The following is a 56,648-nucleotide window of genomic DNA, read 5'->3' as shown; positions in this document are numbered from 1 at the left end:
GGCGCCGGCATCGCGCGCGATGCGGCCGGCCGCGGCCTGTCGGTCCTGCTCTGCGAGCAGGACGACCTCGCGTCGCACACGTCGTCGTCCAGCACGAAGCTGATTCACGGCGGCCTGCGCTACCTCGAATACAACGAATTCGGACTCGTCCGCAAAGCGCTGCAGGAGCGTGAGACGCTGCTGCGCGCGGCGCCGCACATCATGTGGCCGCTGCGCTTCGTGATGCCGCACATGCCGAACCTGCGGCCGGCCTGGCTGATCCGCATCGGCCTGTTCCTCTACGATCACCTCGCGAAGCGCGAACTGCTGCCCGGCTCGCGCGGCATCGACATGCGCCGCCATGCGGCCGGCGCGCCGCTGATCGACTCGATCAAGCGCGGCTTCGTGTATTCGGACGGCTGGGTCGACGACGCGCGCCTCGTCGTGCTGAACGCGCTCGATGCGAAGGAGCGCGGCGCCGAGATCCTCACGCGCACGAAACTCGTGTCGGCGGAACGCCGCGGCGACGAATGGGAAGCGCGGCTGCGGCACGCGGACGGCTCGATCCGCGTGGTGCGTGCGCGCGCGGTCGCGAACGCGGCCGGCCCGTGGGTCGGCGAAGTGCTGCACGGCGCGCTCGGTCGCGGCGCGCAGCACAGCGTGCGGCTCGTGAAGGGCAGCCACATCATCACGCGGCGCCTGTTCGATCACGATCACGCATACATCTTCCAGAACCCGGACAAGCGGATCATCTTCGCGATTCCGTACGAGCACGACTTCACGCTGATCGGCACGACCGACGTCGAATACACGAACGATCCCGCGAAGGTCGCGATCGATCGCGACGAGACGCAGTATCTGTGCGATTCGATCAACCGCTACTTCAAGCGCAAGATCTCGCCGGCCGACGTGCACTGGACCTATTCGGGCGTGCGCCCGCTGCTCGAGGACGAAAACGCGGCGAACGCGTCGGCCGTCACGCGCGACTATCGCCTCGAGATGGACGACGGCGCCGGCGCGCCACTGCTGTCGGTGTTCGGCGGCAAGATCACGACGTTCCGCAAGCTCGCGGAGGAAGCCGCCGACCTGCTGTGTCGCGCGCTCGGCCGCGACGCGAAGACCTGGACGGCCGGCGCGCCGCTGCCGGGCGGCGACATCGCGAACGCGAAGTTCGACGTGTTCGCCGACGCATTCGCGAAACGCCATCCGTGGCTGCCCGCCGCGCTTGCCCGTCGCTATGCGCGCGCGTACGGCACGCGCGCGGAACGCGTGGTCGACGGCGCGACGTCGCTCGCCGACCTCGGCGCCGAGATCGCACCGGGCATCCACGACGCCGAACTGCGCTACCTGCGCGACGTCGAATGGGCGACCTGCGCGCAGGACGTGCTGTGGCGCCGCTCGAAGCTCGGCCTGCACGTCGCGCCGGGCACGCTCGACGCGGTGACGGCCGCGGTCGATGCGTGGTTCGCCGCCGCGCACGCGCCGCACGCGTGATCCTTTTGCAGTTGCAGTTGCCTGACCGACGTTGATTCACCGACGCGCCGCGTAACATGCGGCGCGCATCACAACTACGCCAATCCACGGATGGAGATGAGAGACATGCAGGATCAGTACATCCTCGCGCTTGACCAGGGCACGACGAGCTCCCGCGCAATGCTGTTCGATCGCCAGGGCAACATCGTTTCGATCGCCCAGAAGGAATTCGAACAGATCTACCCGCAACCCGGCTGGGTCGAGCACGACCCGCAGGAAATCTGGTCGACGCAGGCGGGTGTCGCCGCCGAAGCCGTCACGCGCACCGGCCTGAACGGCACGTCGATCGCCGCGATCGGCATCACCAATCAGCGCGAGACGACGATCGTCTGGGATCGCGAGACGGGCCAGCCCGTCTACAACGCGATCGTGTGGCAGGACCGCCGCACCGCCGACTTCTGCGATTCGCTGAAAGCACAGGGCCTCGAGGCGAAGGTGCGCGCGAAGACCGGCCTGCCGATCGACTCGTACTTCTCCGCGACCAAGATCCGCTGGATCCTCGACAACGTGCCCGGCGCGCGCGACAAGGCTCGCCAGGGCAAGCTCGCGTTCGGCACCGTCGACAGCTGGCTCGTGTGGAACTTCACGAAGCACGAGCTGCACGTGACCGACGTGACGAACGCGTCGCGCACGATGCTGTTCAACATCCACACGCGCGAGTGGGACAGCGAGCTGCTCGAACTGCTCGACATCCCGCGCAGCATGCTGCCGGAAGTGAAGGCGTCGTCGGAAATCTACGGCCATACGAAAACCACGGTGTTCGCGTCGAAGATCCCGCTCGCGGGGATCGCCGGCGACCAGCACGCGGCGCTGTTCGGCCAGATGTGCACGACGTCGGGCATGGTGAAGAACACCTACGGCACCGGCTGCTTCCTGATGATGAATACCGGCGACAAGCCGATCGAGTCGAAGAACAACCTCGTCACGACGATCGCGTGGCAGATCGGCGACGACGTGCAGTACGCGCTCGAAGGCAGCATCTTCATCGCGGGCGCGGTCGTGCAGTGGCTGCGCGACGGTGTGGGCATCATCAAGACGGCCGCCGAAATCGAAGCGCTCGCCGCGAGCGTGCCGCATACCGACGGCGTCTATCTCGTGCCGGCGTTCGCGGGCCTCGGCGCGCCGCACTGGAACGCACGGGCGCGCGGTTCGGTGTTCGGCGTCACGCGCGGCACAACCTCCGCGCACCTCGCGCGCGCGGCGCTCGACGCGATCGCGTACCAGTCGCTCGACGTGCTGGCCGCGATGGAAGCCGACTCGGGCATCAGCATCGGCGAGCTGCGCGTCGACGGCGGCGCGAGCGCGAACGACCTGCTGATGCAGTTCCAGGCCGACCTGCTCGGCGTCGATGCGGTGCGTCCGCAGATCACCGAGACGACCGCGCTCGGCGCGGCCTACCTCGCGGGCCTCGCGATCGGCTACTGGAAGAACCTCGACGAAGTGCGCAGCCAGTGGCAGCTCGATCGCCGCTTCTCGCCGTCGATGCCGAAGGAGCAGGTCGAGCGCTGCATGGCCGGCTGGCAACGCGCGGTGCGCGCCGCGAAGGCGTGGGCCGACGACGCGCAGTAAGCACCGCGGCAGCAATCACAAGAACTCCGAACGAAATACAACAACACCGGCGGACCGCGCAACGCGCGAGTCCGCCGCGACCTACGAGAGACAAACATGTCACCTTATATTGCAGAATTCATCGGCACCGCCATTCTCGTGCTGCTCGGCAACGGCGCGGTCGCCAACGTGCTGCTGGCGAAGACCAAGGGCAAGGGCGCGGACCTGATCGTGATCGTGATGGGCTGGGCGATGGCCGTGTTCGTCGCCGTCTACGTGACCGCATCGTTCAGCGGCGCGCACCTGAACCCGATCGTCACGATCAGCCTCGCGCTCGCGGGCAAGTTCGCGTGGTCGAAGGTCGGCGGCTACATCCTCGCGCAGATGCTCGGCGGGATGGCGGGCGCCTTGCTCGTGTGGCTCGCGTATCGCCAGCACTTCGCGAAGGAAGTCGACGCGGACCTGAAGCTCGCGGTGTTCTGCACGGCGCCCGCGATCCGCAGCACCACGCACAATGTGCTGACCGAAGCGATCTGCACGTTCGTGCTGATCCTCGGCGTGCTGTATCTCGCGTCGCCGCAGGTCGGCCTCGGCGCGCTCGACGCGCTGCCGGTCGGCCTGCTCGTGCTCGGCATCGGCATCTCGCTCGGCGGGCCGACCGGTTATGCGATGAGCCCGGCGCGCGACCTGTCGCCGCGCCTGATGCATGCGCTGCTGCCGATCCCCGGCAAGCGCGACAGCGACTGGCGCTATGCGTGGGTGCCGGTGATCGGCCCGCTGCTCGGCGGCGCCGCGGCGGCCGGCCTGTATCTGCGCCTGCACGCGATGGCCTGAGCGCGGGCTTGTTCATTCGGGCTCGGGTTCGAGCCCGAGTCCGAGTCCGAGTCCGAGCCCGAGCCCGAGCCCGAGCCCGAGTCCGAGCCCGAGCCCGAGTCCGAGTCCGAGTCCGAGTCCGAGTCCGAGTCTGAGTCCGAACCAGAACCCGAACCCGAGCGCGCGGCAGCGACTGCCGCGCGCCTCCCCTTCTCCTTCGCTCGGCGCCGCTAGCGTTCGCTCGCGGCCAACACCAGCGACTTCAGCTTCACGCCCGCATCCGCGACCGCTTCCGGCGTCACGCCGATCCCGCGCTCGACCAGCACTCGCGCGACTCGCATCTCCTTCACGAACCCCGACGCACGACCGAAACCGCTCGCCGCGACGAGCCGTGCGCCGGCATCGAAGTGGAAATGGATTTCCGCATCGTCGCCGAGCACGCGCGCGACCGTCCGCACACCGAGCGCCGGTTCGCCGGCCACCTGCAGTTGCGCGTCGTATTGATCGGACCAGAACCACGGCGTGTCGCGATACGGTTCGTCGGCGCCGAGCATGTTGCGGGCGGCGACGCGCGCCTGCGTTTCCGCGCCGTGCCAGGTTTCCTGACGCACGAGCCGCCCTGACGGCCCGCTCGGGAACACCGCGACATCGCCGGCCGCGTAGATGCCGCGTGCCGAGGTCTCGAGCCGCGCGTTCACGACGATCCCGCGCTCGGTGACGAGCCCCGCGTCGCGCGCCAGTTCGTCGGCCGGCTCGATCCCGATGCCGGCCACCACCGTATCGGCACTCAGCACGTCGCCGTCGTCGAGCACGACGGCCAGCGCGCCGTCCGGCGTGCGCTCGATCGCGACGGGCCGTCGGTTCAGGCCGATCGCGACGCCCCGCGCCACATGCAGCGCATGCACGCGTGCCGCGATCGGCTCCGGCACCGCACGCCCGAGCAGGCGCGGTGCCGCGTCGAGCACGGTCACGCGACAGCCGCGCAACCGCGCCGACGCCGCGACCTCGAGACCGATGAAGCCGCCGCCGATCAGCACGACGCGCGCGTCGGGCACGAGCCGCGCACCGAGTGCCGCCGCGTCGTCGAGCGTGCGCAACGCGAATACGCCGTCGAGCTCCGCGCCCGGAATCGCGAGGCGGCGCGCACGGCCGCCGGTCGCGAGCAGCAGCGCTTCGCAAGCGAAGCCGCGGCCATCCGACACATGCACCTCGCGCGCCACCGGATCGATCCGCTCGACCGTCGCGACGATCGGCTCGATGCCGTCCGCGCGCCACGCATCCGGATCGCGCAGCCCGCATTGCGCGGCGCTGCGCTCGCCGGTCAGCACGCCCTTCGACAACGGCGGCCGCTCGTACGGCAAGTGCGCCTCCGCGCCGATCAGCACGATGCGCCCGCGCCACCCGCTCTCGCGCAGCGCCTGCGCCGCCCGGCCGCCCGCATGGCCTGCGCCGACGATCGCCATCACCCGGTCGTTCGCCATCGCGTCACACCTCGATCAGGATGCGGCCGTTCTCGATCTTCGCGCGGTAGGTGCGCAGCTTCTCGCACGCGGGCGCCGACAGTGCCCGGCCGTCGCGCACGTCGAAGCGCCCGTTGTGCTTCGGACATTCGATCACGTGATCGATCACGAGCCCGTCCGCGAGATGCACGTGCTCGTGCGTGCACAGCCCGTCGCTCGCATACACGTTCCCGTCGATCCGATAGATCGCGTATGTGCGGCCGTCGTGGTCGAAGCGCGCGACGTCTTCGTCGTCGATGTCGTCGAGGGCGCCGGTGTCGATCCATTGCGTCATGTTGCGTGTCTCCTTCGTTGGAATGTTCGATGCGCGGTCATGCGCGCGCCGCGTCGGGCACCGGCCGCACGACGTAATGCGACGGGTCGCGCGTCTGCCGGACGAGCGCCGGCACGATCTCCGCATACGCGGCCAGCGTGCTGCGGTAAGGCGGCGGCATGTCAGCCTTCACGGCTTCATGCAGTTTCGGCAGCGCGTGGAACGGCACCATCGGGAACATGTGGTGTTCGACGTGATAGTTCATGTTCCAGTACAGGAAGCGGAATACCGGATTCATCCTCACGGTCCGGCAGTTGCGCCGGTGATCGAGCACGTTCTCCGGCATGCCCGCGTGCTGCGTGAGGCCGAAGTACAGGTACAGCCACGCACCGTACAGGCTCGGCAAGCCGATGTAGAGCACCGGCAGGATCGTGTGCCAGTACAACGCCGCACCGATCACGCACGCATAAACGGTCAGATGAATCCGCACCTCGCGCACGGCCTTCGGCCACTCCGATTCGGGCACGTAGGTGCGCTCCTCGGCGTCGAGCCGGCCGGCGAACGCGAGCACGATCATCTTGCGCAGCTCGCTCGCGACGTGCTTCAGCGCCACCACGTTCAACATGAGCCCGAGCCAGTCGGTCGGCTTCGGCGCGGCGATTTCCGGATCGCGGCCGACGATCAGCGTGTCGGTGTGATGGCGCGCGTGGCTCCAGCGCCAGACCGTCGCGCGGCGGAACACCTGGAACGACGCGACCTGGTACAGCACGTCGTTCATCCAGCGCGTGCGGAACGCGGTGCCGTGTCCGCACTCGTGCCAGCGCGAGTCGGCCGGGCTGCAGTAGAGCGTGCCGTACACGAAGAACGCGAGGATCGCCCACGCGGAATGCGCACGCCAGGCGAGCCACGCGAGCACGCCGCTCGCGACGATCGCCGCGTACCAGATCAGCGTGTCGCGGATCGCGCGCGCATCGTCGCGCTGCATCAGTTGCTTCATCAGCGGCCGCGGCACCGGGCACCGGTACCACGCGGCATTGACGAGGCCCGCGGCACGCGCACGCTCGCCGGCACCGCCGATCATTCGGTAATCCTGACGGCGTGCCGCCGCGTCGCGGTCGTGCGCCTGATCGTTCGTGTGGGCCACGCGTGTCTCCTGATTGTTCGTTTGCGGGAAGCGCGGCACGCGCTTCGCATGCATTCAAAATTAGGCGACGGCCATGCCCCGCTCAATCGAAACATTGACGAAATTTCGCCATCGCTTTAGCGTTCCGGACAGCGCCACACCCCGCTGGCGACGACAGACGAACACGGAGACGACCATGGCCGACCCGACCGGTCCGCGCTGGCGCAAGCGCACCGCGCGCTTCGACGAGATCGCGGCGCTCGCCGGGGTCAGCACGACCACCGTCGACCGCGTGCTGAACGAGCGCGGCAGCGTGTCCGCGCAGGCACGCGAGCGCGTGGTGGCGGCCGCGCGCCAGCTCGGCGTGCCGCGCCAGTTGCCCGACACGCGGCACGGGCTGCTTCACGTCGACGTGCTGCTGCCCGACACCGATGCACCGTTCTTCCGGCGGCTGCAGCAGGCGGTGCAACGCTCGCTGCAGATGCTCGACCGGCGCGTGGTCGTGCACCGGACCATCCTGCCCGCCGCGGACGACGAGCGCGCGGCCGCGCTGATCGAACGGCCCGCGTACCGGCGCGCGGCGCTGATCGTCACCGCGCGCGACACGCCGCGCGTGCGCGACGCCCTGGCCGGCGCGATCGCGCGCGGCGAGACCGTCGTCACGATGGTCACCGACATCGGCGGCGTCGGCCGCGTGCACTACGCGGGCATCGACAACTACCGCGCCGGACGCACGGCCGGCTACTACATCGGCCGCCTCGCCGCGCGCCCCGGCCGCGTGCTGCTGCTCGCCGGACGGATGGGCTACCGCGCGCACGCCGACCGGATGGCCGGCTGCATCGACCAGTTGCGGGAAGCCTTTCCCGACCTCCGCTGCGACGACGCGCCGATCGAAACGCTCGACCAGGACGACCGCTGCTACCGCGCGGTGACGAACGCGCTGCACGCGCACGACGACATCGTCGGGATCTACAACAGCGGCGCGGGCTCGGCCGGCATCGAGGCCGCGCTGCGCAAGGCGCGCGCGTCCGGGCGCGTCGTCTGGATCGGCCACGAGATGATCGACCTGCACCGCACCTACATCGAGGCCGGTTCGATGGACATCGCGATCGACCAGGATCCGGACGGCCAGGCGATTTCCGCGCTGCAGCACGTGCTGCACGCGTGCGGGATCGTCGAACAGCCGCCGCCGGGCGACCCGGTCGAATTCCGCGTGTTCTGCTCGGCCAACGTGCGCACCAGCGCGTACCTGCCGGCCTGACGCCCGCCGCGCATCGCGCGGACGCGCGCCGCAAAAAAATCGACCGCCGCATGGGCGATTTTTCGTCAACGTTTGTCATGCAGCCCGCTCGGCACGTCCGTACATTTGGCAGCCATCCAGAACCGGAACGGACGGAGACGATGGCTGAAGCGATACTCATCGGCGTGAACCTCGACGGCGTGCTCGAACACGACGGCCTGCCGCTGCCCACGCCTGCCGAGCGGTTCCAGATGATCGCGGGCGCCGGCGTGTTCGACTACGTCGAGAAGAACCCGGTGCACGGCGAGGACCTGTCGCCGTACTTCGCGCTCGTCGACCGGCATGCGCTGCCGATCCGCGTGATCGGCGGCATCTGGTGCGCCGGCCGCGACGAAGCGCACGTCGCCGAGATCGTCGATGCCGGCGCGCGGTTCGGCAGCACGGTACTCAATTGCCAGTTGTACGCGCACCATGCGGACGGCCATCCGCTGTCGGACCGCGAAGTCGCCGACTTCTACCTGCGCGCATACGAACGCGGCGAGCCGGTTGGCTGCCTGCCGAGCCTCGAAGTGCACGTCGACATGTGGAGCGAGGATTTCCCGCGGATCGCGCGCGTCGCGCAATGCGTCGAGCAAACAGGCGTGCCGTTCCGGATCACGCTCGACCATTCGCACCTGCTGTTCAAGCTCGGCAATCGCGCCGAACTCGATGCATCGGGCCTGCGCGAGCCGGTCGAGCGCGTGCGACAGCTGCTCGACCCGGCCTCGCCGTCGGCCGTCTACGCCGACTGGATCGCACGCGGCTGGGTCCGCCACGCGCATGCGCGCAGCGTGATTCCGAACAATCCGGAGAACCGCTGGATGCGCCGCGCGGACGGACGGCCCGGCCGCGGGATCCAGTACCCGTTCGTCGAACCGGCGCCGGGCGCGTATCACGGCGAATGGCGCGCGGCACCGCTCGACACGTGGAAGACGGCGCTGCGGCGCCTGCTGCAATGGCAGGTTCATGCGCGGCCGACACCGCTCGAGCAGATCAGCTGCGAGTTCATCCCGTTTCCGGACTACGGCGGCGGCGCCCGCTATTCGATCTTCGACAACAACGTCGCGTGCGCGCAATGGCTGCGCGACACGTGGCACGCGCTCGCCGCGGAACCGGCGGATGTGCCGGCCGGCACCGGCGCACGCAGCTTCACCTGATTCGCCCCGCCCCATTCGACACCTGAGGACCGAACGATGACGCAACCCGCCTTTCACTTTTCGCTGAACCGGATGAGCGCGCCGCGCCTGCCGCTCGACCGCTATGTCGCGCTGTGCCGGCGGCTCGGCATCGACTCGATCGAGATCCGCAACGATCTCGACGGCGTCGAGATCACCGACGGCACGCCGGCTTCGGCCGTGCGCGCGACGGCCGAAGCCGGCGGCGTGACGATCCTGACGATCAACGCGCTGCAGCGCTTCGACCAATGGAACGCCGAGCGCGCGGACGAAGCGACCGTGCTCGCCGACTACGCCGCGCAATGCGGCGCACGCGCGCTGGTGCTGTGCCCGACCAACAGCCGCGGCGACACGCGCGAGCCCGCCGCGCGGCACGCCGATCTCGTCAAGGCGCTCAAGGCGCTCGAGCCGATCCTCGACGCGCGCGGCCTGCTCGGCTTCATCGAGCCGCTCGGCTTCGAGGAATGCGCGCTGCGCCGCAAGTCGGACGCGGTGAAGGGCATCTACGCCGCGGCCGGCGAGCGGGTATTCCGGCTCGTGCACGACACGTTCCACCATCATCTGTCGGGCGAGGACATCTTCTTCCCGAACCTGACGGGCCTCGTGCACATCTCGGGCGTCGAAGAAGGCGACCTGCCGGTCGACCGGATGCGCGACGGCCATCGCGTGCTGGTCGGCGGCGGCGACCGGCTCGGCAACGTCCGGCAGCTGCGCGAGCTGCTCGCGCGCGGCTATCGCGGCGCATTCTCGTTCGAGCCGTTCGCGAACGAAATCGCGGAAGCGGGTGACATCGAAGACCGGCTGCGCGCCAGCATCGACTACATCCGCGGCGAGCTGGCGGCTCGCTGAGCGTCGCAGCGGCGCACGCCGCCGCGGCAATCGCCGCGCGGCACGTCGCGTCGCGCATCCTGCCGCGCACGAAACGGCATGCGATGCGGCACACGACGTGACGTACGCGCGAGGCATGCGCGACACGACGCAGGCAAGCAGGCAATCCACAACAAAACGACGACAGGTCTGGAGACGACATGAAACGAATTTCGCCAACGGCACTCATCTGCTCAGGATTCCTCTGTTATTCGAGTGCTTTCGCGCAAACATCGGTCACGCTATACGGCGTCGCCGACGCCGGCCTCGACTACGTGAGCCAGGTGCAGGCCGGCAACGGCACCACCGCGTCGCGGCTGCGAGCGCAAAGCAGCGACTGGGGCGCGAGCCGGTTCGGGCTGCTCGGCCAGGAAGACATCGGCGGCGGCTATCGCGTGATCTTCAATCTCGAATCGGGCATCAACCTGATGTCGGGCATCGCGGGCGACGGCAACAACCGCCTGTTCAGCCGCAAGGCGCTCGTCGGCGCGCGCAACGACCGGCTCGGCACGCTGACGTTCGGCCGCAACCTGTTCATCGCGAACGATCAGTGGGACATGGATCCGCTGCTGCAGCAAGCCTATTCCGCGACCGCGCTGGTGCGCAGCCGCAACGTGCCGATCACCAGCAACAACGTCGAATACCGGTCACCGTCGTGGAACGGCTTCAGCGTGCACGCGCAGTACGCGCTCGGCAACCAGGCAGGCGGCTTCAATCTCGGCGCGGCGCACGAGTATGGTCGCAGCGACGGCATTCAGCTCACGTACCGCAACGACTTCGTGATGCTGCGCGCGATGTACGACGAGCTGCGCGACGCGAACGGCCGGATGAGCAACGTGTTCACGAGCTCGCGCGAGGTCTTCGCCGGTGCGAACCTCTATTGGCGCGCGCTGACGTTGCAGGCCGCGTACACGCACCTGAACGCGCCCGACACGCCTGCCGGCCTCGCGCGCAATGCCGATCACTACTGGATCGGCGCGCAGTATCGCGTGACGCCCGCGCTATCGCTCGGCGGCGCCGCGTACTACGTGCACGTCGGATCGGGGGCCGGCGACGCGACGCACGATCCGTCCGGCCACGCGTCGATGTTCGCGCTCGGCGGCGCCTACAGCCTGTCGAAGCGCACGCTGCTCTACGCGACCGTCGCGCACGTGCGCAACGCGAGCGGCTCGAATTTCTCGGTCGCGAACAACAACCCCGGCACGGACAACGACAACCTCGCGAATCCGCTGCCGGGCCGTTCGCAGACCGGCGTGAACATCGGCATCAATCACTCGTTCTGACGAGCGCGACGGTGCGCGGCCGACGTGAGCCATGCAGCGTCCCACGCAACGGAATCACCAGGAGAAAGGAGCACACCATGATCGAATTCGCCTTGTTCGGTGCGGGAAGAATCGGGAAGATCCACGCGGCGAATCTGGCGCGCCACCCGGGCGCGAAACTCAAGTACGTGATCGACCACCATGCGCCATCGGCCGAAGCACTCGCGCAGGCACACGGCGCGCAGGTCACCGACCTCGAACGCGCGCTCGGCGACCCGTCCGTGCAGGCCGTCGTGATCGCATCGAGCACCGATACGCACGCGGACCTGATCGTCGCGGCGGCGAACGCGGGCAAGGCCGTGTTCTGCGAGAAGCCGGTCGACCTGAGCGTCGCACGCTCGCGCGAATGCGCGGAGGTCGTGCGCCGCCGCGGCGTCACCTGCATGATCGGCTTCCAGCGCCGCTTCGATCCGACCTTCGCCGCGCTGAAGGCGCGCGTCGAGCGCGGCGAGATCGGCACCCCGGAAATGCTGGTCGTCACGAGCCGCGACCCCGGCGCGCCGCCCGTCGAGTACCTCCGCAGCTCGGGCGGCATCTTCAAGGACATGCTGATCCACGACTTCGACGTGTTCCGCTGGATCCTCGGCGACGAAGCGCAGACGCTGCACGCAACCGGCAGTTGCCTGACCGACCCGGCCGTGCGCGACGCCGGCGACATCGATTCGACCGCCGTGACGATCCGCACGCGGCGCGGCCTGCTGTGCCAGATCAACACGTCGCGCCGCGCGGCTTACGGCTACGACCAGCGCTTCGAGCTGCTCGGCAGCAACGGGATGCTGCAGGCCGGCAACGTGCGTCCGACCGAAGTGAGCGCATGGTCGGCGAACGGCATCGCCACCGACGTGCCGGAGCCGTTCTTCCTCGAGCGCTACCGGCACGCGTACGCGGCCGAGATCGCGCACTTCGTCGACGCGCTGCGCGACGGCACGCCGGTCAGGACGACGATCGACGACGGGCTCGCCGCGCTCGAGCTGGCGGAAGCCGCGATGACGTCGTGGCAGACGGGGCGCGTAGTCGAGGTGTGACGCACGCGACGGCGGCCGGCGGCAGCGCACCGCCGCCGTGCGGCGGGTGCCGGGCCGGATCCGCTACGCCGGATCGGCCCGGCCGCAGCGGCGGCGGCAGCGCGCCGAACGGCGCACGGCGCAGCCGCGAAAGCACGTATCATGGCGGCATGATCGGCGTCGCCGACACCCCGCTTCTTCACCATCATGCTCGATCACCTTATCTGCGACTGCGACGGCGTGCTCGTCGACAGCGAAGTCATTGCCGACCGCGTGCTGCTCGAAACGCTGTCCGCCACCTTCCCGCACCTCGATTTCGAAGCCGCCGCGAAGTCCGCGTTCGGCCAGCAGACGTCGCGCTTTCTCGCGGGGCTCGAAGCGCATTTCGGCATCCGGATGCCGGACAACTTCATCGAGACCGTCGAGCGCAACATCGAAACCGGTCTCGCGCAATCGCTCGCGCCGATCACCGGCGTGCGCGACGCGTTGCTGAGGGTCGGCCTGCCGGCCGCGGTGGTGTCGAACAGCCGGCTCGTGCGCGTGCGCAGCTCGCTGAAGCGCGCGTCGCTCACCGAAATCTTCGGCGAGCGCGTGTTCAGCTCCGAGCAGGTCGCGCGGCCGAAGCCCTACCCCGACGTGTACCTGCATGCGGCGCGCACGCTCGGCGTCGCGCCGGCGCGCTGCATCGTCGTCGAGGACAGCGTGTCGGGCCTGAACGCCGCGCGCGCGGCGGGCATGAAGACGATCGCGTTCGTCGGCGCGAGCCACATCCCCGACAACTACGCGGACGCGCTGCGCGCGATGGGCATCACGCGGATCATGCGCAGGATGGATGAACTGCCGGCGCTCGTCGCGGCCGGCCTGCGCGGCGAATTCGGCGACGTGCAGTCCTGACCGACCGCCGCGCCGAAGCGACATCACCGGCGTGCGGCTCGCTGCGCACGCCGTACCGCGGGCGCCACGGTGCGCCCGCCATGCCGGCCCTCAGGCCGGCTCGCAGCAGCGCTCGCGCGCGGCCGCCAGCGCTTCGCGGAATTCGACGAGTTCCGCGATCGTCAGCATCGGCAGCCCGTGCTGCTGCGCGAAACGCTCGACGTCGTCGCCGCGCGTCATCGTGCCGTCGGGATTCATCAGCTCGCACAGCACGCCCGCCGGCTTCAGCCCCGCGAGGATCGACAGGTCGACCGTGCCTTCGGTGTGGCCGCGGCGCGCCAGCACGCCGCCCGGTTGCGCGCGCAACGGAAACACGTGGCCGGGGCGCACGATGTCGTACGGCTTCGCATCGTCGGCGATCGCCGCGCGGATCGTCGTCACGCGGTCGGCCGCGGACACGCCGGTATGCACGCCTTCGCGCGCCTCGATCGACACGGTGAACGCGGTGCCGTTGCGGCTCTCGTTGGTCTGCACCATCGGCGGCAGCTCGAGCGCGCGGACCTTGTCGTCGGTCAGGCACAGGCACACGATGCCGCTGCACTCGCGGATCAGGAGCGCCATCGTCTCGGGCGTGATGCGTTCGGCGGCGACGATCAGGTCGGCCTCGTTTTCACGGTCGTGATCGTCCTGCAACACGACCGCGCGGCCCGCGCGCAACGCGTCGAGCGCGGCGGCGATGCGCGGCGGCACCGGTTCGGAATCCAGCAACGGGAGATCGGCAAAGGCGTCGGCAGGTGCCGACGAAACGGACTTGAAGGACATGTGAAACGCTCCTCGCGATTACGATTTGGGCGAAAAACGTTTCAGGGCATTGCAAACAGACAGAACGACAACCCGCTTCGCACGGACGGCAAAGCGGCCCTGACGGACATGACTATCTGCACATCTTCTCTCATCCGGACTATGACCGTCGGCTCTGGCATTCGACCAGATCTGCTGACCCCGCGCGGATGCGCGGGCGCTCGCGGGCTCGCCGGCTTTCGCCAGCCTACCGCCGGTGGGGAATTTCGCCCCGCCCTGAAGACGCACTGATTACCGGCCCGGGGGTCTCCCCGTGGAACGGCCGGCCAAGCATACATCAGCTGCGCGCACCGCGCAGCGAACCACACCTAAAACCTTACTGACGACGCCGTCTAACGGCATCGTCCGAACGGCCGACGCCGGGCCTGCGCGCGCGCCGATGGAACCGGCGCCGGCCGGGCAACCCGCCCGCGCGCTCAGCCGGCCGCGTGCGCGGCGTCGGGCACGAGCCAGCGCGGCGGCACCTCGGGGCTCACCGTCACGCGGAACGCGCGCGCCTCGCTGTCGCCGGGATTGCGCAGGCTGTACGGCTGGTCGGCGTCGAACACGATCGCGTCGCCGGTCGCGAGCAACTGGCGGCGATCGTGCACGCTGACTTCGAGCGTGCCCTCGCTGACGACCAGGTTGACCGTCGTGCCGGGCGCGCGGCGCGTGCCGGGCTCCGTGTGCAGCGGCGCGATCCGCAGCTCGTGGAACTCGGCCGCGGCCGGCTCGCCTTCCGGATACAGCGCGCGCGCCGAGAAGCGGCCGTTCGAGCTGACGACGCGCGCCGCGCGCTCGGCCGCCAGGTGCTCGAAGCCGTTCACCGCGTGACGGCGCAGGAATGCGGCGACCGACACCTTGAGCGCCGCGGCGATCTTGCAGAGCACCTTGATCGACGGCACGCTGCGCGCGGATTCGATCTGCGCGAGCATCGCGCGCGACACGCCGGACAGCCGCGCGAGCGCATCGAGCGACAGCTGCCGCTCGGCGCGCAGGCGCGCGAGGTTCACGCCGACGACCTGCTCGAGGACGTCGAGCGACGCGGACGTCCGCGCGTCGACGGCATTGCCGGATTCGAAGGAAGACACGTCGCGCACCAGCGCAAGGGGTGAAGACATAGCATGGCCTCCGGGCCGCCGCGCGGCCCTGCGAATGGGGTAAGCCTGAATCGGAATCGGGTTGCGCCACGAACGGCGCGTATCGAGACGCTATCACCCGGCCCCGACCCGGCAAACGAAGTTATCTTCACACCGTTATCAGCATCGCGGAGGAATGCGTTTCTCGCGAACCTTTTCCTGTCGCCATAGCGCCGGCGCACCGCCGCCCGATGCACCATCAATGCGCGGCCGGTGCGGCACCGCGCGCCGGCGCGCGCGCATCGAGCCGCATCGCGAGCCACGTGACGACGAGCGCCGCGAACGTCACCGCGACGGCGACCCACGGCAGCGCGTCGAGCGCGAAGCCGTGCCCCAGCGCGAGGCCGCCGAGCCACGCGCCGGCCGCATTGCCGACGTTGAACGCGCCGATGTTCAGCGTCGACGCGAGATGCGGCGCGCTCGCGGCCTTCTCGACGACGCGCGCCTGCAGCGGCGGCACCGTCGCGAACGCGGCGATCCCCCATACGAACACGGTCACCGCGGCCGCGACCGGCAGGTGGCTCGTCTTCGCGAACACGGCCATCACCGCCATCAGCGCGACCAGGATCGCGATCAGCGACGGCATCAGCGCGCGATCGGCGAGCTTGCCGCCGAGCGTGTTGCCGACCGTCAGCCCCGCGCCAAACAGCACGAGGATCAACGCGACCGCGCGCGGCGAATAACCGGTGACGGTTTCGAGGATCGGCGCGATATACGTGAACACGACGAACACGCCGCCGAAACCGAGCACGGTCATCAGCAGCGCGAGCCAGACCTGCGGCTCCTTCAGCACGCGCACTTCGTGGCCGAGGCCGACGGGCCCGCTGTCGTGGCGGTTCGGCACCAGCAGCGCGACGCCGCCGAGCGACAGCACGCCGAGCGCGGCGACGATCCAGAACGACGCGCGCCAGCCGAGCAGCTGGCCGACGAACGTGCCGAACGGCACGCCGAGCACGTTCGACAGCGTGAGGCCCGTGAACATCAGCGCGATCGCGCTCGCGCGCTTGTCGGCCGGCACGAGCGACGCGGCGACCACGGCGCCGATCCCGAAGAACGAGCCGTGCGCGAACGACGTGACGACACGCGCGACCATCAGCATCGCGTAGCCGGACGCGGTCGCGCACAGCACGTTGCCGACGATGAAGATCGCCATCAGCAGCTGCAGCGCGGCCTTGCGCGGCATGCGGCTCGTCAGCACCGCGAGCAGCGGCGCGCCGGCCGCGACGCCGAGCGCGTAGCCGGTGACCAGCAGCCCGGCCGACGGCAGCGACACGGCGAGGTCGTGCGCGACTTCGGGCAACAGGCCCATGATGATGAATTCGGTGGTGCCGATGGCGAAGGCGCTGATCGCGAGCGCCAGGAGCGGAATGGGCATGACGTTCTCCGAAAGGGCGGCGGGCGCGGCGCCCGGTCGGTGCCGCACCGCACAAAAGGCGGGATCTGCGCGCATTGTCCCGAATACGCCTATCTTTGATAATTGGCGTGGCATTTGAACCATTTTCAAAAATCTCTGGAAAATCCGATGGATCGACTGGGCGACATCCGGCTGTTCGTCGAGGCGGCCGAACTGGGCAGCCTGTCCGCGGCCGGGCGCAAGCTGAACCTCACGCCGGCCGCCGCGAGCGCGCGCCTCGCGAAGCTCGAGGCGAAGGTCGCGACGCGGCTGTTCGAGCGCTCCACGCGGCAACTGCGGCTCACCGACGAAGGCCGGCTCTACCTGAACTGCTGCCGGCAGGCGCTGCAGGCGCTCGACGACGCGCACGCGCTGCTGCAGGAAGGCCGCAACGTGGTGGCCGGCAAGGTGCGGCTGTCGTCGACGTCCGATTTCGGCCGCAACCAGCTGCTCGACTGGCTCGACGAATTCACCACGCTGCATCCGGGCGTCACGTTCTCGCTGACGGCGTCCGATTCGGCGTCGAACCTGTGGCAGGACGAGATCGACCTCGCGATCCGCTTCGCCGCCCCGCCCGACGGCGCGTTGATCGCGCGCCGGCTCGCCGCGAACCGGCGCGTGCTGTGCGCGGCGCCCTCGTTCGTCGAGCGCCACGGCGTGCCGGCCGATCCGCACGATCTGGCCCGCTTTCCCTGCAACGTGATCACGATCGCGTCGGGCCCGATGAACACGTGGCGCTTCACGCGCGGCGACGAGGTGCAGACCCACACGGTGCCGGTATCGACCGCGTTCGAGACCAACGACGGCGGCTTGACCCGCGAATGGACGCTGCGCGGCCACGGCATCGCGCTGAAGTCGCTGTGGGACATCGCCGACGACGTGCGCGCCGGCCGGCTGCGCGTGCTGCTGCCCGACTGGCGGCACCAGGACGCGCCGCTGCACGCGATCTATCACAGCAAGCGCTACATGGCGCCGCGCGTGCGCGTGCTGCTCGACTTCCTCGCCGAGCGCTTCGCGCGCGAGGAAGCGGCGCTGGACGACCTGCTGAACGCGTGCCGCTGACGGCTGCCGCGCCGTCATATCAGGGTCGGAATGCAACGAAAGGCGTCGCGCGGCCGCAACCCGCCGCCCGCCCGGCACGGCGCGTAAAGCTATAATGGAAGGCTTTCCCGACGGCTTTTCACGCGTTCACGCGTTGCGCGAGAGGCTCGCCCGACGCGCGCTGCGCGCCCCGGTCCGCCACGCGGCACCGGCACGCGCCGCTGCATCGCAGCAGCCGTCCCGATTCACCCTTGACGACGCCCCCAGGTCAACCACTGCGAACGGCGAATCCCCATGACGAAGAAAGTTTACGTAAAGACCTTCGGCTGCCAGATGAACGAGTACGACTCGGACAAGATGGTGGACGTGCTCAATGCGGCCGAAGGCCTCGAAAAGACCGATACCCCGGAAGACGCGGACATCATCCTGTTCAACACGTGCTCGGTGCGTGAGAAGGCGCAGGAAAAGGTGTTCTCCGATCTCGGCCGCGTGCGCGAGCTGAAGGAAGCGAAGCCGGGCCTGCTGATCGGCGTCGGCGGCTGCGTCGCCAGCCAGGAAGGCGCGTCGATCGTGTCGCGCGCGCCGTACGTCGACCTCGTGTTCGGCCCGCAAACCTTGCACCGCCTGCCGCAGATGATCGACGCGCGCCGCGAGAGCGGCCGCGCGCAGGTCGACATCTCGTTCCCGGAAATCGAGAAGTTCGACCACCTGCCGCCCGCGCGCGTCGAGGGGCCGAGCGCGTTCGTGTCGATCATGGAAGGCTGCTCGAAGTACTGCAGCTACTGCGTCGTGCCGTACACGCGCGGCGATGAAGTGTCGCGCCCGCTCGACGACGTGCTGACCGAAGTGGCCGGCCTCGCCGACCAGGGCGTGCGCGAAGTCACGCTGCTCGGCCAGAACGTGAACGCCTACCGCGGCGCGCTTGCGGCCGGCTCGTCCGAAATCGCCGATTTCGCGACGCTGATCGAATACGTCGCCGACATCCCCGGCATCGAGCGGATCCGCTACACGACGTCGCATCCGAAGGAATTCACGCAGCGCCTGATCGACACCTACGCGAAGGTGCCGAAGCTCGTGAGCCATCTGCATCTGCCGGTCCAGCACGGCTCCGACCGCATCCTGATGGCGATGAAGCGCGGCTACACGGTGCTCGAATACAAGTCGGTGATCCGCAAGCTGCGCGCGATCCGCCCCGACCTGTCGCTGTCGACCGACATGATCGTCGGCTTCCCCGGCGAGACCGAGGACGATTTCGACAAGATGATGGCGCTCGTGCACGAGATGAGCTACGACACCAGCTTCTCGTTCATCTATAGCCCGCGCCCCGGCACGCCGGCCGCGAACCTGCACGACGACACGCCGCGCGAGGTCAAGCTCAAACGCCTGCAACATCTGCAGGCGACCATCGAGGAAAACGTCGCGCGCATCAGCCAGTCGATGGTCGGGAAGGTCGAGCGGATCCTCGTCGAGGGCCCGTCGCGCAAGGATCCGAACGAACTGTCGGGCCGCACCGAGAACAACCGGGTCGTGAATTTCCCGGCGCCGCTCGCGTCGCACCCGCGCCTGATCGGCCAGATGATCGACGTGAAGATCAACCATGCGTACCCGCACTCGCTGCGCGGCGAGCTGCTGCTCGTGAGCGACGACGCGAGCGCGGCCACCCACTGACCGACTGACGTTCCACAGGAGCCCGACGCTACTTTGAAGACCGTCCAAGCACTGGAATTCACCGCGCCGCGCGACGACAACGCGCGCCTCGCCAACCTCTGCGGCCCGCTCGACGAGAACCTGCGGCAGATCGAACAGGCGCTCGACGTCACGCTCGCGCGGCGCGGCCACCGGATCACGATCCGCGGCCGCGGCGCGAAGCTCGCGCTCGCGGCACTCGAGAACTTCTACAACCGCGCGCGCGATCCGCTGTCGGTCGACGATATCCAGCTCGCGCTGGTCGAAGTGCGTCACACGTCCGGCAACGGCCGCCAGGACACGCTCGACGTGCGCTTTCGCGGCGATCCGGACCATCCGTTCGACGAGCCCGTCGTGCAGCTCGACGATGAAATGCCGGACGAAGAACCCGCGCCGAAGCTCTACACGCGGCGCGCCGACCTGCGCGGCCGCACGCCCGCGCAGCGCGAATACCTGAAGCAGATCCTGCAGCACGACGTGACGTTCGGCATCGGGCCGGCCGGCACCGGCAAGACCTACCTCGCGGTCGCGTGCGCGGTCGACGCACTCGAGCGCGACCAGGTCAAGCGGATCGTGCTGACGCGCCCGGCCGTCGAGGCCGGCGAGCGGCTCGGCTTCCTGCCGGGCGATCTCGCGCAGAAGGTCGACCCGTACCTGCGGCCGCTGTACGACGCGCTGTACGACCTGCTCGGCTTCGACAAGACCGCGAAGATGTTCGAGCGCCAGATGATCGAGATCGCGCCGCTCGCGTACATGCGCGGCCGCACGCTGAACCACGCGTTCATCATCCTCGACGAGGCGCAGAACACGACGCCCGAGCAGATGAAGATGTTCCTCACGCGGATCGGCTTCGGCTCGAAGGCCGTCGTCACCGGCGACACCAGCCAGGTCGACCTGCCGCGCGGGCACAAGAGCGGCCTCGTCGAGGCGCAGCAGGTGCTCGGCGGCGTGCGCGGCATCGCGCTCACGCGCTTCACGAGCGCCGACGTCGTGCGCCATCCGCTCGTCGCGCGCATCGTCGAGGCGTACGACGACTTCCACGCGCAGCACAAGGACGCGTAGGAAGCCGGCGGCGCCCGCGCGCCGCACCGGCCACCGGCCCCAGCCCGGCCCGCCCGACGGCGCGCCGGGCATTTTTTCGCCTGCGCGCGGCCGGTTCGAATTCGGGAGCGATCGGCCGTTTGGTGTATCCTCAACGCGTTCCAATCGCCGCACCCGTCATGAAATCTTCCCGTTCTCGCAAGTCCGGGCGCGACCAGTCCGCCGCGCCCGATTCCCCCCGTCTTGCGCTGTTCGATGCGAAGGGCAAGGCCCGGACCGTCAACGCGCAAGGGCTTCGAATCGACTTCCCGGACGGCCGCAGCCTGATGTTCGACCTGTCGGGCAGCTCCGGCGAGGCGGCCGTCGCGATCGTCGCGCAGCACAACGATCCGGCGATGCGCGCGAAGCTCGCGCTGCAGCCCGAGCACTACGACAGCGTGACGCTGCACGTGGGTGCCGAACCCGCGCCGCGCGACGAGGAAATCGCGGAAATGGCGGACGAGCTGCGCGAGCTGGAGCTCGACCTGTCCGTGCAGTACGGCGACGAGATCACCGCCGACATCCGCAAGACGCTGCCGAAGCGCAAGCTGATCGCCGAATGGCTCGAGCCTGCGCTGTTCGCGAACGCGCAGCTCACCGTGCGCTTCGTCGGCGAGGAAGAAGGCCGCACGCTGAACGCCGGCTACCGCCACAAGGACTACCCGACCAACGTGCTGACCTTCGCGTACGACCCAGCGCCCGACGGCACCGTGATCGGCGACCTCGTGCTGTGCTGCCCGGTCGTCGAAAAGGAAGCGCACGAACAGGGCAAGCCGCTCATCGCCCATTACGCGCACCTGCTGGTGCACGGCGCGCTGCACGCGCAGGGCTACGATCACGAGACGAGCGACGAGGACGCCGCCGAAATGGAAGCGCTCGAAGTCGACATCCTCGCGAAGCTGGGCTTCCCGAACCCGTACCAGTAAACGCCGTCCGCACCATGCACCACGCCGCGATGCTGCCGCCCGCCTACCCGCCGTCGATCGGCGAGGGACGGCTGCTGACGGAAGACGAACTCGCGGCGTCGCTCGCGCACACGATGCGCGACTGGGACGGCCGGCAGGATCTCTGGCTGTTCGGCTATGGCTCGCTGATCTGGAACCCCGGGCTGCCGACCGTCGCCGCCGTGCGCGGCAAGGTGCACGGCTACCATCGCGGGCTCTACCTGTGGTCGCGCGTGAACCGCGGCACGCCCGAACGTCCGGGCCTCGTGCTCGCGCTCGATCGCGGCGGCTCGTGCTCGGGCATCGCGTTCCGGCTCGCGGGCCCGACCGCTCAGCCGCATCTCGAGACGTTGTGGAAACGCGAGATGCCGATGGGGTCGTACCGGCCCGCGTGGCTGCCGTGCACGCTCGAGACCGGCGAACGCGTGAACGCGCTGGCATTCGTGATGCGCCGCGACGTGCCCACCTACACCGGCAAGCTGACCGACCCCGTCGTGAAGGAAGTGTTCAGCTGCGCGGCCGGCCGCTACGGTACGACGCTCGACTACGTGAGCCGCACCGTGGACGCGCTGCGCGCGAGCGGCATCCCCGACCGCGCGCTGGAAGGGCTGCTCGCGCGATGCCGGTGATGTCCGACCGGCCGGCTTGCGCGACGCCGGCCGCCGCCCCCGTGCATTCGAAGGAGAATCCGCGCCGATGAACCCGTCACGCAGATCGCGCGTCATGCTGGCCGCGCTGCTCGTCGCCACGAGCGTCGCGCTGTCCGGCTGCGGCATGTTCGGTTGCGGCGGCGCCGCGACCAACGGCGCGGCCGCCGGCGGCTGTTCCGCCGGCATGCGCTTCTGAGGGTCCGGGCGCCCGCCCGGCCCGCCCGGCCCGCGACGAAATGCCGCCGACGCCGACCGGCCGGCCGGTCGCCTCCGCTTTTTTTGCCGCCGTGCCCCGCCGCCCCTTTCTGAGATAGGATGGATACACAGGACGGCGTCGCGCCCGGCGCGGCCGTTCCCGAGCGGGGCTCGTGCGCGCCGCCTGCCCCTGGCCGGACGGCCGGTGTGACACGGCCGCGCCATGCCCTTGGTGTATCCTTGCCTACTCCGTGACCGCGCGCCCCGGCATGACCCGGGCGCACCACCATGAACGATTCGTATCCCAGTCGTAAGCTCACCGACAAACCGCAAGAAAAGCGCTCGCTGCTCGAGCGCCTGACCGACTTCATCTCGCCCGAGCCGGAATCCCGGTCCGAGCTGCTGGAAATCCTCCAGGACGCCCACGAACGCAACCTGATCGACGCCGATTCGCTGTCGATGATCGAAGGCGTGTTCCAGGTGTCCGACCTGTGCGCCCGCGACATCATGGTGCCGCGCGCGCAGATGGACGCGATCAACATCGCCGACAAGCCTGAAGACTTCATCCCGTTCGTCCTCGAGAAGGCGCACTCGCGCTACCCCGTGTACGAGGAGAACCGCGACAACGTGATCGGCGTGCTGCTCGCGAAGGACCTGCTGCGCTTCTACGCCGAAGAGGAATTCGACGTGCGCGGGATGCTGCGCCCCGCCGTGTTCATTCCCGAATCGAAGCGCCTGAACGTGCTGCTGCACGACTTCCGCGTGAACCGCAACCACCTCGCGATCGTCGTCGACGAATACGGCGGCGTCGCGGGCCTGATCACGATCGAGGACGTGCTCGAACAGATCGTCGGCGACATCGAGGACGAATACGACTTCGACGAGGAAGCCGGCAACATCATCTCGGGGCCGGACGGCCGCTTCCGCGTGCGCGCGCTCACCGAGATCGAACAGTTCAACGAGGCGTTCGGCACCGACTTCCCCGACGACGAGGTCGACACGATCGGCGGGCTGATCACCCATCATTTCGGCCGCGTGCCGCACCGCGGCGAGAAGCTGCAGCTCGGCAACCTCGTGTTCGAGATCCAGCGCGGCGATGCGCGCCAGGTCCACGTGCTGCTGGTGCGCCGCAACCCCCTCGCGAGCCGCCGCGCCGAAACCTCGCACGAGGACTGACCGTCTCGCGCCGGCCGCGTCTCCTTCAACCGCTCGCCCTCTTTCGCTTCACATGGACGATCCGATCCCGTCCCGCCCGGCTGGCGGTCTTCTCGCGCCGGCGCCCGGCCGCACGCTGCCGCGCTGGCACTATCCGGCCGCGCTGCTCGCCGGCGCGGCCAATACGCTCAGCTTCGCACCGACCCCGCACGGCGGCTGGCTCCAGCTCGTCGTATTCGTCTGGTTTTTCGCGCAGCTGACGCGCACGTCGAGCTGGCGCGGCGCCGCGCTCACCGGCGGCGCGTTCGGCTTCGGCAACTTCATCAGCGGCATCTGGTGGCTCTACATCAGCATGCACGTGTACGGCGAGATGGCCGCGCCGCTCGCGGGCGGCGCGCTGGTGCTGTTCTCGCTCTACCTGTCGCTGTACCCGGCATTCTCGGCGGGGCTCTGGTCGTTTTGCGCGGGCCATGCATGGCATCGCCGCGAACCCGATCCGCGGCCGTTCTCGCCGACCTGGCACGGCGCGTTCGCGTTCGCGAGCGCCTGGGCGCTCGGCGAATGGCTGCGCGGCACCGTATTCACCGGCTTCCCGTGGCTCGCGAGCGGCTATCCGCAGGTCGACGGACCGTTCGCGGGCTTCGCGCCGGTCGTCGGCGTGTACGGCATCGCCTGGGTGCTCGCGCTGTTCGCCGCGCTGGTCGTGCAGGCGCTCGTCGCCGCGCGCCGGGCGCCCGCATCCGAACGCGGCGCCGCCGGCAACGCGCGCGTGCGCATCGCCGCGCCGGCCGGCATCGCCGTCGCGCTCGTCGCGGCCGGCATCGCGCTGTCGCAGGCCGCGTGGACCGTGCCCGCGAACGCGCCGCTCACGGTGCGGCTGCTCCAGGGCAACGTGAAGCAGGACATCAAGTTCGAGCAGGAAGGCATCGACGCGGCGATCAAGATGTACACGCAGATGATCGTCGAGAAACCGGCCGACCTGATCGTCACGCCGGAGACCGCGATCGCGGTGATGATCCAGGAACTGCCCGAACCGTTCGCCGTCGCGATCCGCAAGTTCAGCGACACGACCGGCTCGGCCGTGCTGTTCGGCGCGGTCGGCGCATCGGTCACGCCGGACGGCCACTACGTCGACTACACGAACAGCCTGTACGGCGTAACGCCGCACTCGCGCGACATCTATCACTACGACAAGCACCATCTCGTGCCCTTCGGCGAGTTCATCCCGTGGGGCTTCCGGTGGTTCGTCGACCTGATGAAGATGCCGCTCGGCGACTTCGCGCGCGGCGCGCCGGTGCAGAAGCCGTTCCTCGTGCACAACCAGCCGGTGATGGCCGACATCTGCTACGAGGACTTGTTCGGCGAGGAAATCGCCGCGACGATCCGCGACAATCGGCAGCCGCCCGGCGTGCTCGTCAACGTGACGAACCTCGCGTGGTTCGGCGACACGATCGCGCTCGACCAGCACCTGCAGATCGCGCGGATGCGCGCGCTCGAAACGGGCCGGCCGATGCTGCGCTCGACCAATACCGGGATGACCGCCGCGATCGACGCGCGCGGCCGCGTGCTCGGCCAGCTCAAGCCGTTTACGATCGGCTCGCTCGACGTGCGGATCGAAGGCACGAGCGGCTTCACGCCGTACGTGACGAGCGGCAACAACATCGTGCTCGCGGTGTCGCTGGTGCTGCTCGCGTTCGGCTTCACGTTCGGGCCGGGCCTGCGCCGCGGCAACGGCGCGAAGGCCGGCGGCGACCGCAACGCCTGACGCATCGGGCGGCCGGCGCGCGCGGCGCGGCGCGGCGCAGCCGCCGCCGTCGATGCGGCATGCCGACCGCCCCGCCCGCCGACGTTCGGCGCACGAGGCCGAGTCCGCACGACACCCCGGCAAGCCGCATGCAGGAAGCAACGACGCGCGACGTCGCGCCGGCCAGCCGTTCAGGCCGGCCGCTGCGCGGCCGCGGCCAGGCCGCGCAGATCCCGCGCGAGCGCTTCCAGCACCGGCGCCCATGCGCCGAACGTCGGCTGCCGGTACAGCGTCGCGGTCGGATACCACGGGCTGTCGGTGCGCTCGAGCAGCCATGGCCAGTGCGGATTCACGTCGAGCAGCACCCAGGTGCGTGCGCCGAGCGCGCCCGACAGGTGCGCGACCGACGTGCACACCGTGATCACCAGATCCAGCGCGCCGATGAACGCGGCCGTATCGTCGAAACTCTCGAGTTCGCCGGTGAAGTCCTCGATCGCGAAACCGGCCGCGCGCGCCGCGGCGACATCCGCGTCCGCGCCCGGCTGCAGCGAGTAAAACGCGACGCCGTCGACACCGCGCAACGCATCGGCATAACGCTCGAGCCCGACGCGCCGCAACGGATTGCGCTGGTGCCCCGCGCTGCCCGTCCATACGAGCCCGACCTTCAGCCGGCCATCGCCCGCGAGCCGCGCTCGCCATGCGTCGCGGGCACGCGGATCGGCATGCAGGTACGGCACCGCCGCGCCGAGCGTCGACGTCTCCATCCCGAGCATCAACGGCAGGCCGATCAGCGGCACTTCGTAGTCGAATGCCGGCAGCGCGTCGACGCCGCCGCCCGCGCTGAACGCATCCGCGTGCGCGCCGAGGCTGCGCCGCATCAGCGTGCCCACCTGCGGAAACGTGTTCCACGCGAGCCGGCCGCCCTCGCGGTGCACGCGCTCGGCGAGCGGCGCGACGAAGCGCGCGAACTGCAGCACGTCGCCGAGCCCCTGCTCGCCCCAGACGAGCAGCGTCTTGCCCGCGAGCGGCTCGCCGTGCCAGCGCGGGCCGGGCAGCACCGGCCGGCGGCCGCGCAGCTCGCCGGCACCGTCCCAGCGCGCCTCGTGGCCGCGCCAGCCGGCCGCGTAGTTGCCGCGCACGAGCTGGATGATCGCGAGGTTGAAACGGAACGACGCATCGTCGGGCGCCAGCTCGCACGCGCGCGCCGCATGACGCTCGGCGTCGTCCCAGCGCTGCGCCTCCTTCATCGCCATCGCGATGTTGTTCTGCGCGAGCGCATTGTCGGGCGCGATCTCCGCGAGCCGCGCCGCGCACGCGAGCGCGCCGTCGAGGTCCTGCGTCGCGAGCCGCGCGACGACCAGGTTGGTCCACACCTGCACGTCGTGCGGGTCGGCCGCCACGGCCGCGTCGAGCAGCGCGATTTCTTCGTTGCGGTCGCCGCCCGACAGCCGCAGCGCGATCGCCAGGTTGTTGCGCAGCGACGGCCAGCCCGGATCGAGCGCATAGGCGGCGCGGTACGACGCGACGGCGTCAGCGTGACGGCCGAGCATCTGCAGCGCATAGCCATGATTGAAACTCGCGCCGGCGCCCGGATGCACGCGCAGCGCGCATTCGGCCAGCGCGAGCGCGTCGGCGCCACGCTGCCGTGCGACGAGCGCCGCGGTAAGCTGCGCGAGCGCGGCCATGTCGACGGCGTGCAGATGGCCGGCGGCGGCGAGCCAGAGCGCATGCGCGTCGCGCTCGCCGCGCGCGTGCGCGTCGGCGGCCTGCCCGAGCAGCGCAAGCAGCGGCGGCATCAGCGGAATGAGGAGGTCGTTCGAATCGTCCATGCGGTCCGGAGTGGGCAATCGGTCGCGCGGCAGGCGTCGCGCGCGCCGCAATACGCGCATCTTAACGCCCGCGCAAAGCGGCGCGGCAGGCGGAGCGAGCAGCGCATCGCGACACCGCGCGCGAGCGCACCGCGCGCATCGACGACCCGCGCACGGGCTGCGCACGGCTCGCCCGAAACACCGTCGACGCCCCCTTCGTCCGCGTTCCGGCCGCATCCGGCCGCCGATCCGGTAAAATTGCACGTTTCAGCACACTAACAAGCCGCGCCGCCGCGCGAGCCGACCCTCCGGGCCCCGCCCGGAGCGCCGCCCGCAACGGAGCGCCAGCGCCACGAAGGCTCTTCATGCTTACGTTTCAGCAAATCATCCTGACGCTGCAGTCCTACTGGGACAAGCAGGGTTGCGCCCTGCTCCAGCCCATCGACATGGAAGTCGGCGCGGGCACGTCGCACGTCCACACGTTCCTGCGCGCGGTCGGCCCCGAGCCGTGGCGCGCCGCCTACGTGCAGCCGTCGCGCCGCCCGAAGGACGGCCGCTACGGCGAGAACCCGAACCGCCTGCAGCATTACTACCAGTACCAGGTCGTGCTCAAGCCGGCGCCGGAAAACATCCTCGATCTCTACCTCGGTTCGCTGGAAGCGCTCGGCTTCGACCTGAAGCAGAACGACGTGCGCTTCGTGGAAGACGACTGGGAGAACCCGACGCTCGGCGCGTGGGGCCTCGGCTGGGAAGTGTGGCTGAACGGCATGGAAGTCACGCAGTTCACGTATTTCCAGCAGGTCGGCGGCCTCGACTGCAAGCCCGTGCTCGGCGAGATCACGTACGGCCTCGAGCGCCTCGCGATGTACCTGCAGAAGGTCGAGAACGTGTACGACCTCGTGTGGACCGAATGGGAAGAGCAAGGCCCGAACGGCCCCGAGCTGCGCCGCCTGTCGTACGGCGACGTCTACCACCAGAACGAGGTCGAGCAGTCGACCTACAACTTCGAGCACGCGAACGTCGACCTGCTGTTCACGTTCTTCAACAGCTACGAAGCGGAAGCGAAGAAGATGATCGACGCGCAGCTCGCGCTGCCCGCGTACGAGCTCGTGCTGAAGGCCGGCCACACGTTCAACCTGCTCGACGCGCGCGGCGCGATCTCGGTCACGGAACGCGCGGCGTACATCGGCCGCATCCGCGCGCTGTCGCGTCTCGTCGCGCAGGCTTACTACGACTCGCGCGAGAAGCTCGGCTTCCCGATGCTCGGCAACCCGCCGGGCGTGCCGGGCCTCACCACCGACGCCCAGGACGCCGCCCAGCCGGCATGGGCGCCGCCGCTCAAGGTCGAACGCAAGATCGATCAGGACTGACGAGACGAGATTCAATCCACACATGACGCACAATCATCCCGCCCCCCTGCTCGTCGAACTGCTGACCGAAGAGCTGCCGCCGAAGGCCCTCGCACGCCTCGGCGACGCATTCGCCGAAGGCCTCGCGCAACGCCTCGCGGCGCGCGATCTCATCGAAGGCGAACTCGTATTCGAACGCTACGCCACGCCGCGCCGCCTCGCGGTCGTCGTGCAGAACGTGCGCGCCGTCGCGCCTGAAAAGCAGGTCCGCGAAAAGGTCCTGCCGGTGTCCGTCGCGCTCGACGCCGAAGGCCGGCCGACCGCCCCGCTCGCGAAGAAGCTCGCGGCGCTCGGCCATCCGAACCTGTCGATCGCCGATCTCGAGCGCGCGCAGGACGGCAAGGCCGAAGCGTTCTTCGTCAACTACTCGGCGGCCGGCGCGACGCTCGCCGACGGGCTGCAGACCGCGCTCGACGAAACGCTCGAGAAGCTGCCGATCCCGAAGGTCATGACCTACCAGCGCCCGGACGGCTCCGACGTGAAGTTCGTGCGTCCGGTGCACCGCCTGACCGTGCTGCACGACGACCGCATCGTGCCCGTCACCGCGTTCGGCGTCGATGCCGGCGACACCACGCTCGGCCACCGCTTCCTGTCCGACGGCCTCGTCGCGATCCAGCATGCGCGCGCGTATGCCGACACGCTGCGCGACAAGGGCCGCGTGATCGCGCACTTCGCCGATCGCCGCGAAACGATCCGCACGCAGCTGAACGAACACGCGAACGGCGACACGGTCGTGATGCCCGAGTCGCTGCTCGACGAAGTGACGTCGCTGGTCGAATGGCCGGTCGTCTATCCGTGCCGCTTCGAGGACGAATTCCTGCAGGTTCCGCAGGAATGCCTGATTCTCACGATGCAGACGAACCAGAAGTACTTCGCGCTCACCGACGTCGCCGGCAAGCTGCGCTCGCGCTTCCTGATCGTGTCGAACATCGAGACGAAGACGCCGGGCGAGATCATCGAAGGCAACGAGCGCGTCGTGCGCCCGCGCCTCGCCGACGCGAAGTTCTTCTTCGAACAGGACAAGAAGAAGCCGCTGGCCGAGCGCGTGCCGCTGCTCGCGAACGTCGTCTATCACAACAAGCTCGGCTCGGCGCTCGCACGCGTCGAGCGCCTCGAGGCGCTCGCCGGCGAGATCGCGCCCGCGATCGGTGCCGACGCCGCGCACGCGAAGCGCGCCGCGCGCCTCGCGAAGGCCGACCTGCTGACCGACATGGTCGGCGAGTTCCCGGAACTGCAGGGCACGATGGGCACGTACTACGCGCGCCACGACGGTGAGCCCGACGACGTCGCGCTTGCGTGCGCCGAGCATTACCAGCCGCGCTTCTCCGGCGACGCGCTGCCGACCACGCCGGTGTCCACCGCCGTCGCGCTGGCCGACAAGCTCGAGACGATCGTCGGCATCTGGGGCATCGGCCTCGCGCCGACCGGCGAGAAGGATCCGTTCGCGCTGCGCCGTCACGCGCTCGGCGTGCTGCGCCTGCTGCTCGAGAAACAGCTGCCGCTCGATCTCGTGTCGCTGCTGCGCACGGCCCATGCGCGCTTCGAAGGCGTGCCGGGCGTCGCCGAATCGACCGACGCGATCTTCGCGTTCTTCATCGACCGCCTGCGCGGCCTGTTGCGCGAGCGCGGCTACTCGGCCGGCGAAGTCGACGCGGTGCTGAGCCTGAACCCGACGCGTGTCGACGATCTCGTCGCGCGCCTCGACGCGGTGCGCGAATTCACGCGCCTCGCGGAAGCCGAAGCGCTCGCGGCCGCGAACAAGCGGATCTCGAACATCCTGAAGAAGTCGGAAGGCGGCGCGAACGGCACGGTGCAGCCGACGCTGCTCGTCGAGGCCGCCGAGAAGGCGCTGCACGAGCAGCTCGCGGCCGTGACGCCGCACGTGCAGTCGCAGCTCGAGGCGCGTGCGTACACGGGCGCGCTGTCGGCGCTCGCCGCGCTGCGCGCGCCGGTCGACACGTTCTTCAACGACGTGATGGTCAACGCCGAGGATCCCGCGCTGCGCGCGAACCGTCTCGCGCTGCTGTCGGCGCTGCATCAGCAGATGAACTGCGTCGCCGACATCTCGAAGCTCGCCGCGTAAAGGCCGAACGATGCCGACCAGCCCCAACCGCAAGCTCGTCGTCCTCGACCGGGACGGCGTGATCAACGTCGATTCGGACGCGTTCATCAAGACGCCCGACGAGTGGATCGCGCTGCCCGGCAGCCTCGAGGCGATCGCACGACTCAACCACGCCGGCTATCGCGTGGTCGTCGCGACCAACCAGTCCGGCATCGGTCGCGGGCTGTTCGACATGGCCACGCTCAACGCGATGCACCTGAAGATGCATCGCGCGGCGGCCGCGGTCGGCGCGCGCATCGACGCGGTGTTCTTCTGCCCGCATACGTCGGAAGACCACTGCGACTGCCGCAAGCCGAAACCCGGCATGATGCAGATGATCGCCGAGCGCTTCGAGATCGATCCCGGTCACACGCCGGCCGTCGGCGATTCGCTGCGCGACCTGCAGGCCGGCGTCGCGGTCGGCTTCCGGCCGCACCTCGTGCTGACCGGCAAGGGCAAGAAGACGCTCGCCGCGGGCAACCTGCCGGACGGCACGCAGGTCCATGATGACCTGCGCGCGTTCGCACTCGACTTCCTTTCACACGAACACGAGTGATGCGGCCGCCGCGCGCATCCTCCCTACTGTCAGACCCACGCCGATGCGCTTCGTCCGCTCCCTGCTGCTGCTGATCTACTTCATCCTGTACACGGTGCCGTACGCCACCGCGTGCTTCATCGCCTTTCCGTTCATGCGCCCCGACGCGCGCTACTGGATGGCGGCCGGCTGGTGCAAGTCGACGCTGTGGGTCGTGCGCTGGCTGAACGGCATCCGCTACCGGATCGAAGGCTACGAGAACCTGCCCGACGGCCCGGCCGTGCTGCTGTCGAAGCACCAGTCCGCGTGGGAGACGCTCGCGTTTCCGGCGCTGATGCCGAAGCCGCTCTGCTACGTGTTCAAGCGCGAGCTGCTGTACGTGCCGTTCTTCGGCTGGGCGCTCGGGCTGCTGCACATGGTCAACATCAACCGCAAGGAAGGCAAGAATGCCTTCGTGTCGGTGATCCGCCAGGGCAAGAAGCGCCTGTCGGAAGGCGCGTGGATGATCATGTTCCCGGAAGGCACGCGCACGCCGGTCGGCAAGCAGGGCAAGTACAAGACGGGCGGCGCGCGCTTCGCGATCGAAACCGGCGCGCCGGTCGTGCCGATCGCGCACAATGCAGGTCGGGTGTGGCCGCGCAATTCGTTCACGAAGTTCCCGGGCGTCGTCACCGTGTCGATCGGCAAGCCGATTCCGGTCGAAGGCAAGACGCCCGACGTATTGAACTCGCAGGTCGAAGCATGGATCGAAGCGGAAATGCGCCGCATCGATCCCGATGCGTATCGCCAGCCGGGCAATGCCGGCACGCGCGATGCCGCACGCGTCTGAATCACCCGGATTGCAGCCGTTGCGTACGACGAAACGAAGCGAACTGATGAAAAAGCGTCCGCGGCCACGGCCTGCCATCGTGGCACTCGATCATCGCCAGATGGACCTGCCGCTCTTCGACGGGCCGGCAGCATCGCCGCCACCGTCGGCGCCCGCCGCGCTGCCGTCGCCGCCTGAAGCGGCTGCGGCTCCCGCGGTGCCGCTCGATCCGGGTCCCGCACCCGATCGCTCCCGCGTCCGCACGTTCGCACTCGACAGCCGCGTGCTCGAATATCGGTTGAAGCGCTCCGCGCGCCGCACGATCGGCTTCACGATCGACGGCAGCGGGCTGTCGATCACCGCGCCGCGCTGGGTCACGCTCGCCGACATCGAAGCGGCGATCGCCGAGAAGCAGCGCTGGATCTTCGCGAAGCTCGCGGAGTGGAAGACCCGCACCGAGCAGCGCGCGCTGCCGCAGATCGACTGGCGCGACGGCGCGCAACTCCCGTATCTCGGCAAGACGATCACGGTCGCGCTCGGCGCGGGCGCCGTCGCATTCGACGCCGATGCGCAACGGCTGTCGCTGCCGCTGCCCGCGCAGGCCGACATGCAGCAGATCAAGGATCGCGTGCAGGGCTGGCTGCAGGGCGAAGCGAAGCGGATCTTCGGCGAACGCCTGGCGGTCTACGCGGAACGGCTCGGCGTCACGTATTCGATGTATGCGCTGTCGTCGGCGGCGACGCGCTGGGGCAGCTGCTCGAGCGACGGCAAGATCCGGCTGAACTGGCGGCTGATCCACTTCCCGATGTCGATCGTCGACTACGTCGTCGCGCACGAGCTGTCGCACCTGCGCGAGATGAACCACAGCCCGGCCTTCTGGCAGACCGTCGAATCGATCTTCCCGGAATTCCGCGAAGCGCGGCACACGCTCAAGCATCACCCGCCCGAACTGCTGCCGGCGCTTTGACGCGATCGGCCGCACCAAAATACAAACGGGCGATGCGGATTCCACCACATCGCCCGTTTTTCCTGCCCGCGACGCACGTCGTGCGCCGCGCGCCCGGCGCTCAGTGCGCCTTCTTCTGAATGAACTCGATCTTGTAGCCGTCCGGATCCTCGACGAACGCGATCACGGTCGTGCCGTGCTTCATCGGGCCGGCTTCGCGGGTCACCTTGCCGCCTTGCGCCTTGATCTTGTCGCAGGCCGCGTACGCGTCGTCGACTTCCACCGCCAGATGGCCAAAGCCGTTGCCGAGATCGTAGGACGGCGTATCCCAGTTGTGGGTCAGCTCGAGCACGGTGCCCGCGCTTTCCGCTTCGTAGCCGACGAACGCGAGCGTGAACTTGCCTTCCGGATAATCCTCGCGACGCAGCAGCTTCATGCCGAGCAATTCGGTGTAGAACTTGATCGAGCGGTCGAGATCGCCGACTCGCAGCATCGTATGCAGCAAACGCATGTGTTGTACTCCTGTGGGGACTTTCCAGAAGCGGAAATTCTACCGGAGTCGGGTCAATCCCGCCGCCGGCGCCCCGTGCGCCACCGGCCGATACCCAAGCATCCGCACGGCGAGCGCGAAGCCCGTGCGGCAGGGGAAACCACTGCGCCCGACGCCCCCGGCAAGTCCATCGATCGGGTAACATCCTCCCACTTCGCACCAAAAACGGGCATGCCGCCCGCAGCCAGAACGCGACCACCGCCTCATTCCAGCCACACAGCCTGCCGTGAGAAATCGCCGATTCGAGCGCGCCGGACGCGCCGTCCGTCCGCCGCTGACCATGTCTTTGCCCAAGTCTCTGCCCATGCCCCAGCCCGCTTCCCGCCGCATCGGCGAGGTCCGCCGATGACCGCGCTCGCCGGCACGCCCGCGCGACGCGCGCTCGACATGCGCGCCGTCGGCGTGATGCTGCTGCTGTGCGCGATCTGGGGCTTCCAGCAGGTCGCGATCAAGAGCACCAACGCGGCGATCCCGCCGATGTTCCAGGCCGGGCTGCGCTCGGTGATCGCCGCGCTCCTGCTGTGGGGCTGGGCAAGCTCGCGCGGCACGCCGCTGTTCCGCGCGGACGGCACGCTCGGCGCGGGCATCGCGGCCGGTGCGCTGTTCGCCGGCGAGTTCATCTGCGTGTTCTTCGGGCTCACGCTGACGAGCGCGTCGCACATGGCGATCTTCCTGTACACGGCACCGTGCTTCACGGCGCTCGGCCTGCACCTGTTCGCGCCGGGCGAACGGCTGCAGCGCGTCCAGTGGGCCGGCGTCGGCCTCGCGTTCGCCGGCATCGCGCTCGCGTTCGCGGACGGCTTCCTGACGCCGCGCGCGCCCGGCGCATCGGTGCTGGCCGGGCTCGCCGGCGACGCGCTCGGGATCCTCGGGGGCGCGATGTGGGCCGCGACGACGGTCGTCGTGCGCTCGACGTCGCTCGCGCGCGCCAGCGCGAGCAAGACGCTGTTCTACCAGCTCGCGGTGTCGGCCGTCGTGCTGGTCGCGCTCGCCGTGCTGCTCGGCCAGATGTCGTTCGCGCGGGTCACGCCGATCGCGCTCGCGAGCCTCGCGTACCAGTCGGTGATCGTCGCGTTCGTCAGCTATCTGTCGTGGTTCTGGCTGCTGACGCGCTACAGCGCGTCGCGGCTGTCGGTGTTCACGTTCCTGTCGCCGCTGTTCGGCGTCGCGTTCGGCGTGCTGCTGCTCGGCGAATCGGTCGGCTGGCGCTTCATGTCCGCCGCCGCGCTGGTGCTGACGGGAATCGCGCTCGTCAACGCGCCGCCGCGCCGGCGCGCGTAACGCGACGCGGACGCGGTCCGGCAGCGACGAAAGCGGCGCGAAAAAAAAGCTGCCCGCTCAGGGCAGCCTCGTCGATCGCGCTCGGGGCAGGCGCCAGGTGCGACGCCCGCATGCCGCTACTCCGCGGCCTTGCGCGCCGCTGCAAGCGCCTGCGCGACGCCGACATATTCGGCCACGCTGACATCCTCCGCGCGTCGCGCGAGATCGAAGCCGAGCCCGTCGAAATCGATCGTCTCGCGGTAGTCGCCGAGCGTATTGCGCAGCATCTTGCGGCGCTGCGAGAACGCGGCAGTGACGACTTCGCCGAGCAGCACGGGATCGACGTCCGGCAGTTCGTGCGGCTCGTATGGAATCATCCGGACGATCGCCGAATCGACCTTCGGCGGCGGCTGGAACGATTCCGGCGGCACGTCGAGCATCTTCTCCATCACATAGCGGTACTGCAGCATCACCGACAGTCGCGAGAACGCCTTCGTGCCCGGCTCCGCGACCATCCGTTCGACCACTTCGTTCTGCAGCATGAAATGCTGGTCGATGACCGCGTCGGCGAACGTCATCAGGTGAAACAGCAGCGGGCTGGAAATGTTGTACGGCAGGTTGCCGACGATCCGCAGCGACGGCTTGTCGCCCGGTGCCGCGAGCGAGCGGAAGTCGAACGCAAGCGCGTCGCCCGCGTGCAACTCCAGCAGCGCGCCGAAGCGCTGCTGCAGGCGCCCGATCAGGTCGCGGTCGAGCTCGACCGCATGCAGCGGCGACTCGGGCGTCGCGAGACGCGCGATCAGCGGCTCGGTCAGCGCGCCGAGGCCGGGGCCGATCTCGACCATCCGCTGGCCGCGCGCGGGACCGATCGTCGCGACGATCGAGTCGATCACGCCGTGATCGACGAGGAAGTTCTGCCCGAAGCGCTTGCGCGCGAAGTGGCCTTGGTGCTGTCTGCTGTTCGACATCGACTGAGAAAAACGAAAAATACGACGAATGAGGTCAGGCTCGCGCGCGTCAGGCCGCGCGGCGATGGCGCGCCATCGTGACGGCCGTGTCGAGCGCGGCGACCATGCTGCCCGGATCCGCGCGGCCCGTGCCGGCCAGATCCAGCGCGGTGCCGTGATCGACCGACGTGCGGATGATCGGCAGCCCGAGCGTGACGTTGATGCCCTCGCCGAAGGTCGCATACTTCAGCACGGGCAAGCCCTGATCGTGGAACATCGCGAGCACGCAATCGGCGCCCTCGAGATGGCGCGGCTGGAACAGCGTGTCGGCCGGATACGGGCCGCGCGCGTCGATGCCCTGCGCTTGCGCGCGTGCGAGCGCCGGCGAGATCACGTCGATCTCCTCGCGCCCGAGATAGCCGTTCTCGCCCGCGTGCGGGTTCAGCCCCGTCACGAGGATGCGCGGCGCCGCGAGACCGAAGTCGCGCCGCAGGTCGCGATCGACGATCGCCAGCGTCTCGACGAGCCCGTCGATCGTCAGCGCGGCCGACACGTCCTTCAGCGGCAGGTGCGTGGTCGCGAGCGCGACGCGCAGCGGCCGCTCGCCCGTGCCTGCCAGCATCATCACGACGCGCGGCGTGTGCGTGCGTTCCGCAAGGTATTCGGTATGGCCGGTAAACGGCACGCCGGCATCGTTGATCGTGCTCTTCTGCAGCGGTGCGGTGACGATCGCGTCGAACCGGCCCGCCACCGCGCCGTCGATCGCGGCATCGAGCAGCCCGAGCACGTAGCGGCCGTTGGCCGCGTCGAGCTTGCCCGCCTGCGCGGGCACGGCGAGCGGATGATGCTCGACCGACACCGGCCCGCCGCCGGCGAGCACCGCCCGGTCGGCACCGACGGCCGCCGCGCGTGCGTCGAGCAGCGCGGCGTCGCCGAGCACGGTGAAATGCGCGCCGGGCCAGCGCCGCGCGGCATCCTGCAATGCCTGCACGGTCAGCTCCGGGCCGACACCCGCGGGTTCGCCGGTCGTGATCGCGATCTGCAGCGCGGATGCCGTCATGCGAAGCTCGCTCAGTTCGCCGGGCCGACGCCGCCGATCTTGTACTGCACGTACGACGAATCGCGCAGTTCACGCAGCCAGTCGGCGTACGCCTGCTCGGCCTTGCGCTGGCCGATCGCCTGGCGCGCGATATCCATCTGCTGCTGCACCGAGCCTTCCGCCTCGCGGCGCTCGACCACCTGGATCAGGTGGTAGCCGTACTCGGTACGAATCGGCTGGCTGATCTGGCCGGCCTGCAGGTTGTTCATCGCGCGCTCGAATTCCGGCACGGTCTCGCCCGGGCTGATCCAGCCGAGATCGCCGCCCTGCGACGCCGAACCGTCCTGCGAGTAGGTGCGCGCGAACTTCTCGAAATCGCCGCCGGCCTCGACCTGCTTGCGGATGTCCTGCAGTTGCTGGCGTGCCTGGCCTTCCGACTTGCCTTCGCCGACGCGCAACAGGATGTGGCGCACGTGCGTCTGGACGATCTTCGGTGCCGCGGCGGTCGCGCCCTGGCTCTGGCGGCGGTCGACGAGACGCACGATCTCGAAGCCGTCCGGCACGCGGATCAGCGTCGGGTTGACCTGGCCGGGGCGGAGCTTCGACGCGGCTTCGACGACGTCGGCCGGCAGCGCGGACGGCGCCTTGAAGCCGAGGTCGCCGCCCTTCTTCGCGTCGTTCGCTTCCGAGTTGTTCTTCGCGAGCTTCTCGAAATCGGCGCCCGACGTGGCCTGCTGCAGCAGCGCGTCGGCCTTCTTCTGCGCGGCTTCGATGTCGGCTTGCGGCGCGTTGGTCGGCGCCTTGATGAAGATGTGCTGGAAGCGCAGGTCCTGCTGCTGCGATGCGCTCGGCCCGCGCTGGCTCGCGATGTAGTTCGCGACCTCGGCGTCCGACACGGTGATCTTGCCGTCGACCTCGCGCTCGCGCAGCTTCGACAGCATCAGCTCGGTGCGGGCGTCGCTCGTGAACACGCTCCAGGGCACGCCTTGCGCGACGATGCGCGCGCGGTACTGCTCGAGCGTCATCCCGTTCGCCTGCGCGAGGCGCTGCAGCGTGGACTGCACGGTGGCATCGTCGATGCGGATCCCGTCGTCCTTGGCCTTCTGCACCTGGATGCGTTCGAGCACCATCTGGTTCAGCACCTGCGCGCGCAGCTGGTCGGCCGGCGGCACGGGCGCGTTCTGCTGCTGCAGCCGGCGCGAGATCAGGCCGACGCGCTGGTCGAGTTCGCGACCCGTGATCACGTCGTTGTTGACGACCGCGACGACTTCGTCGGCAAGCTGCGCGCCATGCGAACCAAGCGCCTGCGCCGCGGCCGGCGCAGCGGCGAGCAGCGCGGCGGCGGCGGCGAGGCTGGACACGACTGCCGCGAAACGAAGGGTTTTCTTCATTGCCACTGATACTCCATTGAAATCGTGCTGACCGGTGCAGACAAGCCGGCGTTACTCGTAGTTGCTGAAGCGGGACATCGGCGGCGGCGCGGACGGCAGCGGCGTGTAACCCGGCACCCCGGCGCGGAATGCGGCCACGAGACCGTTGTCGACGCTCGACAGCCCCTTCAACGTCAGCTGCATCATGAAGCGCGTCGACGAATTCTGCTGCCCCGACGTGTTCACGCCGTTCGCGTACCGCTGGACCCCGACTCCGAGCGCCCAGCAATCCGCGTCGTATTGTAAGCCGAGCAGACCGTCGACGACCCGGTCGGCGGCCAGGTCGTAGTTGAAGCGGCCGATCGCATACAGGCGGCGCGTGAGCGGCCACTGCGCGGACACCAGGAACTGGTTGATCGGCTGGTTGTCGAGCGTCGTGTTCGCACGCGTATAGCGGTAGCCGACGTTGATCACGCGGCGCTCGCCCGGGCTGAAACCGAAACCGATGCTCGACTTCACGAGCTGGTTGTTGTTCTGGTTGTACTGGAACGCCGTCTCCGACATGAAGCCTGAGCCGAGTTTCAGCGCGGCGCCGACGATCAGGTCGGAGTGGCGCGCCAGCACGGCGCTCTGGCCGGAGTTCAGCGTGACGCGCTGGTCGGCGAAATAGTACTGCTGCGCGACCACGAAGCGCGCGCGCTCGTCGCCGGTGCGCGGATCGATGAAGCGCGACGTCAGGCCGGCCGTGATCCGGTTCGCATCGGCGATCCGGTCGTTGCCGACGAACGTGTTCGGCTGGTAGATCTCCGCGAGGCCGAAGTCCGATTCCGCGGTGTCGAACAGCGGCGCGTTCGACTGGTCGCGATACGGCGTGTACACGTAGTACAGGCGCGGCTCGAGGGTCTGGATGAAGTCCTGGCCGAACAGGCGCACCGAGCGGTCGAAGATCAGGCCCGAGTCGAAGCTCACGGTCGGGATCGACTCGGTGAAGTGCTTCGGGCTGTTCGGCGTGCTCGACGACAGGTGGTTCAGGTCGTACGACGCGAAGTGGTACTGGACCTTCGGCACGGCGAAGTAGCCGGGGCCGTACACACCGTACGCGATATACGGGTTGAAGACGATCCGGTCGCCTTCGGTCATGTCGGCGGTCGTGATGCGGAACCGCGAATAGTCGGCTTCCGCGCCGAAGTCGAAGCCGCCGACGTTGTACTTCGTGTACTTCACGTTCAACTGCGGCTCGCGGCTGTACGGCGCGATCGACGGCGGCAGCGTCTGCCAGTGCTGGTAGCGCGCGAGCACCGACCACGGGCCGTTGTTGTACGTGAGGCCGGCTTCCTGCTGGTACAGCGTCTGCGTCCCGTTGATGAACTGGTTCATCGACCCAAGGTCTTCGGGATACGTGTTGTCCGAGACCTTGTTGTAGTAGACGTAGCCGCCGAAACCGCCGCCGAAGTTCTGCTGGTGCTGCCAGTAGATCGCGTAGCGGTCGCGGTGCGCGAGCCGGTCATCCGGCAGGTAATTGGCCGTAAACGTGCCCGAATACGACGGCGACAGGTAGCGGAACGTCGCTTCGGTCTGCACGCCGCGCCGCGAGATGATGCGCGGCGTGATCGTCAGGTCGCGGTTCGGCGCGATGTTGAAGTAGTACGGCAGCGACAGCTCGAACCCGTTGTTCGAGTTCATCGAGAACGTCGGCGGCAAGAGGCCGCTGCGCCGCTCGCCCGACAGCGGGAACGTCATCCACGGGCTCGCGAAGATCGGCACGCCCTGGAAGAACAGCACGCCGTTGCGCGCCGTGCCTTCGTCGGCGCCGGTATCGAAGTCGAAGCGGCTGCCCTTGATGTACCACGCGGGGTTCGTCGCGCACTGGCACGCGGTGTAGGTGCCGTTGACGAACACCGAGCGCTCGCTGTCGAGCAGGTCGACGCGCTCCGCGCTGCCGGAGCCGCCCGTCACGTTGAAGTGGTACTTCGGCGCCGTCATGAAGCCCTGGTTCGCCTCGACCTTCAGATGCGCCTCGGGGCCCGCGAACGACGTGCCGCCGTTGACCACCTTGACCTGGCCGTACGCGTCGGCCATGTCGGTATCCTGATCGTAGTGGAGCGCGTCGGCCTTCACGACCGCGTCGCCGCGGCGCAGCTCGGCCGAGCCCTTCGCGGCGAGGTCCTGATCGGCCGTGCCGCTCGTATGGTCGGCAATCACGAAGGTGGCCGGCTTCGCGCCGTCCTTCAGCGGATGATCCTCGAGCTGCGGGGCGAGACGCAGGTCCCACGGCGAGTCGAGCGGCTGCGGCTGCGCGGCCGCGCCCGACAGCTGCGCGTGCGACACGGCCGGCACGAGGCCGGGCACGGCCAGGAGCGCGAGCGCGAGCCGCCGTTTGCGCGGCGCCCCGTCACCGGGGAAGACATTCGGGAATAGCGGTTTGGGCGGCATCTATCGTTTGGCGAATCGCCCCTTGTCAACCGCAGCTGCACGGCACATTCGCGCGCGGCGGGCCGCACCGTCGCACCGCGACTGCGGCTGAGCGCAAACCGGGGAGGCGATCGGGCGGACGGCGCGACAGGCGGCGGGCCTGCACGGCGGAAGCTGACGCGGGGCGCGTCAAAAAAGTCGTGGGGTATTATATGGCAAGACGTTCCCCCCTCCGCCGAGTTTCATGACGCCCCCATCCGCCGCATCCCAGCCCGACGCCCGCCTCGAAGCCCTGACCGCGTGGCTGCGCCCGCTCGCCGAGCGCTTCGCCCTCGACCTGACGACCGTCGCGCCCGCGTCGTCGGACGCCAGTTTCCGCCGCTATTTCCGTGTCGCGTCGGCCACGAGCCCCGGCGGCTCGCTGGTCGCGGTCGACGCGCCGCCGCCCGAGAAGTGCCGCGAATTCGTCCAGGTCGCGCAGCTGCTCGCCGCGGCCGGCGACCACGTGCCGGACGTGCTGGCCCACGATTTCGACGCCGGCTTCATGCTCGTGACCGACCTCGGCCGCACGTCGTACATCTCGGTGCTCGATCCGGCCGACCCGGTCGCCGCGCGGCCGCTGATGCGCGACGCGCTCGACGCGCTGATCCGCTTTCAGCTGAGCTCGAAGCCGGACGTGCTGCCCCCGTTCGACGAGGCGTTCCTGCGCCGCGAGATGGAGCTGCTGCCCGAGTGGTTCGTCGGCCGCCATCTCGGCAAGCCGGTCACCGATGCGATGCGCGGCACGCTCGACCGTACCTTCGCGCTGCTGGTCGCGAGCGCCCATGCGCAGCCGCAGGGCTTCATGCTGCGCGATTTCATGCCGCGCAACCTGATGGTGTGCGAGCCGAACCCGGGCGTGCTCGACTTCCAGGACGCCGTGTACGGGCCGCTGACGTACGACGTCGTGTCGCTGTTGCGCGACGCGTTCATCAGCTGGGACGAGGAGTTCGAGCTCGACTGCTTCGCGTACTACTGGGAAAAGGCGAAGAAGGCCGGCCTGCCGGTCGATCCGGACTTCGGCGAGTTCTACCGCCAGCTCGAATGGATGGGGCTGCAGCGCCACATCAAGATCCTGGGGCTGTTCGCGCGCATCAACTACCGCGACGGCAAGCCGCACTACCTGAACGACCTGCCGCGCTTCCTGAATTACGCGCGCAAGGTCGCGCTGCGCTACCGCCCGCTCGTGCCGTTCGCGAAGCTGCTCGACGAGCTCGAGGGCAAGGGCGCGGCCGACGTCGGCTATACGTTCTGACCGCCCTCACCGTCCTTCCCCTCAGCCGAACATGAGCTCTACCCTGACCACGGCGATGATCTTCGCCGCCGGGCGCGGCGACCGGATGCGCCCGCTGACCGATACCCGCCCGAAACCGCTGCTCGAAGCCGGCGGCAAGCCGCTGATCGTCTGGCAGATCGAGGCGCTCGCGCGTGCGGGCATCGAGACGATCGTGATCAACCACGCGTGGCTCGGCGAACAGCTCGAGGCAACGCTCGGCGACGGTTCGCGCTGGGGCGTGCGGCTCGCGTACTCGGCCGAAGGCGACGCGCTGGAAACCGCCGGCGGGATCGCGCAGGCGCTGCCGCTCATCGAGCGCGACGGCCGGCCGACGGTGTTCGCGGCGGTCGCGGGCGACGTGTACTGCGCGTTCGACTACCGGACGCTCGCGCCGCGCGCCGCGCAGATGGCCGCGCTCGACGCGCCCGCGATGCATCTCGTGATGGTGCCGAACCCGCCGTTCCATCCGGACGGCGATTTCGTGCTCCGCGACGACGGCCGGCTGGCGCTCGCCGGCGCCCCGCGCGTCACGTTCGGCAGCATCGGCGTGTACGACACGCGGATGTTCCGCGACATCGTGCCCGGCACGCACCGGCCGCTCACGCCCTACTTCAAGGCGACCATCGAGGCCGGCCGCGCGAGCGGCGAATTGTATGAAGGAATCTGGGAGAACGTCGGCACGCCCGCCCAGCTCGGCGAACTCGACGCGCGGCTGCGCGCCGCCGCGGGCTGATCGTTTCGCGGCTGACCGCGCCCGGGCCACCCGGCGCGGCAGCCAGGCTCACGCGGCCTCGGCTGCTTCCCCGCCCGCCGCCGCGCGCTGCTGCTGCAGCGCCCACATCTGCGCATACAACCCGTCCGCGCGCACGAGTTCGTCGTGCGTGCCGCGCTCGACGATCCGCCCGTGATCCATCACGAGAATCTGCTGCGCGTGCACGACCGTCGACAGCCGGTGCGCGATCACGAGCGTCGTGCGGTGCCGCGCGATCTGGTCGAGCTCGTGCTGGATCGCGCGCTCCGAGCGCGAATCGAGCGCCGACGTCGCCTCGTCGAACAGCAGCACCGGCGGATCCTTCAGCAGCGTGCGCGCGATCGCGACGCGCTGCTTCTCGCCGCCCGACAGTTTCAGCCCGCGCTCGCCGACCGGCGTGTCATAGCCCTTCGGCAAGGTCTCGATGAAGTCGTGGATGTGCGCGGCGCGCGCGGCCGCGATCACTTCGTCGCGGCTCGCGGTCGGCCGGCCGTACGCGATGTTGTAGTAGATCGAGTCGTTGAACAGCACGGTGTCCTGCGGCACGATCCCGATCGACGCGCGCAGCGAGTCCTGCGTGACGTCGCGAATGTCCTGGCCGTCGATCCGGATCGCGCCGCCCGCCTGCCGGTCGAGATCGTAGAAGCGGAACAGCAGGCGCGACAGCGTCGACTTGCCGGACCCGCTGTGGCCGACCACCGCGGTCGTCGTGCCCGCGTCGATCGTAAACGTCACGTCGTGCAGGATCTGCCGCGACGCTTCGTACGAGAAGTTCACGTGCTCGAAGCGCACCTGCGCGCCGGCCACCGCAAGCGGCCGCGCGTCGGGCGCATCCGCGACTTCCTTCGCGGCCGACAGCAACCCGAACATCCGGTCCATGTCGGTGAGGCTCTGCTTCAGCTCGCGATACACGACGCCGAGAAAATTCAGCGGAATGTAGAGCTGCAGCATGAACGTGTTGATCAGCACGAGATCGCCGAGCGTCAGCTTGCCGGCCAGCACGCCCTGCGTCGCACGCCACAGGATGAACACGAGCCCGGTGCCGATGATCGCCTGCTGGCCGAAGTTCAGCACCGACAGCGAGTTCTGCGAACGGATCGCCGCCTTGCGATAACGCTTCAGGTTCTCGTCGTAGCGCTGCGCCTCCCACTCCTCGTTGCCGAAGTACTTCACCGTCTCGTAGTTGATCAGCGAATCGATCGCCCGCGAGTTCGCGCGCGAATCGAGCTCGTTCATCGTGCGGCGAAAGTGCGTGCGCCAGTTGGTGACCTTCACGGTGAACACGATGTACGTGACCAGCGCCGCGAACGTCACGTACGCGTAATACGCCTCGTACTTGACCACGAAGAAGCCGAGCACGAGCCCGACCTCGACGAGCGTCGGCAGGATGCTGTACAGCGAATAGGAAATCAGTTGCTGGATGCCGCGCGTGCCGCGCTCGATGTCGCGCGACATTCCGCCCGTCTGGCGTTCGAGATGGAAGCGCAGCGACAGCCCGTGCAGATGCCGGAACACCTGCAGCGCGAGCTGGCGCACCGCGCTCTCGGTGACCTTCGAGAACAGGATCTCGCGCAGCTCGGTGAACAGCGACGTCGACAGCCGCACGAGCGCATAGGCGACGACCAGCAAACCGACGCCGCCCGCGAGCACGATGCCGGCCGACTGCTCCGCGCGGCCGAGCGCGGTGAGCTGCTGCACGGCGGACAGGTGATCGACGATGCGCTTCATCACGACCGGCACGCCGAGGTTCGCGACCTTCGCGCCGATCAGGCAGCCGAGCGCGAGCGCGACGCGCCATTTGTAGGTAGCGAGGTACGGCAGCAGCGACCGGATGGTCTGCCAGTCGTGGCGGGGCCCGGTCGGAGCCGGCGCGGGCTCGCCGGAAGCGGAATATCGGCGCATGGGGATCAGGATCGGCGGCGGTGCCGGACGCGTGCCACGGCGGCCGACTCGCCCGCTTTCTCGTACAATTTGCGAACGTTGTATTGTCGCAGAAGCCGCTACGCGCCGCTGCCGGCGCCCTCGCCGGCCGGCCTGCGCGCGGCGGCGCATTTATTACAGGATGAAAGCCCCCGCCATGACCGATTCGACCCTCGAACTCCCGCAAAAGCAGCCCGCGCTGCGCGTCGTCCCGCAACCGCACGACGCGAACGTCCACGGCGACGTGTTCGGCGGCTGGATCATGTCGCAGGTCGACATCGCCGGCTCGATCCCCGCGAGCCAGCGCGCGAACGGCCGCGTCGCGACGGTCGCGGTCAATTCGTTCGTATTCAAGCAGCCGGTGTTCGTCGGCGACCTGCTGAGCTTCTACGCGACCATCATGCGCACCGGCAACACGTCGATCACGGTCGACGTCGAGGTCTACGCGCAGCGCATGCGCCTGATGGGCGAAATCGTGAAGGTCACCGAAGCGACGCTCACCTACGTCGCGACCGGCCCCGACCGCAAGCCGCGCCAGCTGCCGCCGCTGTAACGACGCATGCGCGCCGCGCGGCGGCGCCGCATGCGGCCCGTCAGTGCGTGGCCGTCAGCCCGAACTCCCGCATCGCGGGCACGAAGTCGTGATTGAGCTTCGGCTTGCGCGACAGCTTCACCAGCACGTAGCGCTGGAACGGCGCGAGCCGCTGCCACTGCGCGAGCGCGGGCGCCGGCAGCCCGGCCAGCGCGCTCTGCTGCACGAGCGCGTCCGGCACCGAGTCGGTCGCGCGCCAGCTCGGCTGCTCGTCCGGCTGAAACCACGACGGCTCGAGGTCGGCATGCGTGCGCAGCATTTCGAACAGCGCGTGATCGAAATTGGGCTCGATCGCGGTGTCGTCGTCGGCCGGAAAGCGCGCGAGCAGCTTGCGGTCCTCGAGCGGCAGCAATTGCCACTGCTCCAGCGAAATCCGCAGACCGAAACGGTCGAGATTGAAACGCACGATCATCGGGATGTACGTGAGGTTTTCCGACGAATCGTGTTCGAAATTGAATAGCAGCGGAGCGTCGCTGAGTCCCATGGTCGTTACCTGAGTGGCGGATGCCGGCGCGGCCGGCCTGCCTGAGGTATTTTAGAACCTCTGCGCGCGAGCGGCGGATCCGATCGCCGCCGCCCCTGCCTCGAATCAACGGGAGTGCTCGTGAATCCGACCGAAACAGAAGAGCCGCGCGGCGCGATCGAGCTGTCCGTGCGCCGCACGCGCGGCGGCGCCGTCGAAACCGCGCACGACTACGTCGGCCAGGAATGGCCGGTCGCGCTGGTCTTCAACGGCATCTCGCACGCGGTGATGATGTGCACGCCGCGCGACCTCGAGGCGTTCGCGGTCGGCTTCGCGATCTCGGAAGGGATCGTCGAGCGCGGCAGCGACATCAAGGACATCGACGTGATCCTGCACGCCGATGCGCCGCTGCCGCACGCGGAGGTGCATCTGGAAGTCGTCCAGCAGGCGTTCGCCGCGCTGAAGGACCGGCGCCGCGCGCTCGCGGGACGTACCGGCTGCGGCGTGTGCGGCATCGAAAGCATCGACCTGCTCGACCTCGCGCCCGAACGCGTACCCGACACCGGTTTTCTCGCGCGCCTCGCGCCCGACGCGCTCGCGCGCGCGGCCCATGGGCTGCCGGCGCACCAGGCGCTCACGCAGCTCACCGGCGGCCTGCATGCGGCCGCGTGGTGCGACGCAACAGGCGCGATCCGGATGGCGTTCGAGGACGTCGGCCGCCACAACGCGCTCGACAAGCTGATCGGCGCGCTCGTGCTGGCACGCGCCGACGCGACCGACGGTTTCGTGTTCCTGTCGAGCCGCGCGAGCTACGAGCTCGTGCGCAAGTCGGCGCGGGTCGGCATTCCGATGGTCGCGACGATCTCCGCGCCGTCGTCGCTCGCGATCGAGATCGCGAAGGCGGCCGGCCTGCGGCTCGTCAGCTTCTGCCGCGAAACCGGCCACGTCGATTACGGCACCGCCTGAGCGGTCGCGGCGGGCGCGTTGCCCGCGGCTTCGGGAACCGCCCCCTGCCGCGCGCCCGCTGCGGCCGGCGCGCGCACCTCGGGTGCCGCCTCGCTCGTCACGTTTCCGCGATAGTCCGTCCAGAGCTTGCGGTCGGTGTCGTAGAGCTTGCAGCGGCGGGCCGTGTCGAAGTACCAGCGCCAGCCGAAGCGCTGCACGACGATCCGCCCGGGCAGCATGTCCTCGAGCTTCGCCTGCGCCGGCTTGAGCCGGTACAGCGGCACGCTCATGTCGACGTGATGCGCCGTGTGCTCCATGATGTGGTGCAGCAGGCCGCCGATACCGAACGGAAACGTCAGGTGCAGCGTGGTCGACACGAACGGTGCGGCATTCGACCATTCGGCGCGGTTCGCGTGCCATGCGATGCGCGGGTCGGTATGGTGCACATACACGACGAAGCCGATCATCGAGCACCAGAACAGGAACGGCACGAGCACGCCGGTCGCGAGCAGCAGCGCGACGGATTGCTGCGTCTCGATCGCCACCCCGACGACGGCGGCGATCCACACGGCCGCGAAGCCCGTCACCAGCAGGCAGTCGCGCCGGAACACCGGCCGCGACGCACCGATATAGCCCCGGGTCGGGAAATACATCCGCAGCCACCAGATCTCGACGAGATAGTAGAGGCCCGGCGCCCACCCGCTCCGGTAGACGCGATCCAGCCACCGCCGCGCCGGCGACAGCGCGGCGAATTCCGCCGGCGTATGCGGCGCCCACACGAAATCGAAGCCCTTCAGGTTCGTATAGCCGTGATGCACGACGTTGTGCCCGACTTCCCACAGGCTGTAAGGCGTCAGCGACGGCAGGAAGGCGATGCGGCCGAGCCAGCGGTTCAGCCGGCGGTCGGGCGTCAGGCTCTGATGGCACGCATCGTGCCCGATGATGAACAGTCGCCCGGTGATGAACCCGGCGGCCATCCCGCAGGCGATCTTGCCGACCGTCGACGGAATCAGCAGCGCGCCGGCGAACGCCGCGAACAGCAACAGGTAGTCGAGCACGAGCAGCAGGATCGGGCGCACGATCTCGCGCGTGGCGAACGGCACGAGCCATGCGCGGATGACCTTGCGGTGCGGGATCGGCTCGTCGGCGCGAACCGGTGTCTGGGAATCGTTGTTGACCATGATGCAGAAAGGCATGCGATTCGCACGCCCGAAAGAAAAGGAGCCGTGCGGCACGCACGGCGCAGCGGGACGGGACGGACCGCGCCCCGGGCCGGTTATCGCGACATCATGTTCATGCTGACGTTGTGCATCACCCATAGCGTCCCGACGATCAGGATCAGCGCGGTCAGCACCGTATAGCTGAACGCCATCACGTTCCAGCGCTGGCTGGACGACGCGTTCATGTGCAGGAAGCAGACGAGATGCACGACGATCTGCACGAATGCGAGCCCCGCGAGCGCGATGATCGCCGCCTTCGGCGCCAGCATGCCGCCCATCACGAGGCCGAACGACGCGGCCGTCAGCAGCACCGACAGCACGAAACCGACGAGATAGCCGCCGGCCGTGCCGTGCGCGTCATCGTGGTGGATGAGTTCCGAATGGGCCATTTAGATCACGCTCGCGAGATAGACGAAGGAAAACACGCAGACCCAGACGATGTCGAGGAAGTGCCAGAAGAGGCTCAGGCAGGTGAGGCGCCGGAAGTCGCGCTCCGTCATGCCGGGGCCGCGGGCGATCTGCACGACGAGCACGACCATCCACAACAGGCCGACCGCCACGTGCAGCCCGTGCGTGCCGACGAGCGCGAAGAACGCCGACAGGAATGCGCTGCGCTGCGGGCCCGCGCCCTGGGCGATCAGGTGCGAGAACTCCCGCAGCTCCATCGTGAGGAACGCGGCGCCCAGCACGAACGTCACCGCGAGCCACACGAACACCGTGCCGCGCCGGCGGCGCTGCGCGCCGAGCATCGCGAACCCGTACGTGATGCTCGACAGCAGCAGCGCCGCCGTCTCGAGCGCGACACCCGGAATGTCGAACAGGTCCTTCGCGGTCGGACCGCCGGCGAACTGGTTGCCGAGCACCGCGAACGTCGCGAACAGCGACGCGAAGATCACGCAGTCGGTCATCAGGTACAGCCAGAAGCCGAACACCGAATGCGACGGCGGATGGTGGTGCGCGCCCGGATGACGGGCGGCGCCCGCGAGAGATTGATACGACATCAGTTCGCCTCCAATTCGACTTCCGGCGCCGGCGTGCCGATCCGCACACCCGCGCGTTGTTCCTCGATCTTGCGGACGGTATCCGCCGGAATGTAATAGCCGTCGTTGTCCTGTGCGCTGTACAGCACCACCGTCGCGACGATGCCGACGAGCGCGGCGATCGCGAGCCACCAGATGTGCCAGACGAGCGCGAAACCGAGCAACAGGCTGAAGATGCCGACGAAGAAGCCCGCGCTCGTGTTCGACGGCATGTGGATGTCCTCGTACCTGACGTTCTTGCCGAGGCCGAGTCCGAGGCCCTTCGCCTTGCGATACGCGAGCTCGTCGAGTTCGTGCACGTTCGGGAGCACCGCGAAGTTGTAGACGGCAGGCGGCGACGACGTCGCCCATTCGAGCGTGCGGCCGTTCCACGGGTCGCCCGTCGCGTCGCGATACTGCGGCTGGTTGCGATTGCGCCAGCCGACCCACACCGATGCGACCTGGCACAGCACGCCGATCGCGATCAGCGCGACGCCGCACGCGGCGGCGACCAGCCACGGATGCCATGCCGGGTTGTCGTAGTGGTTCAGGCGGCGCGTCATGCCCATGAAGCCGAGCACGTACAGCGGCACGAACGACGCGTAGAAGCCGAGGAACCAGCACCAGAACGCGCGCTTGCCGAACTTCTCGTCGAGCCGGAAGCCGAACACCTTCGGGAACCAGTAGTGAACGCCCGCGAAGTAGCCGAACACGACGCCGCCGATGATCGCGTTGTGGAAATGCGCGATCAGGAACAGGCTGTTGTGCAGCACGAAATCCGCGCCCGGAATCGCCATCATCACGCCGGTCATCCCACCGAGCGTGAACGTGACCATGAAACCGATCGTCCACAGCACCGGCGCCGTGAATTCGATGCGGCCGCGATACATCGTGAACAGCCAGTTGAAGATCTTCACGCCGGTCGGGATCGCGATGACCATCGTCATGATCCCGAAAAACGCGTTGACGTCGGCCCCCGAGCCCATCGTGAAGAAGTGATGCAGCCACACGAGGAACGCGAGCACCATGATCACGCACGATGCATAGACCATCGTCCGGTAGCCGAACAGCGGCTTCTTCGCGAACGTCGCGATGACTTCCGAATAGATGCCGAACGCGGGCAGCACAAGGATGTATACCTCCGGATGCCCCCACGCCCAGATCAGGTTCAGGTACAGCATCGCGTTGCCGCCGGCTTCGTTGGTGAAGAAATGCATGTCGAGGTAGCGATCGAGGCCGAGCAGCGCGAGCGCGACGGTCAGGATCGGGAACGTCGCCATGATCAGCACGTTCGAGCAGAGCGCGGTCCACGTGAACACCGGCATCTTCATCAGCGTCATGCCCGGCGCGCGCATCTTGATGATCGTCACGAAGAAGTTGATCGACGTGATCAGCGTCCCGACGCCCGAGATCTGCAGCGCCCACAGGTAGTAGTCGACCCCGACGCCCGGGCTGAACTGCAGCTCCGACAGCGGCGGATACGCGAGCCAGCCCGTCTGCGCGAATTCGCCGATCACGAGCGAAACGTTCATCAGGATCGCGGCGACCGCCGTCATCCAGAAGGAGAGCGAGTTCAGGAACGGGAACGCGACGTCGCGCGCGCCGATCTGCAGCGGCACGATCAGGTTGAAGAACGCGACCAGCAGCGCCATCGCCATGAAGAAGATCATGATCACGCCGTGCGCGGTGAAGACCTGGTCGTAGTGATGCGGCGGCAGGTAGCCGGGGCCGTTGTACGCGAGCGCGAGCTGCACGCGCATCATCACGGCGTCCGCGAAGCCGCGCAGCAGCATCAGCACCGCGACGACCAGGTACATCACGCCGATCTTCTTGTGATCGACGGACGTCAGCCATTCGCTCCACAGCCATTTCCACCTGCCCGCGACCGTCAGCGCGGCGACGATGCCCAGCACGACGAGCCCCATGAAGGCGCTCGCCCCCATGATGATGGGCTGATCGAACGGGATCGCCGAAAGAGTCAGTTTTCCGAACATGCGTTACCCCTTCGTCGTGCAGGCGGCGTCCTTCGGGTCGAGGACGTGGCCGTTGTTGTATTTCGCGATGATGTTGTGGAACAGCTTCGGGTCGACCGACGAGAAATAGCGCACGGGCGCCTTCTCGCCCGGCTGCGCGACCGTGCCGTACGCGGTCATGTCGAGCCGGTCGGACGACGCCTTCACCTTCCGCACCCACGCGTCGAACTGCTCGCGCGGCTCGGCGAGCGTGCGGAACTTCATGTCGGAGAAGCCGCGGCCGCTGTAGTTGGCGGACACGCCTGCGTAGTCGCCCGCCTCGTCGGCGATCAGGTGCAGGCGCGTCTGCATGCCGGCCATCGCATAGACCTGGCTGCCAAGCTGCGGGATGAAGAACGAGTTCATCACCGAGTCGGACGTGATGCGGAAATTCACCGGCGTGCCGACCGGAATCGCGAGCTGGTTCACCGACGCGATGCCGAGTTCCGGATAGATGAACAGCCACTTCCAGTCGAGCGCGACGACCTCGACATTGATCGGCTTGACCGACGATTCGATCGGCTTGTACGGGTCGAGCTCGTGCGTCGTACGCCACGTGAGCACGCCGAGGAACAGGATGATCAGCGTCGGCACCGTCCAGATCACGACCTCGATCGCGGTCGAGTGCGACCAGTTCGGCGCGTAGGCGGCGTTGCGGTTCGATGCGCGGTAGCGCCATGCGAACCACAGCGTGAGCAGGATCACCGGAATGACGACGATCAGCATCGCCCACGTCGCTGTCGCGATCAGCGATTTTTCCGCGACGCCCACCGCGCCCTTTGGATCGAGCACGTGAAGGTCGCTGCATCCGGCGAGTCCAGCCAGCAGCCCGATGACGGGTGCCGCACGCGCCCCGCCGGTGATTCGTCCGATCATTGTTCGTTCGCCTGATTGTCGTTGAGAAGAACCGCTGGCCGCACGCCGCCATCGCGCGACGCATCCGGCCGCGGCGACCTGTGCGCGAACTGTACGGAAAATTGCCGCAGTGCAACTTGACGGGGGACAAGGTTTGCCGAGGTGAGTCGGAACTGCCCGGAGGGGTGGGCGCTGGGGCTGGGCTGGGCTGGGCTGGGCTGGGCTAGGTTGGGCTGGGGCTGCGGCTGGCGATGGCCTGCGGCAAAACGGTCACCGGGCCTTCCCTCAAGCGTCGCGAATAGCAGGCACTAACGGGACGGAAAGCATGACGGCGCTGCGCCGCAACATGAGGGGCGCCGGCGCGAATTGCGAGGCGGTCTCGGCGGCGGAACTGCAGCGGATGCGGGAACGCGGAACACCACGCGAACGCATGGCAATTCAGAATCGAGCCGACCCGCCGATTGATGCGTCGGCCACGAGGGCCAAACGCACGCCACGCGACGAGCGACGGGCGACGAGCAGCGCGCGGACGCAAGCGTTGCCGCACCGGACGGCCAAGGCGTCCGGCGCGACGAAGCGCCTGCGCCCCGTATCAGTCGAACTGACGGAAATCCGGCTTGCGCTTCTCGAAGAACGCCGTCATCGCCTCGCGCGCTTCCGGCGCGCGCAGCATCGCGGAGAAATGGCCGGCTTCCTCGCTCATCCGCGCGGCCACGGCCACCCCGCCCGTCTCCTTCAGCAGCGCCTTCGTCACGCGCAGCGACGACGCCGGCAGTGCCGCGAGCTTCGCGGCCTGCTTCGCCGCGAATGCGTCGAGTTCGGCGGCCGGCAGCACGCGATTGACGATGCCGATCCGGTGCGCTTCCAGCGCGTCGAACGCTTCGCCGAGCAGCAGCTTTTCAGCGGCAACCTGATGGCCGGCCAGACGCGGCAGCAGCACGCTCGATGCGGCTTCCGGGCACAGCCCGAGCTGCGCGAACGGCAGCGAGAACGTCGCGGTGTCGGCCGCGTAGACGAGATCGCAGTGCAGCAGCATCGTCACGCCGACGCCGACCGCGACGCCCGGCACCGCGGCCACGATCGGCTTGGTCGCGCCGCTGATCCGCGCGAGGAACTGGAATACCGACGCGTTCTCGTCCTTCGGCGGCGTCTTCAGGAAATCCTCGAGATCGTTCCCCGCGCTGAAGTTGCCGTCGCTGCCGCGCAGCAGGATCACGCGGATCGCCTTGTCCTCCTGCGCGTCGGCGAGCGCATCGGCCATCGTCTGGTACATCGCCGCCGTCAGCGCGTTCTTCTTCGCCGGGCGCGCGATCGTGATCGTCAGCACGCCGTCGGCGCGTTCCACTTGAATTTCGGCCACAACCGTCTCCTTTGACTTTCCTCTTCCGGAATGAAAAACGGTGCGCAAGCTCGTGGCTCGCGCACCGTGATCGCTACTGTCCCGCTCCGCTTACAGGCGTTCGATGATGCCCGCCGCACCCATGCCGGTGCCGACGCACATCGTGACCATCCCGTACTTCAGGTTGCGGCGGCGCAGGCCGTGCACGACGGTCGCCGCGCGGATCGCGCCGGTCGCGCCGAGCGGATGGCCGAGCGCGATCGCGCCGCCAACCGGGTTGACCTTCGACGGGTCGAGGCCGAGATCGCGGATCACCGCCAGCGACTGCGCGGCGAATGCCTCGTTCAGTTCGATCCAGTCGAGATCGTCCTGCTTCAGGCCCGCGGCCTTCAGCGCGGCCGGAATCGCTTCCTTCGGCCCGATGCCCATGATTTCCGGCGGCACGCCGCGCACCGCGAAGCTCACGAAGCGCGCGAGCGGCGTCAGGTTGAATTCCTTCAGCACCTTCTCCGACACGACGAGCAGCGCGCCCGCGCCGTCCGACGTCTGCGAGCTGTTGCCGGCCGTGACCGAGCCCTTGTTCGCGAACACCGTGCGCAGCTTCGCGAGACCTTCGAGCGTCGTATCCGCGCGCGGACCTTCGTCCAGCTTGATCTCGCGCGTCTTCACGTCGATTTCACCCGTCGCAAGGTTCGGGAAACGTTCGGTGATCGTGTACGCGGCGATTTCGTCGCCGAACTCGCCGGCCTGCTGCGCGGCGAGCGCCTTGCGGTGCGATTCGACCGAGAACGCGTCCTGGTCTTCGCGGCTCACCTTCCACTGCTCGGCGACGCGCTCGGCGGTCAGGCCCATCCCGTACGCAATGCCGAAATCCTCGCTGCGATCGAAGATATGCGGCGACATCGACGGCTTGTTGCCCATCATCGGCACCATGCTCATCGATTCGCAGCCACCCGCGAAGATCGCGTCCGATTCGCCGACGCGGATGCGGTCCGCCGCCATCGCCAGCGCCGTGATGCCCGACGCGCAGAAGCGGTTGACCGTCACGCCGCCGACCGTCTGCGGCAGGCCGGCGAGCAGCGCGCCCATGCGGGCGACGTTCAGGCCCTGCTCGGCTTCCGGGATCGCGCAGCCGATGATCGCGTCCTCGATCACTTTCGTGTCGAGGCCGGGCACCTGCGCGACTGCCGACTTGATCGCGTGAACCAGCAGCTCGTCGGGGCGCGTGTTCTTGAAGACACCGCGCGGGGCCTTGCCGATCGGGGTGCGGCTGGCGGCGACGATGTATGCGTCTTGCAGTTGTTTGCTCATTTCAGACTCCTTGTCGTCTGCTCGCTCAGTTACGCACCGGCTTGCCGGTCTGCAACATGCCCATGATCCGTTCCTGCGTCTTCTGCGTGCCGAGCAGCTCGACGAACGCGCGACGCTCGAGCGCGAGCAGCCACTCTTCGTCGACGAGGCTGCCGGCTTCGACGTCGCCGCCGCACACGGCTTCGGCGATGCGGCTCGCGATCAGGTAGTCGTGGTCGCTGATGAAGCGGCCGTCACGCATGTTGACGAGCGATGCCTTGATCGTCGCGATCGCCGAGCGGCCTGCGACCGGCACGTCCTTCGCGCGCAGCGGTGCACGGTAGCCGACGGCGGCCAGCGCACGCGCTTCCTTCTTCGCGGTGTCGAGCAGTTCGAACACGTTGAAGACGATCGTGTCGGACGGCTTCAGGTAGCCCATCGCACGCGCATCGTGCGCCGACGACGACACCTTCGCCATCGCCGCGTTCTCGAACGACTTCGTGACGAACTTCAGGATGTCGGTGGTCGCGTTCGCGGCCGTGGCCGCCTCCGCCGCGCGCAGCGCCGCTTCCTTCAGGCCGCCGCCCGCGGGCACGAGGCCGACGCCCACTTCGACGAGACCGATGTAGCTCTCGACGTGCACGACGCGCTTCGCGCTGTGCAGCATCAGCTCGCAGCCGCCGCCGAGCGCGATGCCCGATACGGCCGCGACGACCGGCACGTTCGCGTACTTCACGCGCAGCATGCCTTCCTGGAACTTCTTCACGAACGGCTCGATGCCCTTCGCGCCGCCCATCATGAACGCGGGCATCGCCTCTTCGAGGTTCGCGCCGGCCGAGAACGGGCCGCCCGGCGTGCCGAGCTTCAGCGACGTCGGCTGCCAGATCACCACGCCCTTGTAGTCCTTCTCCGCGAGTTCGATCGCCTGCACGAGGCCGTCGATCACGCTCGGTCCGATCGTGTTCATCTTCGACTTGAACGACACGATCACGACGTCGTCCTCGCCTGCGCGATCATCGACCCATGCGCGCACCGCGTCGGTTTCGAACAGCGTCTTGCCGTACGTCTTCGGATCGGCGCCGGCTTCGCCGACGAGCGGCGCGCGGAACACCTGCTTGCCGTAGACGGCCAGGTCCGAACGCGGCACGAAGCGCTTCGACGCCGGCGCCCACGAGCCTTCGGCCGTGTGCACGCCGCCCTTCTCTGCAACCGCGCCTTCGAGCACCCACGACGGCAGCGGCACGTTCGCGAGCGCCTTGCCGGCCGCGATGTCTTCCTGCACCCACTCGGCGACCTGCTTCCAGCCGGCGGCCTGCCAGCCTTCGAACGGGCCTTCGTTCCAGCCGAAGCCCCAGCGGATCGCGAGGTCGACGTCGCGCGCGTTGTCGGCGATCGACTCGAGATGCACGCCGATGTAGTGGAACACGTCGCGGAAGATCGACCACAGGAACTGCGCGTGCGGATGGTCCGTCTCGCGCAGCAGCTTCAGGCGTTCCGCCGGCGGGCGCTTCAGGATGCGGCCGACGGTTTCGTCCGCCTTCGCGCCCGAATCCACGTAGGTGCCCGTCTTCGCGTCGAGCACCTTGATCGCCTTGCCTTCCTTCTTGTAGAAGCCGCCGCCCGTCTTCTGGCCGAGCGCGCCCTGCTTCACCAGTTCGGCGAGCACGGCGGGCGTCTGGTAGACCGGGAAGAACGGATCGTCGGCGAGGTTGTCCTGCATCGTCTTGATCACGTGCGCCATCGTGTCGAGGCCGACCACGTCCGCGGTGCGGAACGTCGCCGACTTCGCGCGGCCGAGGCGGCTGCCCGTCAGGTCGTCGACTTCGTCGAAACGCAGGCCGAACTTCGCGGCCTCGGTGATCACCGCGAGGATCGAGAAGATGCCGACGCGGTTCGCGATGAAGTTCGGCGTGTCCTTCGCGCGCACGACGCCCTTGCCGACGATGCTCGTCAGGAAGGTTTCGAGCTGGTCGAGGATCTCCGGACGCGTATGCGCGGTCGGGATCAGTTCGACGAGGTGCATGTAGCGCGGCGGGTTGAAGAAGTGCACGCCGCAGAAGCGCGACTTCAGCTCGTCCGAGAATCCTTCGGACAGCTTGGTGATCGACAGGCCCGACGTGTTGGTCGCGAAAATCGCGTTCGGCGCGATGTGCGGCGCGACCTTCTTGTACAGGTCGTGCTTCCAGTCCATCCGCTCGGCGATCGCTTCGATCACGACGTCGCACTCGGCGAGCTTCGCGATGTCGTCCTCGTAGTTCGCGGCTTCGAGGTATTTCGCGTCGTCCTTCACGCCGAACGGCGCGGGCGACAGCTTCTTCAGGTTCTCGATCGCCTTCAGCGCGATCGCGTTTTTCGGGCCTTCCTTGGCCGGCAGGTCGAACAGCAGCACCGGCGCGCGCGCGTTGACGAGGTGCGCGGCGATCTGCGCGCCCATCACGCCGGCGCCCAGCACGGCGACCTTGCGAATCAGGAAATTGCTCACGGGATGTCTCCGGATAGTGTCGTGCAGCGCGGGTTGTGAGGGCTGCACGGCGAAGTGAGTACCAGGAACCGTTGGGTTCGGGCGGTGCGCGGCGCGCACCGCCC

At 68.6% G+C, this 56,648-nt stretch carries 49 protein-coding genes and 1 riboswitch (1 of these 50 cut by a window edge); of the genes, 27 read left to right on the top strand and 22 right to left on the bottom strand.

The window, feature by feature from the left end; genetic code table 11:
- From glpD to U5A56_RS29150, 3 genes are all read left to right on the top strand, one after another.
- On the top strand, positions 1–1,473 hold the 3' portion of the coding sequence (glpD, locus tag U5A56_RS29160; protein WP_044846786.1) for a glycerol-3-phosphate dehydrogenase. Its footprint begins 51 nt before the window's first position; 1,473 of the gene's 1,524 nt are visible here — the last part of the coding sequence; its start codon lies beyond the left edge, outside the window; its stop codon occupies positions 1,471–1,473.
- A 105-nt stretch (positions 1,474–1,578) separates the two neighbouring features.
- Positions 1,579–3,081 (top strand): glycerol kinase GlpK, encoded by a 1,503-nt coding sequence (glpK, locus tag U5A56_RS29155; protein ID WP_044846787.1) that lies wholly within the window; start codon positions 1,579–1,581, stop codon positions 3,079–3,081.
- A 96-nt stretch (positions 3,082–3,177) separates the two neighbouring features.
- Positions 3,178–3,894 carry an MIP/aquaporin family protein gene (locus U5A56_RS29150; RefSeq protein WP_044846788.1) on the top strand — a complete coding sequence of 239 codons (717 nt, stop codon included), beginning with the start codon at positions 3,178–3,180 and terminating at the stop codon, positions 3,892–3,894.
- A 209-nt stretch (positions 3,895–4,103) separates the two neighbouring features.
- On the opposite strand, the gene U5A56_RS29145 is transcribed toward U5A56_RS29150, so the two are convergent.
- From U5A56_RS29145 to U5A56_RS29135, 3 genes are read right to left on the bottom strand one after another with little or no spacing between them, the layout of a single operon-like run.
- Positions 4,104–5,354: an NAD(P)/FAD-dependent oxidoreductase gene (locus U5A56_RS29145; protein WP_321925878.1), complete on the bottom strand. Its 1,251-nt coding sequence runs from the start codon at positions 5,352–5,354 to the stop codon at positions 4,104–4,106.
- A gap of 4 nt (positions 5,355–5,358) precedes the next feature.
- Positions 5,359–5,667, bottom strand: a complete 309-nt coding sequence (locus U5A56_RS29140) for a non-heme iron oxygenase ferredoxin subunit (RefSeq protein WP_044846790.1) — start codon at positions 5,665–5,667, stop codon at positions 5,359–5,361.
- Between the two features lie 37 nt (positions 5,668–5,704).
- A complete protein-coding gene (locus U5A56_RS29135) occupies positions 5,705–6,844 on the bottom strand; it encodes a fatty acid desaturase family protein (protein ID WP_044846791.1) in 1,140 nt (379 codons plus the stop codon).
- 121 nt (positions 6,845–6,965) lie between these two features.
- On the opposite strand from U5A56_RS29135, the gene U5A56_RS29130 reads away from it, so the two are divergent.
- From U5A56_RS29130 to U5A56_RS29105, 6 genes are all read left to right on the top strand, one after another.
- Positions 6,966–8,030 (top strand): LacI family DNA-binding transcriptional regulator, encoded by a 1,065-nt coding sequence (locus tag U5A56_RS29130; protein ID WP_124579970.1) that lies wholly within the window; start codon positions 6,966–6,968, stop codon positions 8,028–8,030.
- Between the two features lie 140 nt (positions 8,031–8,170).
- Positions 8,171–9,205 (top strand): xylose isomerase, encoded by a 1,035-nt coding sequence (locus U5A56_RS29125; RefSeq protein WP_124579968.1) that lies wholly within the window; start codon positions 8,171–8,173, stop codon positions 9,203–9,205.
- Between the two features lie 36 nt (positions 9,206–9,241).
- Entirely contained in the window at positions 9,242–10,072 is an 831-nt protein-coding gene (locus tag U5A56_RS29120; protein WP_124579966.1) for a TIM barrel protein, read from the top strand.
- A 179-nt stretch (positions 10,073–10,251) separates the two neighbouring features.
- Complete coding sequence (locus U5A56_RS29115) at positions 10,252–11,373, top strand: porin (RefSeq protein ID WP_124579964.1); 1,122 nt, start codon at positions 10,252–10,254, stop codon at positions 11,371–11,373.
- A 77-nt stretch (positions 11,374–11,450) separates the two neighbouring features.
- Entirely contained in the window at positions 11,451–12,437 is a 987-nt protein-coding gene (gene iolG, locus U5A56_RS29110) for an inositol 2-dehydrogenase (protein WP_321925872.1), read from the top strand.
- A 186-nt stretch (positions 12,438–12,623) separates the two neighbouring features.
- Complete coding sequence (locus tag U5A56_RS29105; RefSeq protein WP_044846797.1) at positions 12,624–13,310, top strand: HAD family hydrolase; 687 nt, start codon at positions 12,624–12,626, stop codon at positions 13,308–13,310.
- A gap of 90 nt (positions 13,311–13,400) precedes the next feature.
- Here U5A56_RS29105 and ribB read toward each other — a convergent pair whose 3' ends face one another.
- The 3 genes from ribB to U5A56_RS29090 all read right to left on the bottom strand — a co-directional run bounded on the left by ribB (position 13,401) and on the right by U5A56_RS29090 (position 16,643).
- Positions 13,401–14,111, bottom strand: a complete 711-nt coding sequence (gene ribB / locus U5A56_RS29100; RefSeq protein ID WP_124488632.1) for a 3,4-dihydroxy-2-butanone-4-phosphate synthase — start codon at positions 14,109–14,111, stop codon at positions 13,401–13,403.
- Positions 14,112–14,229: 118 nt separating this feature from the next.
- Positions 14,230–14,378, bottom strand: a riboswitch (FMN riboswitch).
- 188 nt (positions 14,379–14,566) lie between these two features.
- Entirely contained in the window at positions 14,567–15,250 is a 684-nt protein-coding gene (locus tag U5A56_RS29095) for a helix-turn-helix domain-containing protein (RefSeq protein WP_044846799.1), read from the bottom strand.
- Positions 15,251–15,467: 217 nt separating this feature from the next.
- Entirely contained in the window at positions 15,468–16,643 is a 1,176-nt protein-coding gene (locus U5A56_RS29090; RefSeq protein WP_124488631.1) for an MFS transporter, read from the bottom strand.
- A gap of 147 nt (positions 16,644–16,790) precedes the next feature.
- Between U5A56_RS29090 and U5A56_RS29085 the strand changes: the two genes are divergently transcribed.
- The 8 genes from U5A56_RS29085 to lnt all read left to right on the top strand — a co-directional run bounded on the left by U5A56_RS29085 (position 16,791) and on the right by lnt (position 25,177).
- The gene (locus U5A56_RS29085) at positions 16,791–17,723 is read left to right on the top strand and encodes a LysR family transcriptional regulator (protein ID WP_044846801.1); all 933 of its coding nucleotides are present in this window, start codon (positions 16,791–16,793) and stop codon (positions 17,721–17,723) included.
- Between the two features lie 273 nt (positions 17,724–17,996).
- Positions 17,997–19,370 carry a tRNA (N6-isopentenyl adenosine(37)-C2)-methylthiotransferase MiaB gene (miaB, locus tag U5A56_RS29080; protein ID WP_321925869.1) on the top strand — a complete coding sequence of 458 codons (1,374 nt, stop codon included), beginning with the start codon at positions 17,997–17,999 and terminating at the stop codon, positions 19,368–19,370.
- Between the two features lie 33 nt (positions 19,371–19,403).
- A complete protein-coding gene (locus U5A56_RS29075) occupies positions 19,404–20,450 on the top strand; it encodes a PhoH family protein (protein WP_044846803.1) in 1,047 nt (348 codons plus the stop codon).
- Between the two features lie 158 nt (positions 20,451–20,608).
- Positions 20,609–21,394 (top strand): rRNA maturation RNase YbeY, encoded by a 786-nt coding sequence (gene ybeY / locus U5A56_RS29070; RefSeq protein ID WP_321925867.1) that lies wholly within the window; start codon positions 20,609–20,611, stop codon positions 21,392–21,394.
- A 14-nt stretch (positions 21,395–21,408) separates the two neighbouring features.
- Positions 21,409–22,041 carry a gamma-glutamylcyclotransferase gene (locus U5A56_RS29065; protein WP_044846805.1) on the top strand — a complete coding sequence of 211 codons (633 nt, stop codon included), beginning with the start codon at positions 21,409–21,411 and terminating at the stop codon, positions 22,039–22,041.
- 94 nt (positions 22,042–22,135) lie between these two features.
- On the top strand, positions 22,136–22,258 hold the full coding sequence (locus tag U5A56_RS29060) for a hypothetical protein (RefSeq protein ID WP_321820344.1): 123 nt from the start codon (positions 22,136–22,138) through the stop codon (positions 22,256–22,258).
- A gap of 287 nt (positions 22,259–22,545) precedes the next feature.
- A complete protein-coding gene (locus U5A56_RS29055; RefSeq protein WP_044846806.1) occupies positions 22,546–23,433 on the top strand; it encodes an HlyC/CorC family transporter in 888 nt (295 codons plus the stop codon).
- A 52-nt stretch (positions 23,434–23,485) separates the two neighbouring features.
- Entirely contained in the window at positions 23,486–25,177 is a 1,692-nt protein-coding gene (lnt, locus tag U5A56_RS29050; protein ID WP_321925865.1) for an apolipoprotein N-acyltransferase, read from the top strand.
- A gap of 170 nt (positions 25,178–25,347) precedes the next feature.
- Here the strand turns inward: lnt and U5A56_RS29045 are convergent, their stop codons facing one another.
- Positions 25,348–26,985, bottom strand: a complete 1,638-nt coding sequence (locus tag U5A56_RS29045) for a tetratricopeptide repeat protein (protein ID WP_321925863.1) — start codon at positions 26,983–26,985, stop codon at positions 25,348–25,350.
- Positions 26,986–27,329: 344 nt separating this feature from the next.
- Between U5A56_RS29045 and glyQ the strand changes: the two genes are divergently transcribed.
- From glyQ to U5A56_RS29020, 5 genes are read left to right on the top strand one after another with little or no spacing between them, the layout of a single operon-like run.
- Complete coding sequence (glyQ, locus tag U5A56_RS29040; RefSeq protein WP_080294533.1) at positions 27,330–28,334, top strand: glycine--tRNA ligase subunit alpha; 1,005 nt, start codon at positions 27,330–27,332, stop codon at positions 28,332–28,334.
- 22 nt (positions 28,335–28,356) lie between these two features.
- Positions 28,357–30,456 (top strand): glycine--tRNA ligase subunit beta, encoded by a 2,100-nt coding sequence (glyS, locus tag U5A56_RS29035; RefSeq protein ID WP_321925861.1) that lies wholly within the window; start codon positions 28,357–28,359, stop codon positions 30,454–30,456.
- A 10-nt stretch (positions 30,457–30,466) separates the two neighbouring features.
- Positions 30,467–31,030, top strand: a complete 564-nt coding sequence (gene gmhB / locus U5A56_RS29030; RefSeq protein WP_124488623.1) for a D-glycero-beta-D-manno-heptose 1,7-bisphosphate 7-phosphatase — start codon at positions 30,467–30,469, stop codon at positions 31,028–31,030.
- Between the two features lie 43 nt (positions 31,031–31,073).
- Positions 31,074–31,838: a lysophospholipid acyltransferase family protein gene (locus U5A56_RS29025; RefSeq protein ID WP_044846811.1), complete on the top strand. Its 765-nt coding sequence runs from the start codon at positions 31,074–31,076 to the stop codon at positions 31,836–31,838.
- 46 nt (positions 31,839–31,884) lie between these two features.
- The gene (locus U5A56_RS29020; protein ID WP_321799321.1) at positions 31,885–32,784 is read left to right on the top strand and encodes a SprT family zinc-dependent metalloprotease; all 900 of its coding nucleotides are present in this window, start codon (positions 31,885–31,887) and stop codon (positions 32,782–32,784) included.
- A gap of 100 nt (positions 32,785–32,884) precedes the next feature.
- Here the strand turns inward: U5A56_RS29020 and gloA are convergent, their stop codons facing one another.
- On the bottom strand, positions 32,885–33,274 hold the full coding sequence (gene gloA, locus U5A56_RS29015; RefSeq protein WP_044846812.1) for a lactoylglutathione lyase: 390 nt from the start codon (positions 33,272–33,274) through the stop codon (positions 32,885–32,887).
- A 384-nt stretch (positions 33,275–33,658) separates the two neighbouring features.
- Here gloA and U5A56_RS29010 point away from each other — a divergent pair, with 384 nt between their 5' ends.
- The gene (locus U5A56_RS29010) at positions 33,659–34,594 is read left to right on the top strand and encodes a DMT family transporter (RefSeq protein ID WP_321925858.1); all 936 of its coding nucleotides are present in this window, start codon (positions 33,659–33,661) and stop codon (positions 34,592–34,594) included.
- Positions 34,595–34,710: 116 nt separating this feature from the next.
- Here the strand turns inward: U5A56_RS29010 and rsmA are convergent, their stop codons facing one another.
- From rsmA to U5A56_RS28990, 4 genes are read right to left on the bottom strand one after another with little or no spacing between them, the layout of a single operon-like run.
- Positions 34,711–35,541 carry a 16S rRNA (adenine(1518)-N(6)/adenine(1519)-N(6))-dimethyltransferase RsmA gene (rsmA, locus tag U5A56_RS29005; RefSeq protein ID WP_321925856.1) on the bottom strand — a complete coding sequence of 277 codons (831 nt, stop codon included), beginning with the start codon at positions 35,539–35,541 and terminating at the stop codon, positions 34,711–34,713.
- 49 nt (positions 35,542–35,590) lie between these two features.
- Entirely contained in the window at positions 35,591–36,580 is a 990-nt protein-coding gene (pdxA, locus tag U5A56_RS29000; RefSeq protein ID WP_124521053.1) for a 4-hydroxythreonine-4-phosphate dehydrogenase PdxA, read from the bottom strand.
- A gap of 11 nt (positions 36,581–36,591) precedes the next feature.
- On the bottom strand, positions 36,592–37,950 hold the full coding sequence (locus U5A56_RS28995; RefSeq protein WP_124488618.1) for a peptidylprolyl isomerase: 1,359 nt from the start codon (positions 37,948–37,950) through the stop codon (positions 36,592–36,594).
- A 51-nt stretch (positions 37,951–38,001) separates the two neighbouring features.
- Positions 38,002–40,362, bottom strand: coding sequence for an LPS-assembly protein LptD (locus U5A56_RS28990; protein ID WP_321925853.1), 2,361 nt, complete (start codon positions 40,360–40,362; stop codon positions 38,002–38,004).
- A gap of 223 nt (positions 40,363–40,585) precedes the next feature.
- Between U5A56_RS28990 and U5A56_RS28985 the strand changes: the two genes are divergently transcribed.
- Both U5A56_RS28985 and murU read left to right on the top strand, forming a co-directional pair.
- Positions 40,586–41,635 (top strand): aminoglycoside phosphotransferase family protein, encoded by a 1,050-nt coding sequence (locus U5A56_RS28985; protein WP_257773853.1) that lies wholly within the window; start codon positions 40,586–40,588, stop codon positions 41,633–41,635.
- Positions 41,636–41,666: 31 nt separating this feature from the next.
- Positions 41,667–42,389, top strand: a complete 723-nt coding sequence (murU, locus tag U5A56_RS28980; protein WP_321799331.1) for an N-acetylmuramate alpha-1-phosphate uridylyltransferase MurU — start codon at positions 41,667–41,669, stop codon at positions 42,387–42,389.
- Positions 42,390–42,437: 48 nt separating this feature from the next.
- Here murU and U5A56_RS28975 read toward each other — a convergent pair whose 3' ends face one another.
- Positions 42,438–44,309, bottom strand: coding sequence for an ABC transporter ATP-binding protein/permease (locus U5A56_RS28975; RefSeq protein WP_321925851.1), 1,872 nt, complete (start codon positions 44,307–44,309; stop codon positions 42,438–42,440).
- 175 nt (positions 44,310–44,484) lie between these two features.
- On the opposite strand from U5A56_RS28975, the gene U5A56_RS28970 reads away from it, so the two are divergent.
- Positions 44,485–44,880 carry an acyl-CoA thioesterase gene (locus tag U5A56_RS28970; RefSeq protein ID WP_027789162.1) on the top strand — a complete coding sequence of 132 codons (396 nt, stop codon included), beginning with the start codon at positions 44,485–44,487 and terminating at the stop codon, positions 44,878–44,880.
- A 40-nt stretch (positions 44,881–44,920) separates the two neighbouring features.
- On the opposite strand, the gene U5A56_RS28965 is transcribed toward U5A56_RS28970, so the two are convergent.
- Positions 44,921–45,403: a nitrate reductase associated protein gene (locus tag U5A56_RS28965; protein ID WP_044846821.1), complete on the bottom strand. Its 483-nt coding sequence runs from the start codon at positions 45,401–45,403 to the stop codon at positions 44,921–44,923.
- A gap of 114 nt (positions 45,404–45,517) precedes the next feature.
- On the opposite strand from U5A56_RS28965, the gene fdhD reads away from it, so the two are divergent.
- Positions 45,518–46,348 (top strand): formate dehydrogenase accessory sulfurtransferase FdhD, encoded by an 831-nt coding sequence (gene fdhD / locus U5A56_RS28960; RefSeq protein ID WP_135801060.1) that lies wholly within the window; start codon positions 45,518–45,520, stop codon positions 46,346–46,348.
- Here the strand turns inward: fdhD and U5A56_RS28955 are convergent.
- From U5A56_RS28955 to U5A56_RS28920, 8 genes are all read right to left on the bottom strand, one after another.
- Positions 46,333–47,508, bottom strand: coding sequence for a fatty acid desaturase (locus tag U5A56_RS28955; RefSeq protein WP_044846822.1), 1,176 nt, complete (start codon positions 47,506–47,508; stop codon positions 46,333–46,335). The genes fdhD and U5A56_RS28955 overlap by 16 nt on opposite strands.
- A 95-nt stretch (positions 47,509–47,603) precedes the next feature.
- Positions 47,604–47,936, bottom strand: coding sequence for a cytochrome o ubiquinol oxidase subunit IV (gene cyoD, locus U5A56_RS28950; RefSeq protein WP_124488612.1), 333 nt, complete (start codon positions 47,934–47,936; stop codon positions 47,604–47,606).
- Positions 47,937–48,548 (bottom strand): cytochrome o ubiquinol oxidase subunit III, encoded by a 612-nt coding sequence (gene cyoC / locus U5A56_RS28945; RefSeq protein WP_321925848.1) that lies wholly within the window; start codon positions 48,546–48,548, stop codon positions 47,937–47,939.
- Positions 48,548–50,560 carry a cytochrome o ubiquinol oxidase subunit I gene (gene cyoB, locus U5A56_RS28940; protein ID WP_321925846.1) on the bottom strand — a complete coding sequence of 671 codons (2,013 nt, stop codon included), beginning with the start codon at positions 50,558–50,560 and terminating at the stop codon, positions 48,548–48,550. The genes cyoC and cyoB overlap by 1 nt, the downstream gene beginning before the upstream one ends.
- Before the next feature lie 3 nt (positions 50,561–50,563).
- Positions 50,564–51,454, bottom strand: a complete 891-nt coding sequence (gene cyoA, locus U5A56_RS28935; protein WP_044846826.1) for a ubiquinol oxidase subunit II — start codon at positions 51,452–51,454, stop codon at positions 50,564–50,566.
- A 571-nt stretch (positions 51,455–52,025) separates the two neighbouring features.
- Entirely contained in the window at positions 52,026–52,793 is a 768-nt protein-coding gene (locus tag U5A56_RS28930) for an enoyl-CoA hydratase (protein WP_044846827.1), read from the bottom strand.
- Between the two features lie 90 nt (positions 52,794–52,883).
- Positions 52,884–54,083, bottom strand: coding sequence for an acetyl-CoA C-acyltransferase (locus tag U5A56_RS28925; RefSeq protein WP_044846828.1), 1,200 nt, complete (start codon positions 54,081–54,083; stop codon positions 52,884–52,886).
- Positions 54,084–54,108: 25 nt separating this feature from the next.
- On the bottom strand, positions 54,109–56,544 hold the full coding sequence (locus U5A56_RS28920; protein ID WP_321925845.1) for a 3-hydroxyacyl-CoA dehydrogenase/enoyl-CoA hydratase family protein: 2,436 nt from the start codon (positions 56,542–56,544) through the stop codon (positions 54,109–54,111).
- Positions 56,545–56,648 lie beyond the last annotated feature (104 nt).

It is taken from the genome of Burkholderia sp. BCC1998, assembly GCF_905339875.1.
In the GTDB taxonomy this organism is placed as follows: Bacteria; Pseudomonadota; Gammaproteobacteria; order Burkholderiales; family Burkholderiaceae; genus Burkholderia.
The sequence above is the reverse complement of the archived record's forward strand: the minus strand, read 5'-3'. Positions and strand labels throughout refer to the sequence as shown.

What these genes read in the sequence shown, in the direction of transcription:
- glpK (WP_044846787.1), top strand. Translation starts at nt 1,579, where the DNA reads ATGCAGGATCAGTACATCCTCGCGCTTGACCAGGGCACGACGAGCTCC.
- U5A56_RS29150 (WP_044846788.1), top strand. Translation starts at nt 3,178, where the DNA reads ATGTCACCTTATATTGCAGAATTCATCGGCACCGCCATTCTCGTGCTG.
- U5A56_RS29145 (WP_321925878.1), bottom strand. Translation starts at nt 5,354, where the DNA reads ATGGCGAACGACCGGGTGATGGCGATCGTCGGCGCAGGCCATGCGGGC.
- U5A56_RS29140 (WP_044846790.1), bottom strand. Translation starts at nt 5,667, where the DNA reads ATGACGCAATGGATCGACACCGGCGCCCTCGACGACATCGACGACGAA.
- U5A56_RS29135 (WP_044846791.1), bottom strand. Translation starts at nt 6,844, where the DNA reads ATGCATGCGAAGCGCGTGCCGCGCTTCCCGCAAACGAACAATCAGGAG.
- U5A56_RS29130 (WP_124579970.1), top strand. Translation starts at nt 6,966, where the DNA reads ATGGCCGACCCGACCGGTCCGCGCTGGCGCAAGCGCACCGCGCGCTTC.
- U5A56_RS29125 (WP_124579968.1), top strand. Translation starts at nt 8,171, where the DNA reads ATGGCTGAAGCGATACTCATCGGCGTGAACCTCGACGGCGTGCTCGAA.
- U5A56_RS29120 (WP_124579966.1), top strand. Translation starts at nt 9,242, where the DNA reads ATGACGCAACCCGCCTTTCACTTTTCGCTGAACCGGATGAGCGCGCCG.
- U5A56_RS29115 (WP_124579964.1), top strand. Translation starts at nt 10,252, where the DNA reads ATGAAACGAATTTCGCCAACGGCACTCATCTGCTCAGGATTCCTCTGT.
- iolG (WP_321925872.1), top strand. Translation starts at nt 11,451, where the DNA reads ATGATCGAATTCGCCTTGTTCGGTGCGGGAAGAATCGGGAAGATCCAC.
- U5A56_RS29105 (WP_044846797.1), top strand. Translation starts at nt 12,624, where the DNA reads ATGCTCGATCACCTTATCTGCGACTGCGACGGCGTGCTCGTCGACAGC.
- ribB (WP_124488632.1), bottom strand. Translation starts at nt 14,111, where the DNA reads ATGTCCTTCAAGTCCGTTTCGTCGGCACCTGCCGACGCCTTTGCCGAT.
- U5A56_RS29095 (WP_044846799.1), bottom strand. Translation starts at nt 15,250, where the DNA reads ATGTCTTCACCCCTTGCGCTGGTGCGCGACGTGTCTTCCTTCGAATCC.
- U5A56_RS29090 (WP_124488631.1), bottom strand. Translation starts at nt 16,643, where the DNA reads ATGCCCATTCCGCTCCTGGCGCTCGCGATCAGCGCCTTCGCCATCGGC.
- U5A56_RS29085 (WP_044846801.1), top strand. Translation starts at nt 16,791, where the DNA reads ATGGATCGACTGGGCGACATCCGGCTGTTCGTCGAGGCGGCCGAACTG.
- miaB (WP_321925869.1), top strand. Translation starts at nt 17,997, where the DNA reads ATGACGAAGAAAGTTTACGTAAAGACCTTCGGCTGCCAGATGAACGAG.
- ybeY (WP_321925867.1), top strand. Translation starts at nt 20,609, where the DNA reads ATGAAATCTTCCCGTTCTCGCAAGTCCGGGCGCGACCAGTCCGCCGCG.
- U5A56_RS29065 (WP_044846805.1), top strand. Translation starts at nt 21,409, where the DNA reads ATGCACCACGCCGCGATGCTGCCGCCCGCCTACCCGCCGTCGATCGGC.
- U5A56_RS29060 (WP_321820344.1), top strand. Translation starts at nt 22,136, where the DNA reads ATGCTGGCCGCGCTGCTCGTCGCCACGAGCGTCGCGCTGTCCGGCTGC.
- U5A56_RS29055 (WP_044846806.1), top strand. Translation starts at nt 22,546, where the DNA reads ATGAACGATTCGTATCCCAGTCGTAAGCTCACCGACAAACCGCAAGAA.
- lnt (WP_321925865.1), top strand. Translation starts at nt 23,486, where the DNA reads ATGGACGATCCGATCCCGTCCCGCCCGGCTGGCGGTCTTCTCGCGCCG.
- U5A56_RS29045 (WP_321925863.1), bottom strand. Translation starts at nt 26,985, where the DNA reads ATGGACGATTCGAACGACCTCCTCATTCCGCTGATGCCGCCGCTGCTT.
- glyQ (WP_080294533.1), top strand. Translation starts at nt 27,330, where the DNA reads ATGCTTACGTTTCAGCAAATCATCCTGACGCTGCAGTCCTACTGGGAC.
- glyS (WP_321925861.1), top strand. Translation starts at nt 28,357, where the DNA reads ATGACGCACAATCATCCCGCCCCCCTGCTCGTCGAACTGCTGACCGAA.
- gmhB (WP_124488623.1), top strand. Translation starts at nt 30,467, where the DNA reads ATGCCGACCAGCCCCAACCGCAAGCTCGTCGTCCTCGACCGGGACGGC.
- U5A56_RS29025 (WP_044846811.1), top strand. Translation starts at nt 31,074, where the DNA reads ATGCGCTTCGTCCGCTCCCTGCTGCTGCTGATCTACTTCATCCTGTAC.
- U5A56_RS29020 (WP_321799321.1), top strand. Translation starts at nt 31,885, where the DNA reads ATGAAAAAGCGTCCGCGGCCACGGCCTGCCATCGTGGCACTCGATCAT.
- gloA (WP_044846812.1), bottom strand. Translation starts at nt 33,274, where the DNA reads ATGCGTTTGCTGCATACGATGCTGCGAGTCGGCGATCTCGACCGCTCG.
- U5A56_RS29010 (WP_321925858.1), top strand. Translation starts at nt 33,659, where the DNA reads ATGACCGCGCTCGCCGGCACGCCCGCGCGACGCGCGCTCGACATGCGC.
- rsmA (WP_321925856.1), bottom strand. Translation starts at nt 35,541, where the DNA reads ATGTCGAACAGCAGACAGCACCAAGGCCACTTCGCGCGCAAGCGCTTC.
- pdxA (WP_124521053.1), bottom strand. Translation starts at nt 36,580, where the DNA reads ATGACGGCATCCGCGCTGCAGATCGCGATCACGACCGGCGAACCCGCG.
- U5A56_RS28995 (WP_124488618.1), bottom strand. Translation starts at nt 37,950, where the DNA reads ATGAAGAAAACCCTTCGTTTCGCGGCAGTCGTGTCCAGCCTCGCCGCC.
- U5A56_RS28990 (WP_321925853.1), bottom strand. Translation starts at nt 40,362, where the DNA reads ATGCCGCCCAAACCGCTATTCCCGAATGTCTTCCCCGGTGACGGGGCG.
- U5A56_RS28985 (WP_257773853.1), top strand. Translation starts at nt 40,586, where the DNA reads ATGACGCCCCCATCCGCCGCATCCCAGCCCGACGCCCGCCTCGAAGCC.
- murU (WP_321799331.1), top strand. Translation starts at nt 41,667, where the DNA reads ATGAGCTCTACCCTGACCACGGCGATGATCTTCGCCGCCGGGCGCGGC.
- U5A56_RS28975 (WP_321925851.1), bottom strand. Translation starts at nt 44,309, where the DNA reads ATGCGCCGATATTCCGCTTCCGGCGAGCCCGCGCCGGCTCCGACCGGG.
- U5A56_RS28970 (WP_027789162.1), top strand. Translation starts at nt 44,485, where the DNA reads ATGACCGATTCGACCCTCGAACTCCCGCAAAAGCAGCCCGCGCTGCGC.
- U5A56_RS28965 (WP_044846821.1), bottom strand. Translation starts at nt 45,403, where the DNA reads ATGGGACTCAGCGACGCTCCGCTGCTATTCAATTTCGAACACGATTCG.
- U5A56_RS28955 (WP_044846822.1), bottom strand. Translation starts at nt 47,508, where the DNA reads ATGGTCAACAACGATTCCCAGACACCGGTTCGCGCCGACGAGCCGATC.
- cyoD (WP_124488612.1), bottom strand. Translation starts at nt 47,936, where the DNA reads ATGGCCCATTCGGAACTCATCCACCACGATGACGCGCACGGCACGGCC.
- cyoC (WP_321925848.1), bottom strand. Translation starts at nt 48,548, where the DNA reads ATGTCGTATCAATCTCTCGCGGGCGCCGCCCGTCATCCGGGCGCGCAC.
- cyoB (WP_321925846.1), bottom strand. Translation starts at nt 50,560, where the DNA reads ATGTTCGGAAAACTGACTCTTTCGGCGATCCCGTTCGATCAGCCCATC.
- cyoA (WP_044846826.1), bottom strand. Translation starts at nt 51,454, where the DNA reads ATGATCGGACGAATCACCGGCGGGGCGCGTGCGGCACCCGTCATCGGG.
- U5A56_RS28925 (WP_044846828.1), bottom strand. Translation starts at nt 54,083, where the DNA reads ATGAGCAAACAACTGCAAGACGCATACATCGTCGCCGCCAGCCGCACC.